This window comes from Acinetobacter sp. ANC_7682 (genome assembly GCF_056779795.1).
In genome coordinates this window covers 1-57,671 of the sequence record NZ_JBWYIQ010000017.1, presented here as the reverse complement: position 1 = coordinate 57,671, position 57,671 = coordinate 1, and the positions used below count along the sequence as shown (strand labels likewise).

The following is a 57,671-nucleotide window of genomic DNA, read 5'->3' as shown; positions in this document are numbered from 1 at the left end:
ATAATACCTTTATCCGTTGTAACGTGATAAGCACCGATATGCTGTGTAATACCGCCCGCTTCACCTTGCGCTACTTTCGCACGACGAATACGATCAAGAAGCGATGTCTTACCATGGTCAACGTGACCCATGATAGTAACCACTGGTGGACGCGTTGTTTGTGCACCACGTGCTTCTTCAGCCGCCTCAAGCAAGTTATCTTCCGCTTGAGTATCTGATACTAGAACTGGGTTATGACCCATTTCTTCAACCACTAGAACTGCTGTATCTTGGTCGATTGATTGGTTTTGAGTGACAAGCTCACCCATTTTCATGAGTGTTTTAATTACTTCACGAACCTTAATCGCCATTTTTGCAGCAAGGTCAGCAACAACAATAGTTGCACCGATTTCAACATCATAAACTTGCTTTTTAACTGGCTTCTCGAAACCATGTTTATTAGCTTGGCTTGATTTCAAACCACGTTTATGAGAGTTGTCACGGAAAGATTGCTCTTCTTGACCACGACGACCACCTTTCTTAGGAGAACGTGCACCTGGTGTGTTATTACCACGCTTAATGTCACGGTCTTCTTTCGCAAATGAATCTTCGTATGCTTGACCAACAAGACCAGCAGCCAATGGAGAATCATCGACCACACGAATCGTTGCAGTTGCATCTTCATTAGAGTACTTAGAAGCCATCTGACGCATTTGTTCAAGCGTACGTTGTTGTGCTTCTTCAGCTGCTTTACGACGTGCTGCTTCTTCAACTGCTTTTAATTTAGCAGCTTCAGCTTCACGTGCTTTTTTCTGTTCTGTAGTTTCAGTTGGCTTAGTTGCTTGTTTAACAATCGGTTTATTTGTTGACTTGCGCTTAACCACAACCGCAGCTTTAGCAACTTCTTGCTTCTCACTCGATTGTTTCGCTGCAGCACGCATTGCATCTAAGTTCGCTTTCGCTTTACTTACTGCAGGTTGCGCCTTCTCTTCAGCTTGAACTGGTTTAACTTCAACTTTTTGCTGTGCTTTTGCTTCAGTTTCAGCTTTTGCTTTTGCCAATGCTTCAGCTTTAATTTGTTCAGGATCTGGCTTAGTGAACGTATGCTTCTTACGAACTTCTACGTTAATAGTTTTAGCTTTACCTGATGTACTTGCTACTTTTGCAGTACTCGTAGTTTTACGTTTCAACGTGATTTTTCCTGCGCTGCCGCTGTCTTGCCCATGCGCTTTTTTCAAATGAGCGACTAAACGGTCTTGCTGTTCTACTGAGATTGTGTCTTCTGCCTTAGATTGAGGCAACCCAGCATCTCGCACCTGATCTAATAGTTTTTCAACTGGAAGACCTACGCTGACTGCTAACTCTTTAATTGACTTATCCGTCATGTATGACCTCCTCGTTAATTAAACCATGATTCACGTGCTTTCATGATCAATTGACCTGCTTTCTCAGCACCTAAACCTTCGATATCAGAGATATCATCAGTTGCCTGATCTGCTAAATCATCTACTGTGATTACACCGCGAGCCGCTAATGCATAAGCAAGCTCTGAACTCATTCCTTCCATCGCTAGAAGCTCTTCGCTCGGTTCTTGAATATTTTCTTGCTCTTTCAGTGCATCTGCTAATGCAACTTCTTTCGCACGGCTTTGTAAAAGCTCAACCGTTTCTGCATCTAATTCGATTTCATCAAATGTTTCAGCTGGAACGTAAGCAATCTCTTCAAGTGAAGTAAAGCCCATTTCTACCAATGCCATCGCAAGGTCTTCTTCAATATCAAGACGACCTACAAACATATCGAGATATTGCTGTGCTTCATTTTGTTGACGAGCACGGTACTCTTCTTCAAGCATCATATTGAGCTTGTAACCAGTTAACTCAGAGGCTAAACGTACGTTTTGACCTTGAGAACCAATTGCACGCGCCAATTGATCGCTTGTAGCAAAAATAATATCTGCTGTGCGTTCTTCTTCATCAATCACAATACCCGATACATCTGCTGGCTCTAAAGCACTTGCGATATATTGAGCTGGATCATCTGACCAAACTACAACATCAATACGTTCACCGTTTAATTCTTGCTGTACAGCTTGGATACGTGTTCCACGCATACCAATACATGCACCAACTGGATCAATACGATGATCGTTCGTTTTCACTGCAATTTTAGCACGAACACCCGGTTGACGTGCAGCAGCTTTAATTTCGATGATTTCTTCAGAAATTTCTGGAATTTCTTTTTTCATCAATGCCATTAACATTTCTGGCTTAGCACGAGAAAGTTGTAGCTGCGCACCACGACCTTCACGGTTTACGTTAAATAAAATCGCATTTACACGTTGTTTAGGACGTAAAATTTCTTTTGCGATCATTTCTTCGCGTGCAAGATATGCTTCCGCATTCTCACCGAGGTCAATGATGAAACCATCTTTAGTTTGTTTCTTTACTTCACCGTAAATTAACTCACCAACTTTAGATTCATATGCATCTGCAATAAGCGCACGTTCAGCTTCACGAATTTTCTGAACAATAACTTGCTTCGCGATTTGAGCTGCAATACGACCAAATTCAATTGATTCTACTTCAAGCTCACGCACATCACCGATTGACCATTTCGCTGGGTCCACATCAGAAATCGCGTCTTGGCATGCAGGCATTTCATGATCTTCATCTGCTACTACAGTCCATTGACGGAAAGTACGGTATTCACCAGTCTTACGATCGATTTCAACGCGCAACTGTGCTTCTTCAGAATTTGTGCCTTCGTAGAATTTTTTCTTCGTTGCAGCAACTAGAGCTTGCTCGAGCGCTTCGAAAATCGCTTCACGACTAACACCTTTTTCATTACTAACCGTCTCAGCAACGGTAAGAATTTCACGGCCCATAAGTCACCTACTATTCAAATTCTTTTAGTTAAGATTAATTTAGTCTTGGTAGATCAAGTTGGCCTTATCGATATTGTGACTATCGATCTCGAGCACTTGTTGCTTTTCAACTTCAACTTGGATCATTTCATTTTCTACATCTACAGCAACCAGTTTCGCTTGGAATTTACGGCGGTTATCCACTGCAGAAATCAAACGTAAAGCAACTTGTTGACCAATATATGCTTGCATCTGTTCAAGTTTAAAGAAAGTGCGATCCCAACCTGGTGATGAAACTTCTAATGCATATTCACCAGAAATTGGATCATGAACATCGAGGATTGCACCAACTTGTTGGGTAACACGTACACAATCTTGCACACCCACACCACGACCAAGATCAATTTCACCGTCTTCGGAAATAACAGGTTCTTTGTTTGGATCTTCAGGCTTGTCAATGTAGATACGTACTAGCGAACGCTTACCCTGAGGTGTAAATTCTAAACCCCATAGTTCAACATCGCACGCCTCAACAGCGGGTGCGATCAGTTCATACAATGCTTGGGTTTTATTTGATAACTTCATTTACTCTCGTCATTTATGTGCGATTCAATCGGCCAACAGACCGACACAGACTAACTATAGTGATAGCATGATTATTTGACCAATTGATGTCCACACTACACGATAGATAACAAAAAAGGGCGCATTCGCCCCCATTATTGCACAGAAAAGCAATGCCCACTGTGCAAAAAGGCCCACCTAGTTGTGAGCCTCTTTAGAAACTTGGTAGCGGGAGCTGGATTTGAACCAACGACCTTCGGGTTATGAGCCCGACGAGCTACCAGACTGCTCCATCCCGCATCAACGTGCAAAATTATATCTAAATTTGAATCATTTTTCAATCAGAAAAACTCTCTAATTAGACTTGATTAAGTTGCACCTTAATCAAAAGTGGTAGCGGGAGCTGGATTTGAACCAACGACCTTCGGGTTATGAGCCCGACGAGCTACCAGACTGCTCCATCCCGCATCAACGTGCAAAAAGTATATCTCAACTCAAACTTTGTTTAAGTTGCCTATTTTAAGTTTGCATCTTAATTATAGGATTGATTGGTAGCGGGAGCTGGATTTGAACCAACGACCTTCGGGTTATGAGCCCGACGAGCTACCAGACTGCTCCATCCCGCATCAACAGATTTTGCTGCAAACACCAACTTAAACTTCTGGATTATAAGTTGGTGCGGAAGGGGGGACTTGAACCCCCACGCCCGAAAGCACTACCACCTCAAGGTAGCGTGTCTACCAATTCCACCACCACCGCAGCTGTGACGCATTCTAGTGGTTTCAATGAAAAATTGAAAGCGAAATATTCAATTATTCAGCTGGTTTTGGTGCAGTTGATGAAGTTTCAGGCGATTTTTGATCAACTTGCTCAGTTGTGTTAATCGTTTTCAAACCATAAGCATCTGTCGTTTGCTGCTTTGCAAAGTAAGCCAAACTAATACTTGTAATAAAGAATAAAGCAGTAAGTATCCCAGTTAAACGTGTTAAGAAGTTACCAGAACCAGAAGCGCCAAATACAGTCGCTGCACCGCCACCGCCAAAAGACGCACCAGCATCTGCACCTTTACCATGCTGTACTAGAATTAAAATAATCATCAATAACGCTAAAATGATGTGTAGCACCAGTACAAAAGATTGCATGATGAACTCCTAATTATTTTGATTGAGCAAATGCTTGCGCAATTTGAACAAATGATTCTGCATTGAGTGATGCACCGCCTACGAGGGCACCATTAATATCTGGGCATGCTGCCAATTCAACAGCATTATCAGGTTTTACACTACCACCATAAAGAATTGCTATGTTTTGACCTTCAGGTGTAATTTGACTCAATCCTTCACGAATTTTAGCATGCATTGCTTGTGCATCATCCGGGGAAGCTGTTTTACCAGTACCAATTGCCCAAATTGGCTCGTAGGCGACGGTAATATGCACCCATTGCTCTGGATTCACAACACCTGCAATGTCACAAATTTGTTGTAACACCACTTGCTCAGCTTGCCCACTTTCACGCTGTTCAAGGCTTTCACCCACACAATAGATGATATGTAAGTTAGCAGCTAAAGCATTTTTTATTTTTTCATTAAGAATCGCAGGCGTGTCATTAAATATTTCACGACGCTCAGAATGTCCAATTAATACATAATCGACTTGGCTATCCTTTAAAAGATCTGCACTGACTTCACCTGTAAATGCACCAGTACCAGCAATACGCGATACATCTTGAGCAACCACAAACACTTCATGAGCATCTGTTGCAAGTTCATTTTTTACTTGGAGTAAAGCCAATAAAGTTGGCGCAACACCAATTTTACAAACTTCATGAGCGATTGAAGCTTGCTCAAGCTGTTGTTTCAAATCAGCTAAAAGCTGTTGCGTGTTAGCCTGCATTGGGTTCATTTTCCAATTGCCTACAACCCACGGAGTAATTGTCGAACCCGACATAGATCTAACCTTCTATCAAAAATGCGCACATTCTACACGGATTTTAAAAAATTAACGTAAAAATTCAATGGATACAGATTCAGCACCTAGAATTCTTTAAAAAAAGACAACATAAGACACGATATCCAACAGAATAAGTGAAAAAATTCAATTTTTTCATAGTTTTCGGATAATATTAATGATTTTAAGTATAGAATTTTCTACTTATAACCGTATAATTTTAATATTCGAATTATAAAATGAATTTAAGGCGTATTGGGGATGACTTTAGATCAAAGTGGGCCAAAATTTTCTGGGTTAAGTCGTCGTTTGGTTGATGAAGGCATTTTGACCTCCCAGCAAATGCAAAATGCTATTATTAATTCAAAAAAATCTCATCAAAAATTAGTACCTTACCTCGTTGAACATCTCAAAATACGAGCAAATACGATTGCTGAAATGGTTGCTCAAGAGTTTGGGGAGCCATTGTTCGATTTAGATGCATATAATGTTGAGTTACTACCCAAAGATATCGTTGCAGAAAATCTTGTTACAAAACATGTAATCTTACCTTTGTATCAAAGAGGTATATCTTTATTTGTAGCGACGAGTGATCCTACAGATATCGAAGCATTGGAAGCAATTCGATTTAATAGTAAATTAAACGTCGTTCCTATTACTGTAGAACATAATAAACTTGAAAAACTGATCGAAAAGCATTTTTCTGAAAATGAGAATTTCAATTTCGGTGATGAAGATCTTGACGTTAACGTGGTCGAGAACGATACACCGCAAAATAATAACGATGATGGTCCTTCAGGTGATGATTCCCCGATTGTTAAGTACATCAACAAGCTTTTGGTTGACGCCATTCGCATGGGTGCATCAGATTTACACTTCGAACCTTATGAAAAAACGTACCGAGTTCGATACCGCGTTGATGGTGTTTTAAGAACTATTGCAAATCCACCATTGCAACTCGCGAATCGATTAGCTTCACGCTTGAAAGTTATGTCTCAAATGGATATTTCAGAAAAGCGTATTCCGCAAGATGGCCGTATTAAGCTTAAATTATCTCGTACTAAAGCGATTGATTTTCGTGTTAACTCATTACCAACCCTATTTGGCGAAAAAATCGTATTACGTATTTTGGATCCGTCTAGTGCAATGCTCGGTATTGATGCATTAGGTTATGAAGAAGATCAGAAAGCTTTATTCCTTGAGGCACTTGAGAAGCCTCAAGGCATGTTACTGATTACGGGTCCAACAGGTTCTGGTAAAACAGTATCGCTTTATACAGGATTGAATATTTTAAATACTGAAAATGCCAACATCTCTACAGCAGAAGATCCCGTAGAAATTAACTTAGAAGGCATTAATCAGGTCAACGTCAACTATAAAGTGGGCTTAAGCTTCTCAGTCGCATTGAAATCATTCCTGCGTCAAGATCCTGATATTATTATGGTCGGGGAGATTCGAGATCTCGAAACAGCTGAAATTGCAATTAAGGCAGCACAAACAGGCCACATGGTGATGTCTACACTTCATACCAATAGTGCTCCTGAAACCTTAACCCGGTTGCGCAATATGGGGGTTCCCTCTTTTAATATTGCAACTTCGGTGAATCTCGTCATTGCTCAACGACTTGCTAGACGACTGTGTGTACACTGTAAAGTACCTGCTGATATTCCTAAACCAAGTTTGTTAGAAATGGGATTCACAGAACAGGATTTAGCAGATCCAGATTTTAAAATTTATCAACCTGTCGGTTGTCCTGAGTGCCGTGATGGTTATAAAGGACGTGTCGGTATTTATGAAGTCATGAAAGTGACACCTGAAATTTCGAAGATTATTATGGATGATGGCAATGCATTAGAGATTGCAGCTGCATCTGAAAGACTGGGGTTTAAGAATCTTCGACGTTCAGGATTAATTAAGGTCATGAACGGACTTACTTCTTTACAAGAAGTGAATCGAGTGACCAGTGAATAATTAAAAATAAGGAAATCATTATGGCGGTGAAAAAAGCACAGATGATGCCAACGTTTGTATATGACGGCGTGGATCGCAAGGGAACCAAAGTTAAAGGTGAAATGCCTGCGCGTAATATTCAACTTGCAAAAGTCATGCTCCGCAAACAAGGCATTACGGTGCGTAGTATCCGCGAGAAGCGCAAGAATATTCTTGAAGGCTTAATGAAGAAGAAAGTGTCTACTTTGGACATCACCATCTTTACGCGTCAGCTTGCCACCATGATGAAAGCAGGTGTACCACTTGTTCAAAGCTTTGAAATTGTTGCAGAAGGCTTAGATAATCCTGCAATGCGTGAAGTGGTTTTGGGTATTAAAACTGAGGTCGAAGGTGGTAATACTTTTGCAGGTGCACTACGCAAATATCCTCAGCATTTTGATCAGTTATTCTGCTCATTGGTAGAATCAGGTGAGCAATCAGGTGCGCTTGAAACCATGCTCGATCGAGTCGCGATTTATAAAGAAAAAAGTGAAGTTCTCAAACAAAAAATTAAAAAAGCGATGAAGTATCCAATTGCTGTCATTGTTGTTGCAATTATTGTGACCATTATTTTGATGGTCAAAGTGGTTCCTGTCTTCTCTGAGATGTTTAGCTCATTTGGCGCAGACTTACCTGCGTTCACGCAACTCGTAGTGGCAATGTCTGAGTGGGTGCAAAAATATTGGTTTATTTTAATTATCGGTATCGCGCTGACCATTATCGGCTTTATTGAAGCCAAAAAACGTAGTCAAAAATTTGCGGATGCATTAGATCGCACGGCTTTAAGGCTGCCTATTTTTGGTGATCTGGTTTATAAAGCAATTATCGCACGTTATAGCCGTACACTTTCAACCACATTTGCTGCCGGCGTCCCTTTAATCGATGCACTCCAATCAACAGCTGGTGCAACGAATAACGTGGTATATGAGCAAGCAGTTATGCGTATTCGTGACGACGTTGCGACTGGTCAACAACTTCATTTCGCTATGCGCTCGACCAATTTATTCCCATCTATGGCTGTGCAAATGGTAGCGATTGGTGAAGAATCGGGTTCACTCGATGCTATGCTAGATAAGGTTGCAACCCATTATGAAAGTGAAGTCGACAATGCTGTCGATGGCTTAACCTCCATGATGGAGCCTTTGATTATGGCCATTCTAGGTGTCTTGGTCGGCGGCTTAGTCATCGCAATGTATCTTCCAATCTTCCAAATGGGTTCTGTGGTGTAATGAACGAAATAATTGCGTATTTAATTCAATCGCCTACAGCACTCTATTTAACTGTAGGAATCATCAGCTTATGTGTCGGCAGTTTTTTAAATGTTGTCATTTACCGCACACCTAAAATGATGGAGCAAGAATGGCGTCAAGACTGTCAGATGTTTTTACATCCCGACCAAGCCATAATTGATGAAGATAAGCTCACGCTAAGTAAACCCGCATCGACCTGCCCGAAATGTAAAACACCTATTCGTTGGTATCAAAATATCCCCGTGATAAGTTGGTTATTTTTACGTGGAAAATGTGGTGAATGTGAAAATCCGATTGGCATTCGTTATCCACTGGTAGAAGTTTTGACTGCTGTTTGCTCATTAGTGGTCGTCGCGGTATTTGGTCCAAGCCTACAAATGCTTTTTGGCTTAATTTTAACGTGGACACTGATCGCACTCACATTCATCGACTTCGATACACAACTTTTACCCGATCGATATACTCTCCCCTTGGCTGCACTTGGTTTAGCGGTAAATAGCTATGCACTCTACACCTCACCTACCTCCGCCATTTGGGGTTATTTGATTGGTTTCCTCTGTTTATGGGTGGTGTACTATCTATTTAAAATCGTGACAGGCAAAGAAGGAATGGGATATGGCGACTTCAAATTACTGGCCGCGCTTGGTGCATGGATGGGTCCATTTTTATTACCGCTCATTGTCCTACTTTCATCCTTAGTCGGTGCAATCATCGGCATCATTTTGATGAAAGTCAAAAAAGAAAATCAGCCCTTTGCTTTTGGACCTTATATTGCGATTGCTGGATGGATTGCATTCTTATGGGGTAACGAAATTATGAAGGTTTATTTAGGCGGTTAAGCTAAAATAAGCCCCATTATGATAATTACAAGGTTTTTTACATGCGCTTTATTTTGGGCTTAACAGGTGGTATTGGAAGTGGAAAAACTGCTGCAAGTCAGTGGTTTGAAACACAAGGTATTACTGTTGTTGATGCAGATATCGTAGCACGTGAAGTGGTTGAAATTGGAAAACCTGCACTACAAAAAATTAAAGATCATTTTGGGGATTGGGTGCTATTGGAAGATGGCGCACTCGACCGCAGAGCGTTAAGAGACCATATTTTCAAACATCCTGAAGCTAGAAAGATATTAGAAAATATTACGCATCCTGCAATTCGCCTATCGATTATTGAACAACTACAACGGGCGACCAGTCCTTATGCCATTTTAGTTTCCCCACTCTTATTTGAAACCAATCAACACCAACTTACTCAACGTACTTTACTGATCGATGCATCCACAGAATTACAAATCTTGCGTGCTTCGCAACGTGATCATCAAGACATTGAGCAAATTAAAAAAATAATGAGTGCGCAAATGTCTCGTGAAGAAAAATTAAAACGTGCAGACGATGTTGTTATTAATGATGGTGAACTTGATCATCTCTATCAACAACTCGCAGTAAAACACCAATATTATCTCGATATTACACAACAAGCTTAGATTTTAAAAAAGCAGTCTAAGAAGACTGCTTTTTTTGTTGCTCAAGTTTTTGGCTTAGTGCATCTTGGCGACCCAGCCATCGCCATGGTTGTAATGCGCCTATCGCCATACCCAACAACCCAAATAACATCGCAATACTTAAAGGTTCATTTAACAAAGGCACTGCCAAAATTGCAGCTAAAAAAGGCGCTAAATTGGTAATGCTCCCTGCTTTAAAAGCTCCGAGTCTTTTAATCGCTTCCACATAAGTTAAAGTTGCAATAATGACCACGAATATGCCATGAAATATTGTCTGAAACAGTAAATGCTGAGGCTCAGGAGTACTAAGATCTTTGGGTAAAAATAACACGTAAATGGGTACATAAATCACGGCTGACCAGATGGCAACTCCACACATCGCCTGCCATGCACTCAGTTGGAATTTACGCAGTAATACGGTAAATATTGCCCAAAAAATGGCGCTCAAGAAGAATAATCCATCACCAGCACCAAAAGGAATGCCTGATTCACGATACATCAGGAGACTCATAATACCGAGCACGGTGATCATAATGAGCAAACTTGCCCATGTATGACGATCAAAAGCCTGCTTCATCAATATAAAAGCCACGATGGCAGTACAAATAGGAATACAACCATTGAGAAAAATTGCAGCATGCGCAGTCGGTGCATAGTGAAATGCGCTATAAGCCAACAAACAATAGATCACACCACCAATCATTGCCAAAATAAATGGTTCTTTTTTAAGTAAAAAAGAGGCTTCTCTACGATAAAGTAAAATCGGCATTAAGATCAAAAAAGCCAGTGAAAAACGCAGTGCCACAATGTCCCACGTATTGATGTGCCATAGCGCATTTAATCGTGCAGTGAGGGTAAATCCCCCCCAGATGCACATGGTAGTAATAAGAAAAAAATAGCCTTGGGCTCGATCTGAAAGTGCCATCTCAAATTAGGCTTGACGTTGTCTACACGCTTCGTAAAGTGCCATGCCTGTCGCCACACTCACATTCAAACTTTGTAAATTTCCACTCATTGGAATATAAACTTTTTGATCGCATTGCGCCTGAGTAATCGGTCTTAAACCAGTATCTTCAGCACCCATAATCACTGCGACAGGACCAGTCAAATCACATTCGTGAATAGGTAGAGCATGCTCATCTAACATCGTGCCAATCACTCGTACATTAAAATCATCTTTGATTTTAGCTAAAGTACGAGCCAAATTCGTCACTTGGATAAATTTAACTTTCTCTGCACCACCAGCAGCAACCTTACGAGCCGTTGGTGTTAAGCTCGCAGAACGATCACGAGGAACAACAACCGCGTGTACGCCCATGGCTGCCGCAGTTCGAATACACGCACCCAAATTATGCGGGTCCGTCACTTGGTCAAGCGCCAGTAAAAAAACATTGTCTGTACTTTTGATTAATTGCTCAAGATCATTTTCATTCAGCGTTGGATGAGGACGAACTGCAGCAACGACACCTTGATGAAAAGGTTGTCCAGCCAGTTTTTCAAGGCTGTCTCGGCTCGCTTTTTGAATACTAATTCCGAAAGGTTCAGCCAACTCAAAAATACGTTTTAAACGTTGATCTTCACGACCTTTTAGTGCAAATAGAGTCAAAACGCGTTCAGGTTCTAACTCCAACAATGACTCCACAGAATGAACGCCATAATAATATTCGGGTTTAGCCATGAACGACCTCAACTCACTAAGACAATACAATAATATAGAAAAGAAAAATCCCGCAAAGCCAACTTTACAGGATTTTATATAGCGAATAGTTTAACCGATTTGACCATTGAATGTTGGTCAAATTTTTTTTGGGTAATTAGCCTTCGAAATGACAAACGTAGTCTAATACGTCATCTGTTTCGATTTTGAAACGACTCTCACCAGGCACGTAAAACGACTGCCCTGCACGGAAAAGCTCATGTTCTTCATTGTCTGCAATTGTGACACGACATTCACCAGAAATAATTTCCATACGCTCTGGTACATGTGTTTCAAAAGTAAGCGGTTGTTCCGTCGGTAGAATAACCCCAAGTGTTTTTTTCGTACCGTCTTCAAATTGAACAGTGTGGCTAATACACGTCCCGCCAAAATAAACATTTGATTTTTTTACAACAGATACATGATCAAATTGTGATGACATGCGTATTCTCCAAATAATGCGCATTTTATAAATTTTAATTGCCGTAGTTTAATTGCGCTCGAGCAACTAATCAATCAGTGTTTTGCAATGGTTTTTATAAGCAACTTTTATTCCCTATTGATGAAATTTAAAGATTTTTTTGATTTCTTCTATGTATCTTTTGTACACAGGTAAAAGAATATATTCAGTCACTAGTAATCAACCTAATTTCAGTTAAAATGCAAACTAAAAGTTCTCATATTCAAATGTCGTGACTTGAGACTAAAACAAAATTTCTCTATCTTAGAATCCACACTTTCGCAGCTCGGATGCGTTTATGCTGACACACCTTAATCTGATCAACTTTGCTTTAGCCGATAACTTAGCCATTGATATTGATCAAGGTTTCAATGTTCTTACGGGTGAAACTGGTGCAGGTAAATCTTTATTACTCGATGCATTATCAGCGTGTTTAGGCGAGCGTACTGATACGAATTACGTTCGTTATGGTTCAGATAAGGCTGATGTTACAGCCGTATTTAGTTATCAAGATCAAAGTCCCGAAGCTGAATGGTTAAGCACTCATGAGCTGGCAGATGAATCAGGTGAAATTCATCTAAGACGGGTAATATTTGCTACAGGTCGTAGTAAAGCTTGGATCAATGGACGTCCAAGTAGTCTGTCAGAATTAAAGGAAATAGGCAGACTCTTAGTCCAACTTTACAGCCAGCATAGTCAGCAACAACTGTTAGAACCGCCCTATCCAAAACATTGGTTAGATCGTTACAGCAACTTTGGTCAACATACGCTTGCTGTCAAAGACAGTTATAACGCATGGCAAAAAAATATCCGACAGCATCAAGCTGCGCTTGATGCACAGACCACCCGCCTTCAACGCATTGAGACACTTAATCTTCAATTAGAAGAATTAGAAGAAGTGGTTCGACTTGACTATAAAGAAATTGAACAAGAGTTCGATCGCTTAAGTCATCATGAACACATCATGCAAGATTGTAGTTATGCAATCAACGTTTTAGATGAGTCTGATCAAAATATCACTCAGGAAATTTCAAGTATTATTCGCAAGCTTGAATCTCATGCGGGTCGTAGTGATTTACTCTCTGAAATTTATAACTCATTATTAAATGCGCAAAGTGAACTCGATGATGCCAGTGCTAATTTAAAACAATTCATTGACCGTCAGAGTTTTGATCCTGAACGAATGGAAGAGTTAAACACACAACTGGAAATATTCCATCGTTTAGCGCGCAAATATCGAGTACAGCCCGAAGATTTAAAATCAGAATACGAACATTGGCAGGCAGAGCTAGAACAATTACATCAGCTTGAAGATCCAGAGACTTTGGCTGAACAAGTTGAAATTTCACATCAACAGTTTATAGAGAAAGCTCAATATCTAGATGATATTCGTCGTAAAGCAGCAGAGCCCTTAGCCAAACTCTTGACAGAACAAGTCAAACAACTGGCTTTACCAGAAGCTCATTTTGAATTCCGTTTCGATCCTCTGGAGCAGCCTTCATCTGAAGGGTTTAGTTTTATTCAATTATTGTTCACAGCAAACAAAGGGATTCCACCTCAACCGCTTGCGAAGGTTGCCTCTGGTGGTGAATTGTCACGTATTGCATTGGTCATGCAAGTCATGAATGCAGAAAAAACCGAAGCTGAAGTACTCGTTTTTGATGAAATTGATGTGGGTATCAGTGGTGGAACAGCTGAGATTGTCGGTCGCTTATTGGCTGGATTAGGTCAACATGTTCAAATTCTATGTATTACACATCAAGCCCAAGTTGCAGCGCAATCGGACCAACATTTGTTAGTGAAAAAACTGCAAACAGACCCTGCTAGCAGCACTATCGTTGAGCTTGATGAAGATCAACGGATATTAGAGCTTGCTCGTATGACTGGTGGTGTCGAAATTAGCGAGACCACCCTTCAACATGCAAAACAATTAAGACAATTAAAGTTTCAGACCAGCACATCTTGATTATTTTAAAAGGATTGTTGAAAACCCATAAGTCTAGTATGTTGAAGTAAAGTGATACTCAAACATAGGAGAAGCCATTAGGTGAGTAAACAATTTCTAACGCACCGTTGCCTGATTGCCCCACCTGATTTAGCAGATGATTTCTTCGCAAATAGTGTGGTCTATATTGCTCGTCATGATCATGAAGGTGCGCAGGGAATTATGATCAATCGTCCAGCTGGGATTCAGGTTAAAGAACTCTTAACAGATCTTGATATCGTTGCAGATCATGTTCACCCACATGATGTCTTACAAGGTGGTCCTTTACGACCAGAAGCGGGTTTTGTACTTCATACGGGGCAACCTACTTGGCATGCGTCCATCGCTGTAGGTGAAAATCTCTGTTTAACAACTTCAAAGGATATTCTTGATGCAATCGCACACAATGAAGGTGTTGGTCGCTATCAAATTGCTTTAGGCTATGCAAGTTGGAGTAAAAACCAGTTGGAACAAGAAATCGCTCGAGGTGACTGGCTCATTTGTGACTCTGATATGGATTTGATTTTTAACTTACCCTATGACGATCGCTGGGACGCTGCCTATAGAAAAATGGGGGTCGATCGTACATGGCTTTCATCTGAGATTGGACATGCCTGATTCAACTACCGCTCAACTCATTATGGCCTTTGACTTTGGCACACAAAAAACAGGAATGGCTGTAGGATCGTCCATTATTGAAAGTGCTACGCCACTTTCACTTTTACCGATGAAAGATGGCATTCCCAATTGGGATGATCTACTCAAAATTGTAAAACAGCATTCTCCAAATCTGTTTTTAGTGGGGCTACCACTGAATATGGATGATAGCGAATCGGAACTATCAACACGAGCACGTAAATTTGCCCGTCGTTTAAGACACCAAACCAATATAGAAACATGGATGGTGGATGAGCGATTAACAACTCGCGAAGCGCGTGATGAACTTGATCATTATCAGGCGCAAGGGCGTGGAAAAAAGTTGTCCGCAGACAGCTTGGCAGCCGCTTTATTTATTGAAAGTTGGTATCGTAATCCTCAAGGTATTCAACCTTAATAGAATATTTGCCACTTCATCTAGGATAAAAATAGCGAAAGGTTAAATTGATTCTAGGCTCTAATACTTTGGTTGATTTCGCTAAAGTGTGTTTCCAAAAACGCTGTGTTTGACCTTTCATCACAATCAACTGTCCTGATTGTAGATACATTTCCGCAGTATGAATTTTATCACGATGTTTAAATCTAAATTTTCGGGTTGCGCCGAGACTCAGTGAGGCAATGACGGTCCCGCCATGTTCAGGATCTCTTAATGCAGCTTCATCATCACTATGCCATCCTACACCTTGAGTTCCATCTTCATACAAATTGGCCAAACAAGAATTAAATTGAACTCCTGTTATAAGTTCAATTTTTTGCTTGAGTACTAATAATTTCAAATCCCAAATCTGTGCTTGTTTATCCATTCCTGAATAGTGATATTGATAGTTTTGGTCACCATACCATACGACTTTACGACCCGTCTTAAAATATTGGCCGTATAAAATCACTTCATCCTGTTTCCAAGCCAAAGCTTCTAAAAAATAATCGAAATAATCCTGTGATTCAGCATGAGTAAGTATAAGACCGTAATCTTCTACAATCCCATCACAAGGTAGGAGATTTGAATTGGGTTCGGGTGCAAACAGCTCAAAGTTCATAACCAATTTGCCATGAAAATATAACCGTATATTAGCTGAATATTTCAACTGACAAATTGAAACATTGTGAACGCTTGTGACACTGGACAATCAAGCTTAGACTGGCATAAATCTAGACAATAAAAACAATCGCTTATGAATTTATGGCAACTTTTTCTAAAACTTAAACCTTTCGTTCGACCTTATCGCTTTTTAGTGATTGCCACTCTCTTTCTTACGCTCATCGGCTCATTCACAGCTCAAGTGAATGCACTCACTTTGCAGTATGCGGTTGATGAAATTAATGCGCTGGTTGAGAATGGCTTTGGCTTAGCCGAAGGCTGGAATATCCTGATTACCATTACAGCGATATTATTGGGTAAAGAAGTGATTAATGCTTTTGTGCAATTCGGACAAAAGTTTTATGGTGAAAAACTTAGAATTTTTATTTCACAAGATTTAGCACAAGGCATCATTGAAAAATTTCTGACCTATAGATTAGCTTTTTTCAACGAAGAGAATAATCAGGCGGGCAAATTACAAACACGAATCGATCGTGGTATTGGCTCTCTGACTCGTCTAGTTCAAATATTCTTTATTGACATTTTGCCGTTATTTACCAGTGCGATCGTGGCTTTAGGATTAATGTACTACGCCAACTTTTATGTTGGCTTGGTGGCGACCACTATCGTTCCAATCTACTTCTGGTTAACTTATAAACAAGCACAAAAACTCGGAGGCTGGCGTCGGAATTTACGTGATGGTCGAGAAAAGAAAAGCCAAGGTATCCTCGGAATTATTAATTCAATTACGGTTATCAAATCTTTCAACCGCGAGTCAATAGAATCAACCAAACAACTCAAACTACAAAAAGAACTCACAGATAATCAAATGCAAACCCGTCAAGTCAGTTTTTTATTTGATGGGTTAAAAACCTTTATTGAACAAATAGGTATTGTTTTAATCATCATCCTAACTGCGTATTTTGTGCTTGATGGTCAGATGAGCATCGGTATGATCATGTTTCATGTACTGTTGTTCAATAATGTATCCGCGCCAATTCGCTCCTTACATCGTATATATGATGAAGTGAATGATGCCATGATCTATTCAGAAAGCTTCTTTAAAATTTTAGAAGCAGATGATCAAATTGAACCTACAGGTCAACTCAAACCGCAAATTCAAGGAAAATTTACGCTGAAAAATGTTGAATTCTTTTATCCAAACGGTCATCACGCACTAAAGAATATCAATATGGAGATTCGACCCAATAAAATTACTGCATTAGTTGGCTTATCAGGTGCGGGAAAATCAACCTTAATCAGTCTTTTAGATAAATTTTATGAACCTAATCAGGGGTGTATCGAACTCGATGGCATCGATCTCAATCAAATTGATACACAATATTTGAGAGATCATATTGGATTAGTCCTACAAAAAAATCATATTTTCCAAGGGACTATTCTTGAAAATATTCGCTATGGTAAAACAGATGCTACTGAAGAAGACGTGATCATTGCTGCTAAAAAAGCATCCATTCATGAGCAAATTTTACAACTTCCAGATGGCTATCATTCCGATGCATTGCAACTCTCTGGAGGACAACAACAGCGTATTGCGATTGCTCGTATGTTCTTGAAAAATCCACCGATTATCTTTTTAGATGAACCGACAGCGAGTTTGGATGCCATTGCTTCGGAACAAATTAAACAAAGCCTTGATGAGATTAAACAAGGACGTACTGTCATTATTATCTCGCACAGCCTGTCGCAAATTATTGATGCGGATTACACCTATGTCATGAAAGAAGGCGAAATTGCCGAGCATGGAGAACATGATGCTCTTTACCATCAAGACGGTGTATATAAACAAATTTTTGATGCGATGGCTAAAAGTTTGAATATCGAAAAAATTGCAAAAACTTTTGAAGACGATGGAGATGAGGAAACCCATAGTTAAAGTTTAATCTAGGTAACCTTGGCATTGAAGCAGTTGAATCAACACACAGTCATCTGCTTCATATAGCTGACTTAACTTCGTGTAAGGATCACCATCGAGCGCTAACATCTGTGCAAATGCAGGTTCAGTTTTTATACCTTTTAGCTTAAGGCGAATGATTTCCTGTTTAAATTGGTCATTTCCCAAATCTAATATTCTACGTTCAACATAGAAGTGCTGGAATCCCGCCTGCTGATGAATTGGTGTTGTAGAACAAAATATCTCAATTGACCAAGCACAATATTCAAGTCGGTAAATCTAAGTATCACGTTCAAAATAACTTCGCTCAATGCACCATGCCTTAAATGTTTGAAATAATTTTAGTGTTTCAATCAAATGATTCTCTTGCTCAATCGGATAACTACAAATGAGGTCGATATCACTTTGTGCTGTTGCAATTCCTAAAGGTGGCGTACCGACCACTGTAACTTGATACCACTTGAGTATTTCCATAAGGTTTAAGTCATCAATGACTTTTTGAAAGTGTATTTTTTTCATTGTTATTTTTAATCTCTAAGATGATTCAAATTTAAAGCGGTTGAATCTCACAATATGAATTACTTTAACCATCACCAGAAAAGCTTAAGCAATTAAGGTTATTTTTGATTTTCGATAACATCTAACGCATAAACAGTTTTAATATAATTTCGATACTGCGTTGAATAAGAGATTTCCAAACAACGCATAAGGTATGCTTTCTCTTTTGAATATTGATAGCTGCCTAACGCTTCTTTGAGCGCTTGATCAATATAATTTTGCACTTGTTTTGCCGCCTCATGGCTATGCTCACCGAGTTGAAAATATCCACCTCTCGCAATATTTGCTTCATTTGCATAAATCTCAGAATGAGATAGACAATACGCGATTCCATCATTATGCAAATACTCTTGTGCCCGTGATAAATCATCCGCATAAATGCTTGAACTCGACAAGATACTCAAAGCAATAGCAAATTTACTTCTCATTTTTTAAATCACGTTCTCAACGAAATAAAAAAAGCGCCTTTTGGCGCTTTAAATACATTAGGGTTGTTTTAGATATGGCCATGCTGCTCTTAAATAAATAAACATGGACCACAGTGTTAAAATTACAGCGGTATATAACAAACCATATGCAACTAATTCAAGTGGTTTCCAATTGAGTAAGAACACGGAAATAGCAATCATCTGAAAAGCTGTTTTATATTTGCCAACCGTAGATACAGCTACATTGGTACGTGCACCGAGCTCAGCCATCCACTCACGTAAAGCAGAAACCGTAATCTCGCGTGAAATAATCACAATCGCAGCAAAAGCCATCGAAATTGTAGGTTGCCATTGCACCAAAACAATCAATGCTGCCGCGACCATTAATTTATCCGCAACAGGATCTAAAAAACGTCCGAATGCAGAAGTCTGATTCAATGTTCTTGCCAAGTAACCATCAAACCAATCTGTGACAGCAGCAATCACAAAAATTGCAGTCAGAATGATATGACGCGTCATACCCCCTTCATGCCCACCCACACCAATCGCAGGAGGCCAATAGGCAATAATTAAAAAAACAGGTATTAACGCAATACGTGCTAGCGTCAAGATATTTGGTATATTCAGGATGCGACCTGTAGACATAGACACCGCCAGTTTGCCCCAATTACAGCTAAAATTTGCAATAAAAACTTGAGCTTTGATTCTTTAATCCGCTTACTTTAAACGATTCACTACTCGCTGTCGACTAGGCAAAAATCGCGACAGTCTGTCTACAAATTGCAACGAGACGGTCATTATGGTCCCAAATATGGGCATATTCAGTAGAATAACCATGCGCAGAATGATCTGTAAATACTTTATATTTAAACCAATCTCGTCGGTCAGCTTGAATAGGCTCTAACAGCGTCACATACCAAGAAATTGAACTGCCCGGTGCTGGTTTTTTTAATATAGGAAAAATTCCTGCAGGCCAAATATCTAACATTGCTATAAATTCAGGCATGCTCAGCGGACCTGCTTCAAATTTAGATTCTGCATATCGAAACCACCCGCCAAAATCTGGCTTTTCAGCAGCCGTACAAGGGTATTTCCCTTCAGCCCAAATCAGATCATAGTTCTGATAGCATTGCGGCATAAGAGGATGATAAGGCAACTTAACTAAACTTTCAGGCGAATCATACTGTGGTGCTGTGCGAGTTTGATCCATATTCACAACTGATTCACGGTCTGAACCAAAACTTGCCAGCAGAATTCCCTGTACAGCATCATCCTGCCAAATCCGAGCCTCAATATTGGTCACAGATTTACCTTGCCTTAAAATTTCCACTGTCACTTTGACTGGCTTTTCCTGAACAGGACCCACAAATACCACACTGGTGCTTAATAATCTTTTTTGAGGGTCATGAATCATTTGTGTTGCTTTGTGTAGCATCATCGCCGTGGTTAAACCACCAAAAATGGTACGACCTTGCAACCAACCCTCAGGGATCCCCACCCATTCTTGTTGATCAATTTCTTGAAATACCTGTCCAAATGACATGTGCAACCCTTTTATTTTAAATTTCTTATCGCGCTAGCATGCTGAATTTTCAGATTGAGGTAAATGATCAATGACTCGCAGGTCAATGATCATTTTGGCAAATTGATATGCATGATTACTCATGCAAGATTTTGTACACAGTCCGAGCGAGATTTGCACCAAAACCTGGGACTAAATTCAGATCCTTTTCAGAGGCTTTTAATACCCCTTGAATCCCACCAAAATGTGTTAATAAATCACGGCGACGTTTTGGTCCTAGCCCTGGAATAGCTTCTAAAACTGACTGCCCACGACGTTTATCGCGCTTGGCACGATGTTTAGTAATGGCAAATCGATGCGCCTCATCACGAACCTGTTGAATTAAATGTAGCGCTTTATGGTCTTCAGGCAGTTGAATCTTTGTACCATCAGTGAAATGTAAGGTTTCCAAACCAGGCTTACGCCCTTCCCCTTTTGAAACCCCCACCATGAATGCATCCAATCCAAGATCTTGCATGACCTGCATTGCCATATGTAATTGCCCTTTACCACCATCGATGAGAAGCAAATCTGGCAGCATTGCTTTCTTATAGCGTCGTGTTAAAGCCTGACGCATGGCAGCATAATCATCACCGCCAGTGATATCTTCGATAGCAAACTGACGGTAATCGCGCTTGCGAGCCCCTCCACTATCAAAGACAACACAAGAAGCGATCGTTGCTTCGCCCATCGTATGGGATATATCAAAACATTCGATACGATCAATTGGACGTCCGACCACCTCTTCTAACTGATGAAAACGTTCATTCAATTCATAATGGTTAGCAAGTTGTCCTTTAATGGCATGCTGTACATTCATGGTCGCAAGCTCGAGCCATTCTGCACGGGTTTCTCGAACTTTTGCTTTAATCAGAATTTTTTTGCCAAAATTTTGTTGTAGTGCCTCTTCTATGTCTTTTTTGTCTGGCAGCTCCACGTTGACGATTAATTCTGTTGGAATCTCATCGGCAACTTGGAAATAAAAGTTCGCGATAAAATCTGCCAGCATTTGTCCCAAATCATCGCCCAACATATCTGGGAAATAACTTTTTCCTCCCAACATCTTGCCATTACGCACATGCATAATCTGAACGCACGTTACCCCCGCTTGGTATGCGATCGCCAATATATCTGCTTCACCTTTGACTTTATAAATCGCTTGTTGCGTTTGGACATCACGCAATAATGCCATCCGATCACGATAAAAAACGGCTTTTTCAAATTCGAGAGCATCTGCTGCCGCTTCCATCTTGGCAATTAATTCTTGGTTAAGCTCACGTGTGTCCCCTTGTAAAAAACGAATAGAGTTATCAACATCATCTTTATAGTCTTCAGGTGATATCATACCCACACATGGAGCTGAGCAACGTTTAATTTGATACTGTAAACACGGTCTTTTACGTTGCGCAAAATAACTATTTTCACATTGGCGGACATTGAATAATTTTTGTAAGACCACCAATGTATCACGTGCATTATAAGCACTTGGATAAGGTCCAAAAAATTTACCTGCTTGATGTTTCCCCTTACCACGACCTGCTGCAATACGTGGATAAGGCTTATCACTGGACACAAAAATATAGACGTAAGATTTATCATCTCGCAGCATGATGTTATACGGCGGTCGATGAAGCTTAATTAAGTTTTGTTCAAGAAGTAATGCTTCCGTTTCTGAGCGGACCACCATGGTTTCAATATCATGAATGCGGGCAACTAAAGCCTGTGTTTTGGGATGCTCAATGGTTTTAACAAAATAGCTAGAAACACGATTTTTTAAATTCTTGGCTTTTCCCACATACAACAACTCTCCATCTTTACCTAACATGCGATAGACACCAGGCAAAGTCGTAAGATTGGCTAAGATTTTTTCAATGTGTTCACGTACGTTTTCGTTCACAAGCAGCCTTTAATGTAGAGTCAGTCATTCATGCAACAGCATGAGCTTATTGTGATGGTAACGCGCTCTATTTCAAGTGCATTTCGGTAGACGATTTTAAAACCTTGTTGATCCAACAGTTCAGGGCAATGATCGCAGATTTTATAATCAGCTGATTGTTAAAAAGTCTGAGTTGTTAAATTCAAGTTTGATATGCTTTTCAACTGATTCATTCATAGATGCGCCAACATGACTGCGACCGATCGTGCTTTTCACGCCATACAACCCGCACTCTCATCCCATAGTCCTTCAGAAAAAGATCGACTCATTGGAAAGTCTCGCTTTCATTTTGAACCAGCCAAAGTGATGCAGTTATTGCGTGATCGTATCATTGGGCAAAATCCAGCCTTAGATGAAATCGAAAAACTGCTTCACGTGGTCAAAGCTGACTTTTCAAGTCCTGAACGCCCTTTGTCCGTCACCTTGATGCTTGGACCAACAGGTGTTGGTAAAACAGAGACTGTTCGTTTGATTGCTGAAGCGATTTATGGTCGTCCTGATGCATTTTGTCGTATCGATATGAATACACTGGCTCAAGAACATTATGCAGCCGCTTTAACAGGCGCTCCGCCTGGATATGTCGGTTCGAAAGAAGGTCACAGTTTATTCGATGAAACTGCGATTAATGGCTCTCATACCCGTCCTGGCATTATGCTGTTTGATGAACTTGAAAAAGCCTCTCCCGAAGTGATTCGTGGCTTAATGAATGTGTTGGATACTGGTCGTCTAACCCTTACTGCTGGAACAAAAACGATTGATTTTCGTAATTGTATGATTTTTATGACCAGTAATGCAGGAGCACGCGCAGCACAACAATATTTAGATAAATTAAATGTTTTACCGCAAAAACTTCAAAATCTATGTTTAAAACGCCTACCCACGAAAGCCATCATTGAAAAAATACTGCATCACAGTTTTGATCCCGAATTTCTGAATCGAATTGATCGTGTCCTTCATTATCAACCTGTTCAAGATGATGCACTCCCTAAATTGGTAGATATTGAACTGGAAAAACTCAACATTCGTTTGCAACATCAAAAACGTCAGGTTCATTTATCAGACCTTGCCAAAGCATATTTCTATCAGGGTCATGATATCCGCTTTGGGGCACGTCATTTAGCACGTAAAATGAGAACTGAACTAGAACCCATTATTGCAATCTACTTCCTAAAGCATCCAGATCAACTTCATCTCAAGTTGGATTGCAAAGATGGTCAGCTCTCGATCATCAATTAATAAAAAAAGCCCATTATGGGCTTTTTTTGAACAAATCATCTTAAACCAGGAATCATGACAAAGGATTCTGCTGCCGTTTTATTATAATACGTACACCCTTTTTCAATATTTGCCATTAACAACTGATAACGCTGTCTATTTTCTGCAACGTCATCGTTCATTAGCAATTTTTCATAGAGCTTATATTCATCATCAGTCGTACGCTTCAAAGTTTGATGATATTCAGCAGGATATAGTTTGCTTTCAAATTCAATGGCTGTTGAATCATCTAAACTAATCTTCATACTGGTGTCAAAAATACTGCTAAAATTCATACCCATCCAACGATCTTTAACAAGTTGAAATTTAACTATTGGATTTTTTTCATTTAAAAGATCAAGATACAGCAAGTTATCTTCATAAAATTGGTTAAAACTCTCTTCCAATGGTTCACTCGTGTTTGGATAGAGTTGTAAATAATCTACTCGATTTTGTTCTGCTTTCTTTCTATAACAATAGCTACCTGAAGAAAAATTTTTAAGACCATCTTTGGCGATAAACAATCTCACATTAGGGCTCAAATCATTTCGATCAATGTTGCGATAACCTGATAAAACTGTATCAAAAACATTTTTTCCCGATAGGTTTACACGCTCCATTTCGATATCCGTTTGGATGTCACCAATGATATTCATCGTCCAATGACTAGGACTATTCACACTGAGCGTATTTTGGGCTTGATCATAGGTTTGATAGATACGATTTCACGTCACAATCACACTATTCAACGGTTTAAAACTATCCGTATAAGTAAATTGTCCATTTTGAAATTCAATATAATTTAAGCCGAATCGATCATTGGAATTATAGTAAATTGAATAGAGTTGATCACCGTTTCGAAATTGTGTACTCGGTGATGATTCATACGAATCTCCCGACCCACCGCCGCCACAGGCACTTAAAAAAAACGGTAAAACACTTAGTACTAATATTGTTTTTTTGAGATTCATTTGAATTTTCTTTTGTATATTTTACACACAAAAGCATAGCTTTTATTGAACAACTTCTCAATTTTAATTTACATCATTTTAAGTATAATTAAAAAATGCGCCCTGAGGCGCATTTTGATCTAAATGGTCTTAAAACACATAAGGTCGAATAAAAATCAGGAAGAATATCCCTAACATCAAGAACCATTTTAAAAAGTAATATAACTGACGGTTCTTGGCTTTCAGTGCTTTTGCTTTCACACGCAAGCGATAAATATAACCAAATGCTTTGTTCAGACCACCCGTTTGATCCCCTGCTTCATTCGGTGAACTTGCCGCAGTCATTACATTTTTACCAAACCAATGATTAAACCGTTCCATCCAACGTGTCTTTAAAGGGCGCTCTACATCAGCAAAGAAAATAATACGATTTTGATCCGTCGTGTTTTCTGCATAATGAATGTAGGTTTCATCAAACACAACGCTTTCACCATCTCTCCATGAATATCGCTGACCATCTACATCAATAAAGCAACGATCATCATTTGGCGTCAACAACCCTAAATGATAGCGTAAAGATCCCGCATAAGGATCACGATGACGAACCAATCGACTATCAGGAGCAAGCTCAGTAAACATCGCCGCTTTAATAGTTGGCAATGTTTTAAGCAATGCTGTCGTTTTAGGGCACAGTTCTGCTGCTGAAGGATGTGCAGAGTCATACCATTTTAAATAAAAACGCTTCCAACCAGTTTTAAAAAATGAGTTAAAGCCTAGGTCATCATATTTTTCAGAGGCTTTGATCCCACCCTGCTCATATAAAGCTTTGGCTTCATCACGAATCATTTCCCAATTTTCATCTAACACTTTTAAATCTTTAAAATGCTGTGTGTCGATATAAGGCTGGTTTGGCACCTTAGAGAACATATACATCAAAAAATTAATAGGTGCCAAAATGGTCGAATGATCAAAGAATTGACGATAGAACGAATGTCGTACTTTTCCACGACGTTGAATATACAGTGCCGATATGATGAATATCGCGAGAATAATCCACTTGATCATTGATTGACTCGGTTTATCTTTGGTTAGCGGGTTAAATGAAGAGATGCTGCACCTAAATTGGAAGTGAATTGTTCCAATTTAGATGTATAGATAATCACGTAAATTGTATAACGACTACCCCAAACAACGAAACATTGTGTTCTACAAATAGACTTTTGATGGCTTTATATTTCAGTTTATTGACTTTTATGACGAAATTTAAAGTGCAAAATAACTTGAAATTACCTACCTACCCCAGATATAAGTTGAAGTGTTTTTAAATAAAATGCCAATTGAAACAATCGCTTTATTGTAAGAAGAACAAACTCTACATGCGCATCTGCTGTTTTATAACGCATGCTGGTGCAATAAATAGATGACCATTGCGTCACGGCTTGATACAACTTGTTATGTTCTTTTTCGATATAGTTATCGTAAGATTAGCGAAGCTTTAATGTGCGCAGGAAATACGCACTTGCTTCACAACATCAACTTAGAAGTCCTCCAAAAAAAAGGAGATCAGGGCATGATCCACGCTGGCAATGCCATTACCGTCCAAATGCTTTCGGACGGAATTGCAGAATTCCGCTTTGACTTACAAGGTGAGTCGGTTAATAAATTCAACCGCGCAACAATTGACGACTTTAAAGCTGCAATTGCTGCTGTTCAATCAAACGCTGAGATCAAAGGTCTTATCGTTACATCTGGTAAATCTACATTTATCGTTGGTGCAGACATCACTGAGTTTGGTGAAAACTTTGCGCAAGGCGAACAAGTCATTGTAGATTGGGCAATGCCTGTTCATGAAATCTTCAACTCATTCGAAGATTTAAATATTCCTAAAGTTGCTGCAATCAATGGTATGGCATTGGGCGGCGGTTTCGAAATGTGCTTGGTGTGTGACTATCGCGTGATGTCAGAATCAGCACAAGTTGGTCTTCCAGAAATTAAACTTGGGATCATTCCTGGCTTCGGTGGTACCGTTCGTCTAAGCCGTGTAATCGGTATCGATAACGCTGTTGAATGGATGGCAATGGCGAACCCGAAAAAAGCGCCTGCTGCACTTAAAGATGGTGCGGTCGATGCTGTGGTTGCTGCTGATAAATTACAAGATGCTGCGATTTCTATCGTTAAACAAGCAATCGAAGGTCGTTTAGACTGGAAAGCGAAGCGTCAAGAAAAATTAGATCCTATTAAGTTGAATCCATTAGAACAAATGATGGCTTTCAACTCGTCTAAAGGTGTGGTGCTTGCGAAAGCTAATCCTGCACAATACCCTGCGCCAAAATTATTGCTTGATTCTATGCAAGCAGGTTCAAGCTTAGATCGTGCTGGTGCACTTCGCCAAGAAGCTGAACACTTTGCAAAAGCAGCGGTAACGCCACAAGCAGGCGCGTTGATTGGTCTATTCATCAACGACCAAGTTGTGAAGAAAACTTCGAAAAAATATGAACAAGGCGCTCACCCTGTAAATCAAGCTGCAGTACTTGGTGCAGGTATCATGGGTGGTGGTATTGCTTATCAAGCGGCAAGCAAAGGCACACCAATTATCATGAAAGATATTGGTAACCCACAACTTGCTTTAGGAATGAAAGAAGCAAACGGTCTCCTGACTAAACAAGTTGAACGTAAGAAAATCAAGCCTGCTCAAATGGGTGAAACGCTTGCACGTATCCGTCCGACATTAAGCTATGATGAGTTTAAAGAAGTCGATATCGTAATCGAAGCGGTAACTGAAAACCCGAAAGTGAAAGGCATCGTACTCAAAGAAACTGAATCTAAAGTACGTGAAAACACGATCATTGCATCAAACACTTCTACGATCTCAATCACGCGTTTGGCTGAAAACCTAGAACGTCCTGAGAACTTTGTAGGGATGCACTTCTTTAACCCAGTGCATATGATGCCTTTGGTTGAAGTCATTCGTGGTGAAAAAACTTCACCTGAAGCGATTGCAACGACTGTCGTCCTCGCTCAAAAAATGGGTAAAACTCCTATCGTTGTCAATGACTGCCCGGGCTTCCTTGTAAACCGCGTATTGTTCCCTTACTTTGGTGCATTTGACCTTCTTCTTAAAGATGGCGCTGACTTCCAACAAGTCGACAAAGTGATGGAAAAATTTGGCTGGCCAATGGGTCCTGCATACTTAATGGACGTTGTCGGTATTGATACTGGCGTTCACGGTGCAGAAGTGATGGCTGAAGGTTTCCCTGACCGTATGAAGCCTGATTTCAAAGGTTCAATCCAAACAATGTATGAAGCACAACGTCTTGGTCAAAAGAACGATGTTGGTTTCTACAAATATGAATTGGACAAGAAAGGCAAGAAAGCAAAAACTGTTGATCCAACAGCGTATGACGTGATTGCTTCTGTCGTGACTGGTGAAAAACGTGAATTTGATCCTCAAGAGATCATTGACCGTATGATGATTGCTTTCTGTAACGAAACTGTTCGTTGCTTGGAAGACAATATCGTTGCAACACCAAACGAAGCAGATATGGCAATGATCATGGGTGTAGGCTTCCCTCCATTCCGTGGTGGTCCATGCCGTTACATCGATCAAACTGGTGTAGCTGAGTATGTTGCGCTTTGCGACAAGTATGCGCATTTAGGTAAGGCTTATGAAGCGCCACAAATGTTGCGTGACATGGCTGCTAACAACAAAAAATTCTACGGTTAAGGAGCAACGTGAATGGCTACTTTAAATCCACGTGACGTTGTCATCGTTGATGGCGTACGTTCAGCAATGGGTAAAACCAAAAATGGTATGTTCCGCAATGTACGTGCCGATAACTTATCTGCTGAATTAGTTCGTGCATTGGTTGCTCGTAACCAGTTTGATGTGAACGAAGTCGAAGATGTGATCTGGGGTTGTGTGAACCAAACTCTAGAGCAAGGCATGAACATCGGTCGTAACATCGTGTTATTGGCAGACTTACCAAAAACTGTTGCAGGTCAAACTGTTAACCGTCTTTGTGGTTCTTCAATGCAAGCAATTCATACCGCAGCTGCTCAAATTGCGACTAACCAAGGTGATATCTTCATCATCGGTGGTGTTGAGCACATGGGCCACGTTGGTATGATGCATGGTATCGACTTGAACCCACAAGCATCTAAACATTATGCGAAAGCATCTAACATGATGGGCTTAACTGCTGAAATGTTAGGTCGTATGAATGGCATTAGCCGTGAAGAGCAAGACGCTTTTGGTGTTGAATCTCACCGTCGTGCTTGGGCTGCTACTCAAGAAGGTCGTTTCAAAAACGAGATCATTGGTGTTGAAGGTCATGATGCAAATGGCTTCAAAATCCTATGTGATGTAGACGAAGTGATTCGTCCAGATGCGAACCTTGAAGCATTTAAAGCGTTACGTCCTGTGTTTGACCCTAAAGGCGGTACAGTGACTGCTGCTACATCATCAGCATTGTCTGACGGTGCATCTGCAATGTTATTGATGTCTGCTGAGCGTGCACAAGCATTAGGTCTTAAGCCGCGTGCTGTAATTCGCTCTATGGCGGTTGCAGGTTGTGATGCTGCGATCATGGGTTATGGTCCAGTTCCAGCAACTCAAAAAGCGCTTAAACGGGCTGGCTTGAGCATTGGTGACATTCAAACTGTTGAGTTAAACGAAGCATTTGCCGCTCAAGGTCTTTCAGTATTGAAAGGTCTAGGTTTACATGACAAACAAGACATCGTGAACTTAAACGGTGGTGCGATTGCGCTTGGTCACCCATTGGGCTGTTCTGGTGCGCGTATCACAACGACGTTGTTAAACGTGATGGAACAACAAGATACACAAATCGGTCTTGCGACGATGTGTATCGGTCTTGGTCAAGGTATCGCAACTGTGATCGAACGTGTTTAAGTTTTAAATACGTGACCAAAAGAAACCCCGCTTAATGCGGGGTTTTTTCTCTTAAAAAAATCTTGTTAAAAAATTTATAAATATGAAGAAAAAAAAGACATATTTCTATCCAGTATTTTATATCGTTCTCAGTCTTATAATTTTCTATTTTGGATGGAAGTTAGAAAATCAATATGAATTGCCTTTCTTTAATCCTCTATTAGTTTCTAGTATTGCTTATGGATTGGCTATTACTTTTTTAACTCCCATTTTTCTTGTTATTATCAATCAGTTTTATGTCCGAGAAATTGAGGAGAATCGCAAAAAATTCCGTTATAAAAAAATTAATAAATTCATGAATTATTTTATATTTATACTTCTTACAGGGTTTGTGTTATTTTTTGTTTGGAGGTTATTTTCCCCGCAATTTATCACGCTTTCAAACTTCGCTCTGATCAAAATAAATGAGGTCATTGGCAAGCCAGTTATAAAAGAATTTCTATTTAACGGTACGGTACAAGCTAATCCAACTCATCAACAAAAAATTAATATTGGCTCACACAAACATTCTATTTATGTTATTGATACTGTTACTCACAAGATAAATTTTACGCTATCTGATAATAAGAGAGAATACTCATTAAAGCAGTATTGCTTAACTCAAAATTTGAACCTTAATATTCAGAAATATAAAATTCAAATTGAAGGTTATAATTCTTTTTTGGGCTTTAGTGCTCAACAAAATCAATACTTGAGCAACCATGTATCTGCTCAACAAAATATCAATTTAGATCTTAACACTTTAAATTCATGTGAATTAATCTACTATAATTTACCTAGGCTTTAAGATAATTTGCAAATTATCAAACGTGTTTAAGTTTAGATACGTGACTAGAAGCAATCCCGCTGTTTGCGGAATTTTTATACTTTAGAAATCAAATTTTATTTTAGATTACTCCGCCATCCATCACCCAACAACTGATTTAAACGTTGCTCATCAAAGGTCATTGGAATCGCGCCTCCACCCTGTTGGATATGATTCAATGCTTTGTCCTGATCAATCCCTAAAGGCTCCAACATTCTAAAAATGCCTGAACTCGGATCATTCGACTGTAAACCTGCTGCAACAGACAAAACATACTGCTGCTGTAAAGGTGATAGATGACTCATATCAGGCACTGGGGTTTTTGGTTGAATATTCAGTGCAGGTGAACTTTGCTCTAAAGCAGCATTTTGAATATCCTGTTCTTTTTTGATCACTTGATGTTGCAAAGATTGACGCACCTTTTGATCTTCTTGAAAAGGTGTAACAGTCGTCACAACTTCATCACGTAAGTCATCGTCCGCCAACAATTGAATTGAAGGCAGGCTCGCAATATTTTCGGCATGAGTCAAACTTATCAGCAAAGCTGAGATCACACCGAACATCAAACATAATTTAGAATTAGTCATAAGCAAGACTCTGACATGCATCGTTCAAATCGAGCACCAAGAAAGAAGAATAACTAAACAAATAGAGCTATTATTTATCTAAACTACACCAATTTATTTACGTATTCATCAGCACTCAGATAAATGGTTTCAAGTGTTTTTTAAAGGTTTTGCTAAGCAACTGAATTTCAAGACTCGGTCTGATTTTACAAATATGGACTTCAAAGCTTAACTTCAATTCATTATAAAAATAGAAAACTCATACATATCCATCAGCCATGAAAACTAAAATAAAAAACAGCCTACTCGTTATATTTTTATGTCTCACATCACTCTGGGCAATCTTATTCATTTGGACACATCAGCCTGTTAATGCCATTTTCACTTATGCACTAATCTTGTTTTGGGTTGGACTTGCCATCATTACAGGGATATTCCATTTCAAGCAACACAGCTATAAGCCCTATTTCACATGGGCGTATTTGATTATTTTTTTGATTGCCATGATTAGCTTTTTTTCCTTAGAGCCGCGCAATGATCGCGTTTGGCAGGATGAAACCGACAAAATTATTCAATTCCAATTCAAAGATGGCAAAGTGGAATTACAGAATGTCAGAAATTTTATTTGGCACAGTGATAAAGACTACGTGACGCGATGGGAAACACGACAATACGATTTAGAAAAGTTAGATCGTATAGATTTAGTGGTATCTCATTTTATGCAAGGTCCTATTGCGCATGTTTTTATTACATTTGGTTTTGATGGTGGCGAACATCTCGCATTTTCTTTAGAGGTTCGTCAGGAAAAGGATGAAGGTTTCTCCACCATTGGCGGTTTTTTTCGGCAGTATGAATTGGCACTGGTCGTAGGTGATGAAAATGATTTGATTTATACCCGCTCAAATATTCGCGAAGAAGATGTCTATATTTATCCAATTCAAATGAATCAAACCGAAATTCAGATGTTGTTTTTAGAATTCCTGAACAAAGCCAATCGGCTAAATCATACCCCAGTTTGGTATAACACCTATATCAGTAATTGTACGACCATCTTGTTTGATTTATTAGAACATGCAGTAGGACAAATTCCACGAGATTATCGAGTTACCTTACCAGGCTTAATTCCAAACTATTTATATGACAAAAAAGTACTCGATAATGGTATCACCTTAGATCAATGGAAAGAAAAAGCACACATTAATCCCAAAATTGAGCATGTTCATGATGTACATTTACTTTCAAGTAAAGCCTTTTCTGCCTTACTCCGTGAGTAAAGCAGGCGTCCTTTTTTTTATAACCACGCTGAAAGAAACAGCTAAGAAAGAGTGTTTATTTCGTTTCTTGCTGAACAGCAGGCTCTGAACTTGGACTTTGATTCACTGTTTGTGCTTCAATCACCTCGGCATTTTGATTTTTTAACTGATCAATTTCGCGTTGTAATTGATTTAATTCACGATATAACTCGTTAAAACGATTCACACTAAGATCACTTTTAAATAGGATCATTTCGTTACGGCGTTGCCAGTCATGATTCTTCAAAAACTCAAACATTTCTTCAGCTTTTTTTGTGATCTTAAGTTCTAAAGCAAACAAAGCTTGATCATTATTATGCTGTCGGCTGAATTTTAACTTTTCTTTCATTGGCTCACGCAAGTCTGCTTTCATCTCCAAAGCATCAAGCGCTTGTAAAGCTGTTGCATAAATTTGTTGGTCACGCATTTGATATTCAGATTGAATTTTCTTCACTTGGACAAACATCTTTTCGGTGTCTTGATATTTATTCTTTTTATCTAATTCTAGGCGCCGAACGTTCAGAAACTCATCCCACTTGGCTTGATCTAACTCACGTAAATACATATTTCGTGATTCAATATTGTCTACCCAATACTTCAAAATAAATTCAGAAAGTACTTTATAGTCACCATTCAAACGCTCATCTTCAACTTTAAAATTCAGAGGGGTTTTCCAATCCTTCGCTTGAACATAAAGCTGCTCAATTTTTTCCGTCATCACCAAATCAAATTGTTGACGTTGCACTTCATCATTTTTTTCATTTTGCGCGTAGGCACAATAACCAAATAATAAGGTCACCATGACGATAACCACCGCTAAAATTCCGCGCATCTCAAACTCCTATCCTTTTTTTGTTTGAGTAATGAATCACTTGCGAACAATGACAAGCACATGATGTGTAATGTATAGCATATTTTTTAAGCAGAATTAGGAATGAATTTAGTGAATATTGCTGTGATTTTGTCGATTTATTCGTGATTCTGTGATCAAGTTTCAATAATTTATTACGCAAAATTCATATTTTCGACAGAAATATATCGGATTGAAACTCTGCGTTTCAGATTTAGACCTTTAATTTTGTTGTCATTGCCCACACTATAGATTCATAAATGATGATTAGAGATTTTTTATGCGTGTAGATGTGTGGTCAGATGTAGTATGCCCTTTTTGCTATATCGGAAAAAAACGTTTAGAAGCAGCAGCTGCTGCAACTGGTGTAGAACTTGAAGTCCATTGGCACAGTTTCCAGTTAGATCCTGATGCACCACCACGTCAAGAAGTCTCAAATAGCGAACGTTTGGCATTGAAATATGGGCGTACTGTCGCTGAAGTTGAAGAAATGCAACGCAATATTGCGGAAATGGCAAAAGCAGAAGGCATCGAGTTCAATTGGGAAAATGCCAACTCAGGGAATACATTTAACGCCCATCGAATTATTCATCATGCACAAAGCTTAGGATTGGGTTCGGAAGCAAAAGAAGCCTTTTTCTATAGCTATATGACCCAAGGTTTAGCCATTGGCGAGCGTGAAACCCTCGAAGATGTTGCTTCGCGCATTGGTTTAAATCCAGTTGAAGTGGATGATATTTTGGATTCTGATCAATATGCCGATTTTGTCCAATTTGATGAAGAACTTGCACGTGATCAATTAAAAGTGACTGGCGTACCATTTTTTGTATTCGATCAGCGTGTGGCTTTGGCTGGTGCTCAACCGACTCAAGTCTTCCAAGATGTGATCAACAAAGTATTAACGACTGCCAATGAACAAACAGATCAACCCACTGTTGAAGATGCAGAAACTTGTACTGATGAACATTGTGACGTGCCACCAAGCAAATCATAAAACATCTTCGAGAAACTAAATACTGGCTTAAGGTTGCATGACTTAAGCCATATTTAGACTGTTATAAAAATAGAATTCAGCGTTGCATAAACAAGCCTATTCAAGTGAATCGGAACTGAATATACTTCATGTATAGATTCACTGCATGACTCTATACATGGTAAATTTTTATAGACCTCTTTCCCCAAGGAGGTCTTTTTTTATCTATAAAACAATTATTTAATAAAATTATTTCAGTTTTAAGTCTTCTCATTATCTGTTCTAATTTTAAATGACTATAAATTCATTGTTGTTTATTGTGAATTTTGTTGAACAATTCATTAGAATAGATCAAACATTGATTTTTAATAATATCACGATGCTTAAGCCCATTTTTAATTTTATAAATAAATTCAGTGGCTTAACAATGAAAATGACTTAGAGCGAATATGAAAAGAATCATGCAGCAATTCAAACCGTCAACCTTAAGTCTTGTCTTAAGTTGTAGCTTTTTAAGTACTTTCGTGTATAGCCAAGATCAGATAGATCACTTGACTGATCCTTATCAAACAGATGAAATTAGTGTCAGTAGCGAATTCCCTACTTTAGACTATCCTTTAGAATTTCAACAAAAAGACTGGCCAACATCGGATGAAAATAGCTTAGGTTGGATTAACTACGTTCCTCGCATGGTTGATGCAACGCCGACACTATTCCCAGAACAATCCAATAAAAAAATATACGCTCCGACCCAAGTGACTGAAGATTTATCATGGATTGACCGACGTCAAAAATCGATTCGCCAATGGGCAGACCGAACTGCACAGCGAATCGATGGTTGGTTTGGTGAAGGTTATGAAGATGAAACCGCCAAAGCAACGCTACGTGTAATCTTTGATAATAAATGGAATAAGTATGATGATTACGAATTCAAGCCACGTATACGCGGTAAAATCGACTTACCAACCTTAGAGCGTAAATTAAGTTTAGTCTTTGGTGATGATTCACTGGATAATGAAATTGACAACAATATTGCCATTACCAATGAAAATCCCGCTGGTGATCCCGACAAAAATGTCGACACTAAGCGAATCCGTGAAGATAACAGTTCTATCGCCTTACGTTGGTCACAACTGTCTGATAAATTACCTTTCGATTTAGATGCTGATTTAGGTATCCGATCTGGAGATGACATTTATGCCCGCTTAAAGGCAAAAAAAGATTGGACTCTCGGGAATGATTTTTCCTTTCATGCTGAACAAATCTATCGTTATGGTATAGATAGTGAAAATTATCTAAGAACCAATTTGGAACTCACCCAAGCACGTCCAAATGAAGCATTTATTTCAAATCAGCTTTATCTAACTTATGCGGATGAGCAGGATGATGATTGGACTTGGGATAATCGTACCTATCGCCAACATCAGTTTTTCCATGATAACCGCTTTAACTACGGTATGTATGTAGGCGGTTATTACAACGAAGATGATTTACGTATGAACAGTTGGGGACCTTTTGTTTCTTGGCGCCAACCCTTATTCCGCGAATGGTTCTTTGTTCAAGGTGATCTTAACTATTTTAATGACAAGCGTGAAGATCGATCACACTATCCTCGTGCTTTAGTTCGTCTTGAAGCTAGATTTTAACGCTCGATAATAGTCATAAAAAAAAGCCCATCATTGATGGGCTTTTTTTGGATCTTAGATTCTCAAATGACAGGCTTTTGAATCACGATACGATCATTACGTGTAATACGTGTTTTTTTAGGAGATGCTTCAGCTTCAGTTTTAGGTAAAACATAACCGACGCGATCTGTGCGTGTGATACGTTTACTATCCACAAAAGGATTAATATCAAATTGTGGAATCTGGTGCTTCACTACGGTTACACGATCATTTCGAACAATTTTCTTCACATCTTGTTCTGCATAAGTGACATTGGTTAAGCTCAAACAAAACATGCTAAATGCGAGCATCATTGAAGTTTTCATAGAATATTCCCAATATTTAATGATCGCTATTATAGATTAATTATTATTGTTTAATATGTTTTACAAATCAAAACTTGGACGTGTTTTTTTATCATTAACATCGAAAAAATTTATCTAGTTTAACTCAAAGCTTAAATAGTTCCTTTTACATCCTACGACGGCGCTGCATAAAAAAAGCCTATCCGAAGATAGGCTTAGATCACAATTTAAAATATGCGCTTATTTCAATAATAAGCTGTTAATGCGTTTTAAATATGCAGCTGGATCTTCTGGTAAACCACCTTCCGCAATCATAGCTTGATCAAAAATCACATTTGCAAGATCATCAAATTGTGCTGAACCATCCAACTTTTTCACCAATGGATGCTCAGGGTTAATCTCTAAAATTGGCTTGCTTTCTGGGACTGCTTGACCTGCCTGTTTTAACATGCGAATCAACTGTGGAGACAACTCGCCTTCACCCGTCACCAGACACGCTGGAGAATCAACCAAACGAGTGGTTACGCGCACTTCTTTGGTTTTGTCTTTTAATGACTCAGACAGCTTTTCAACCACAGGTTTAAACTGCTCAGCCGCCGCTTCTAATGCTTTTTTCTCTTCAGCATCCTGTAAATCACCTAAGTCTACAGCACCTTTTGCGACATTCTGCATTGGTGTCCCGTCAAACTCATGAACAAATTCCATTGCCCATTCATCTACACGTTCAGTCATTAGCAGAACATCGATGCCTTTTTTCTTGAATAACTCAAGTTGTGGCGAGTTTTTAGCAGCGGCTAAGCTTTCCGCCGTTACATAATAAATCGCCTTTTGACCTTCCTTCATTGCTGCTTTGTAGTCAGCCAATGAAGTAGTGACCTCATCATTGTTTGAAGTTGCAAAGCGTAGAAGCTTCAAAATTCGGTCACGATTGGTGAAATCTTCACCCAAACCTTCTTTTAAGACAGACCCAAACTCAGCATAAAACTTCTTAAATTTCTCTTGATCTGCTTCATCTTCAGATTTAGCTAAAGTATCTAAAGTTGTTAAGATTCGACGTGTGTTGCCTTCACGGATGGTTTTAACATCTCGACTTTCTTGAAGTAATTCACGACTCACATTCAACGGTAAGTCTGCGCTATCCACAACACCTTGTACGAAACGTAAATAGTTCGGGATGAGATTATCTGCATCATCCATGATGAAGACACGTTTCACATAGAGCTTGATACCTGCTTTCGCTTCCCGTGAGAAAATGTTGTGCGGTGCTTTACTTGGGATATACAGTAATTGCGTATATTCAGTGCTCCCTTCTACGCGGTTATGCGCCCAAGTAATCGGTGCTTCAAAGTCGTGACTTAAGTTTTTATAAAACTCAATATACTGTTCTTCAGTAATGTCATTCTTACTACGTGTCCACAATGCGCTGGCAGAATTGATCGCCTCCCATTCACCCGTTTTGACATACTGGCCTGGTTTCGCTTCTTCGCCCTCAGCTGCTTCTTCTTGTTGCCATACCTCTTTTTCCATTTGAATTGGTAAACTGATATGGTCTGAATATTTATTGATAATTTGCTTTACTTTATAACTTTGCAAATAATCTAATGCGTCTTCGCGTAAGTGTAGAATAATATCTGTACCGCGACCTTCTTTTGTAATTTGCTCAACTTCAAATTCGCCTGTACCACCACTGATCCAACGTACACCTTCTGAAGCTTCAGCCCCTGCACGACGTGATTCAACTGTGATTTTATCAGCGACAATAAAGCCAGAATAAAAACCGACACCAAACTGACCAATTAACTGTGCATCTGACTTTTGATCACCGGTTAATTTAGACATAAAGTCTTTAGTACCAGATTTAGCAATCGTACCCAAATTATCAATAGCTTCTTGTTGGCTTAAACCAATACCGTTGTCTGAAATGGTGATGGTTTTATTATCTTTATCCAATTGTACGCGTACACGTAAATCTGGATCATTTTCATAGTATTCAGGATGATTAATCCCTTCAAAACGTAATTTATCACATGCGTCTGAAGCGTTTGAAATTAGCTCACGAAGGAAAATTTCTGGATTTGAATAAAGTGAATGCGTCACTAAATGTAAAAGCTGAGCAACTTCCGCTTGGAAACTATGTTTTTGTGTATTCTGCTCGCTCATAAACTACTCCTTAAACACATCAAAACAATTTTTTTGAATGCTTAATGAATGGTGTAGCTTCTAATTTTTTCAATGGTCAAAATTAAATTTTTTTAAAAAGGACCTTGTTTGTAAATTCGATCAAGATGTATTTCTAGTTTTTGCTGACGCATTTGATAGACATGATTTAAGCATTGCAAATTTGCTTGGCATTGATCACGTAATTCCAGCCATTTGACTTGTTCATTCTGAATGATTGATCGCATTCCCATCGCTACTAAACGACGTAGAATTTGATAAGTGGCAGCCATTTTAACATCTGCATCATTCAAGATACGATGTTCACAAATAGCTTTCTCAGTTTCGGACTGCGCCTTTTTGCAATCAAAACTCGCTGCAAATACTGGAACACTTCCACATGCAGCCAGCACAATGATGAGTTTTATGAATTGGTTCTTCATGCATACTACTCTGTTATGAGCTTTCTAGATTATTGAAAAAAATTGTTTTTTTATATGGTATTTTCTACCTGTTATAGTACAACACATAAAAAAAGCCCTATTGAATAATAGGGCTAGGAGCAACTTTATTTTTAGAATTTGTAGCTGTAACCAATGCTATAGATGACTGGATCTATATCTAGCTTGAACTTTGTTGTTCCATCTACATTCACTTCAGGGTTCAAATCTGCATAACGTACGTCAGCAAATACACCCCAGTTTTTTGCATCAGCTGGTTGGAAATTGAAACCTAACTGCGCTGCATAACCAAAATCTTCTTTTACACTTCGAACGCCTTGCTCATCCCAAGCAATAAATGCTGTTGCACCAAGACCAACATAAGGTGTAAATCCAGAGGTATTTTTAAAATGATATTTCGCAGTCAGTGTTGGTGGTAAATGTTTAATCGTCACTGCATCAGCGCCATTAATCAAAACATCATGGCGAACTGGTGTGGCTAATAATAATTCAGCAGAAATTTGATCATTAAAGAAATATTCCACCGAAGGGGTAAAAGCAAATTCATCATCGGCTTCCACTTTAGCTCCTCCTAGAGCGGCCACAGTGGTATCTTGCGTTGGAGAAATTGCAGATGCACCTAACTTAAGTTGCCATTCTCCTGCCAGTGCATTTGCAGACATTCCAAGCAAAACAATCAGTGCAATTTTATTTAACATTATTATAACCTCTGGAAGATTGATCTAAATAAACCACTTTTTAAATATAATAAACATGCCAAAAATTAATATGCAACTCTTAAAAATTAAATAAAATACACTGTATTTATAAACAATTGATTATAATAATAATTTATTTTAAATCATACCAATTTAGTCAATTATAAATCCACCAGTTATTTTAAATAACCTATTAATCATATTATTTTACTCGGAATTTTTTTATTTAATCCTACTATTTTAATCTGATTTAAAATAAAAAAGGCGATTATATTAATCGCCTTTTATTCAATCATTTTTTAAATGTAGTTATAGTACCATTGCCGCGATCCAACCAAAAATCATCAATGGAATATTGAAATGAATAAATGTCGGAATCACACTGTCTTTCATATGATCATGTTGACCATCCATATTCAAGCCTGATGTTGGTCCTAAAGTCGAGTCTGAAGCTGGAGAACCCGCATCACCCAAAGCAGCTGCTGTGCCAATAATCGCAATCGTTGCTGCCGGACTAAAACCAAATTGTAAACATAACGGTACATAAATAATCGCAAGAATTGGCACTGTGGAGAATGATGATCCTATACCTAGTGTAATTAACAATCCGATGAGTAACATCCAGAATGCTGCCCAACCTTGACTATCACCAATCCATGCGACTGAAGCTTCCACTAGAGTCGGAACCTGACCAGTAGCGCCGATCACGGCTGCAAAACCTTGTGCTGCGATCATAATAAAACCCACGAGTGCCATCATACGCATACCAGTAATGATGACATCGTCAGCTTCTTTCCACTTGAAAATACCTGCACAGCTTAGGATCGCCACACCGACTAAACCAGCTAAAATCATCGAATCAGAATACAATTGCACTGCAAGCGTTGCTAAAACAGCAACCCCCGCCATATAAATCGTAAATTTAGAAACCTCTGGTTTCGCAGAACCTTCTTGAACACCCATTTCACCCGAAATGCTTTGTGGTTGTTCTTCGACATGAATGTCACGATATTCTCGTGGTTTACGATAGCTATAAAACACTGCGATTAATAAACCTACGAACATCCCAAACACAGGAATCGCCATCGCAGAAGGGATTTGATCATAACCAATTTGGAAGCCAAGTGGTTCACCAAAAGTATTGATGTTTTGACCTAAAATATCATTTAGGAAAATTGCACCAAAACCGACTGGGATCAACATATAGGTTGCACATAAACCAAATGTGAGTAGACATGCAACCAATCGTCGATCAAGCTTTAAATGGTTGAATACCATCAATAATGGTGGAATCAATACAGGAATAAAAGCAATATGCACGGGAATTACGTTTTGAGAACAAACAGCCGCTATAGCAACTGTTGCAAAGATGGCATATTTGACACGATTTTGTATTTTAAGATTAGCCTCACCTTTAAGTGAATTAATCATTTTATATGCTAGAAGATCTGGCAAACCTGAACGAGCCAAAGTTAAGGCAAATGCACCAAGTACACCATAAGCTAAAGCAATCTGGGCACCCTTGCCCAAACCACCATTAAACGCTTCCATAGTGCCTTGTAAACCAAGACCAGCCAATAGGCCTCCTGTTACAGCACCAATGATCAGTGCAAATACCACAGGCACACGAGCCAAAGAGAGGCCAAACATGACCCCAATGGCAGCAAGAATTGCAAACATAAGAAATAGGAATCAGACAAAAAAACTATTTTATCAGAATTTGTTTGTAATAAATCTGCTCATCAGGGGTTGAAACCTTCACTCGTCAGATTCTATTCGCCTTGCGCATTTTTTTTTGCAAATTGTTTAATATACGATGCGATCTCTTGGGCACGACTTAAAACAGCCCAATGATTCGCATCTAGCTCAACACGTTCAAAACCTGTCGCCCATTTTGGAATTTCGTCAATCAACTCTGGACTTACATATTTATCGCGTTTTAAGACTACCGCTTGAATGGGGCAAATCGCATGACGTTGACGAGGCATCATTAGACGTGGAATAAAGTTTGCCCGATACAGTGCCACACCATACTCACCATCCTTAGAGATATTTTGGTTTACAGGTAAGCCTTTTGTATCTTCAAGAATTTCAAATATTTTGCCCCAGCGATCTGGATTGAGAAAATTCCACATCGTCGGTGCAACTACGGGTAGCTGAAATAGTACGATGTACCAAGACTTAATCAATTGCTTAAAGAACTTTGGTTTTTGATGTTTGAATTGTTCACGCATCCAATAAGCAGCATGGTCCAAGCATGGTCCAGATATAGTGGTATATGAAAGAATACGACCTTTAAATTTAGATTCTGTTACGGATTCCCATGTTTGAATTGAGCCCCAATCGTGTGCTGCCACATGAAAGTTTCGATTTGGCAACAGATGATTTACCACACTCTCCAAATCCAAAGACAGTTGAGCTAATGCATAAGCGCGAATCTTTTTCGGTACGCTCGATTGACCAGCGCCACGCACATCATAAGTTACAACAAAATAATCTTCGATTAAATTCGAAATGATTGGTTCCCATACTTCTTGATTGTCTGGATAACCATGCACAAGCACCAATGCCGGCTTATTCCGATCTCCCCATGTTTTAGCATAGAGTTTTTGTTGATCTGTCGTGTTAATCCAATGCGATTCAAATTGCATAATATGCTCAACCTTTTTTGTTATTGATTGACCGTTTTCTTGGTCTACGATGATTTTCGATCAATGCCAGAATATTTTTTGTACTTTAGTATGCTAACTAATGAAATAAAAATAATTGACCTAAATGAGTATTTTGAAAAAGCTAACGACAATTCCGTTAATATCCAAGTATATGTTTAATAGCTTTGCACCCTTTCAAGGCGCAGGCATTACTATCGATAAAATCGACTTAAAAAATCATCATATTCGTGTAAAAATGCCACTTACACGAAAAAATAAAAATATTGTGGGTGTCCACTTTGGCGGTAGCCTTTATTCTATGGTTGACCCATTCTATATGACATTACTCATGTATCACTTAGGTGATAAATATATTGTTTGGGATAAGGCTGCAAGCATTGATTTTTTAACTCCTGGTCGTAGCACTGTTTATGCTGATATCCGCATTGATTCCAGTGAAATACAACTCATCAAAGAGCTCGCTAGCAATCATGCTCCTGTTTACCGTAACTATACTGTGAATATTATGGATGAATCAGGCTTACGGATCGCAGAAGTTCACAAAACTGTGTATATCCGTCGCAAGAAGGCAAAAGCCACACGTTTCCGTTAATAAAAAAAGCGCTCTATGAGCGCTTTTTTTTATCACTTTAGCAAATTAACGATTATTTTGTTCTATCGCTTTTGCTCTATCGCTGCTCCTGCACCGCCGCCAATTGCACCACCAATTGCAGCGCCAGAGTTACCACCAAAAATACTTTTACCGACTGCAGACCCGATTGCACCGCCTACACCACTATAAGTGGCATTACGATCTGAGCCCCCTTGAGCTTTACTACCTACAGCGGCACCTGCACCACCACCAAGCGTTGCACCAACACCACCACCAACATTATTACCAACACCACCACCAAGTGCGCCGCCTGCAGCAGCTGCACCAATACGCTGTTGATTCGGCGTCATGCTTTCACAACCTGCAAGTAGCATTGTAGATACGGTTGCCATCGCCATGACAGCTGTTAACTTTTTCATCTTGATGTCCCTCTTTGTCTATTTATATAAGCATATCGCGATCTAGAGAATAAAATTTTCAATTTCTGTTACAAGACAACGCGAAAATGATGCTATTTGTAAAGATTTTTTTTCAAAATAGATATTTAGCCTCAAATTCACATTATCAAACTCAATAAAAAAAGGCACCCGTAGGCACTGCTGTCCCATAGTTTGCTTTAAATAAAAAAACCTGAGTCCTAACAGTTAAAATATGAGTGCAAACAAACACTTTAACGACCAGGATTCAGGTTTTGTCACATCAGAATACCGTATTTCATGAGCTAATTAAACCTGTTGTGCGACAGGATTTTGAACAACTTGCTAAAGTACACCATGTTGGACAGAAATTTAGAGCGGCTTCCCGGTGGGATCAGTTTATTGCCATATTGATGTCTCAATTCTCTTGTAGGCAAAGTCTGAGAGATATTCAATCCAATTTGGAGTGCCAACAGGAAAAGCTGAGTCATCTCGGAGCAAAGTCTATTCCCCGAAGCACGCTGGCACGAATCAATGAGCAGCAGCCTGCTGCCTTGTATCAACAGCTATTTTACAAGTTGCTTAAATACTATGAACACTCAAAAGTAGCTCATAAATTTCGCTTTAAGAATCCCTTGTATTCCTTGGATGCCAGTCATATTGACCTGTCGCTTTCCTTATGTGAATGGGCCAAAGTTCACGACTCAAAAGCCAGCATGAAACTCAGTATAGGATTGAATCACAGCAATGATATTCCTGAGTTTGTTGCAGTTGAAAATGGCAAAGAAAATGACATGGTACAAGGCCGAAAATTCCAGTTTCCTGCTGGCAGCATTGTAGTTTTTGATAAAGGCTATGTCGATTACCAATGGTATGCAAATCTGACTGCTCAAAACATTGGATTTGTCACACGTTTTAGGCCTAAATCTGTGTATCAGGTGATCCAGCAACATCCAGTGCTTGAATCCAAAGGTATTCTAAAAGATGAAACCATTCAGCTGAATAGCGCACATGCCCTAAAAAGAAAAGCCCCAGTGTTAAGAAGAATTGAATATAGAGATCAGCAAAGTGGCAAGCACTTTAGCTTTCTCAGCAATAACTTTCATTTAGCCGCCTCCACCATTGCGGCGATTTATAAAGATCGTTGGAAAGTTGAGCTGTTCTTTAAGGCGATTAAGCAGAATCTCAAATTAAAAGCGTTTCTAGGTCGCAGCAGGAACGCAATTCAGACACAAATCTGGATTGCGATGATCGCCTATTTATTGGTGAGTTTCGCTCAACATTTAGGAAAAACAGGTTGGACAGTTCAACGTTTACTCAGAATAATTCAAGTGAATTTGTTTGAAAGAAGAACTTTAAAAGCTTTATTTTCACCCGATAAAATACCCATAAAACAAGAGGAAGCTCAAATGAGCTTCCTCTTGTGAAAAATTGTGGGACAGCAATGACCCGTAGGTGCCTTCTTAATTCAGTTTAGACTAAAACTGATCTTCATTTAATGCTTGTGAGAACGCTTGGTCAACTTCAGAGAAGTCATTAACCAATTCGTGTTCAGCAGCTTCTGCTTCTTGACGACGACGCTCTAAGTGGTAAGCCAAACCTGTACCCGCTGGGATCAAGCGACCAACAACCACGTTTTCTTTTAGACCGCGTAAATCATCTTCTTTACCTGTTACAGCAGCTTCAGTTAACACACGTGTTGTTTCCTGGAACGATGCAGCAGAAATGAACGAGTCAGTAGAAAGTGAAGCTTTCGTGATACCCATCAATTGACGTTCAAACTTCGCAGGGAACTTGTTCTGAGCAAGTACTGCTTGGTTTTCTTGGACAACACGGATGTAATCCACTTGCTCGCCTTTGATGAAGCTTGTATCACCACCATCGATGATCTCAACTTTACGCAACATTTGACGTACGATGACTTCAATGTGCTTATCGTTGATTTTTACACCTTGGAGACGATATACGTCTTGAACTTCATTCACGATGTAGTTTGTCAACGCCACTTCACCTTTCAAACGTAAGATGTCATGTGGATTTTGCGGACCATCAGAAATCGTTTCACCACGGTTAACATGCTCACCTTCAAACACGTTAATCGTACGCCACTTAGGAATTAACTCTTCGTAAATCTCTGAGCCATCATCCGGTGTGATCACAAGACGATTCTTACCTTTAGTTTCTTTACCAAAGCTTACAACACCTGAAACTTCTGCAAGGATCGCATGTTCTTTCGGCTTACGCGCTTCAAACAAGTCAGCTACGCGTGGAAGACCACCGGTAATATCACGAGTACGTGAAGTTTCTTGAGGTACACGACCAATTACATCACCCACACCAATTGTTTCGCCATCACGGACAGTCACAATTGTATTTTGTGGTAAGAAGTAGAACTGTTCACCACCATCAACTGTATCTAATACAATCGCTGGACGTAAGTCTTTACCAGAAGCTGGACGAGACGTTACAGGTAAAATTTCAACTGTCGTCATACCAGTTGCATCATCTGTTTTCGATGTTGCAGTCACGCCATCAGCGATTTGGCTGAAACGTGCTTTACCAGCAACTTCTGTTACCAATGGATGCGTATGCGGATCCCAAGTCGCTACAATACCGCCAGCTTCTACCGCACCACCATCTTTAATCAAGATTGAGGCACCGTAAGGAAGTTTATAACGCTCACGCTCACGACCGATGTCATCAGTGATACCAATCTCACCAGAACGAGAAACAGACACTAAGTGACCTTTAGCGTGTTGAACTGTCTTCACATTATGGAAACGGACAAAGCCTGCATTACGTACTTGAACACTGTTCGCAGCAGAAGTTCGGCTCGCAGCACCACCCACGTGGAATGTACGCATCGTTAACTGTGTACCTGGCTCACCAATGGATTGAGCAGCCATTACACCCACTGATTCACCTGGATTCACCAAGTGACCACGTGCAAGGTCACGACCATAACATTTCGCACATACACCAAAAGTAGATGCACAGTTTACTACTGAACGTACTTTAACTTCATCGACACCTTGCTCTTCTAGGTAGTTTGCAAGTTTCTCATCGATGAGTGTATTACGTGGCAGTACTACTTCATCAGAACCTGGTCGCTTCGCATCTTCAGCTAATACACGACCAAGCACACGAGTACCTAAGTTCTCGATAACATCACCACCTTGAATGAATGGCGTCATTACAAGACCGTCAAAAGTACCGCAATCTGGCTCAGTAATCACTAAGTCTTGCGCTACGTCTACAAGACGACGTGTCAAGTAACCCGAGTTCGCTGTCTTCAATGCTGTATCGGCCAAACCTTTACGCGCACCGTGTGTTGAAATGAAGTACTGAAGTACTGTCAAACCTTCACGGAAGTTCGCTTTAATTGGTGTCTCAATAATCGAGCCATCCGGTTTTGCCATCAAACCACGCATACCTGCAAGCTGACGAATCTGTGCTGCACTACCACGGGCACCAGAGTCAGACATCATGTAGATGGAGTTGAATGATTTTTGTTTCTCATCTTCGCCCTGTTTGTTCTTAACAGTCGTGTAAGACAAGTTATCCATCATCGCTTTCGCTACTTGGTCGTTTGTACGTGCCCAAATATCGACAACTTTGTTATAACGTTCACCGGCAGTTACGAAACCTTGTTCGAACTGTTGCTCAATTTCACGAACTTCAACTTCAGCTTTCTCGATGATTGAATACTTCGCAGGTGGAATCACCATGTCTTCCATACCAACAGACACGCCTGAACGTGTTGCTTGACGGAAACCGAGGTACATCAATTGGTCAGCAAAAATAACAGTATCTTTCAAACCAAGCTTACGGTAGCAAGAGTTGATCAATTTAGAGATGTTCTTTTTGGTCATCTCAACGTTGATTTGCTCGAAGCTTAAACCTTCTGGCACAACTTCCCAAAGTAAACAACGGCCTGGCGTTGTATCAACGATAATCGTTTGTTGCTCACGCTCACCATTTTCATTGATCACAGTTTGATGTACACGAGCTTTAACGCGAGCATGTAAATCAACTTGACCTGTTGCAAGCGCACGGTTTACTTCGTGAGTATCCGCGAACACCATGCCTTCACCTTTGGCATTGATTGCATCACGCGTGATGTAATACAAGCCTAAGACAACGTCTTGCGATGGAACGATGATTGGTTCACCGTTTGCTGGAGACAAGATGTTGTTCGTTGACATCATTAACGCACGAGCTTCTAATTGAGCTTCAAGTGTTAATGGAACGTGTACCGCCATTTGGTCACCATCGAAGTCGGCGTTGAACGCAGCACATACGAGTGGGTGTAGACGGATCGCTTTACCTTCGATCAATACAGGTTCAAATGCTTGAAGACCTAAACGGTGAAGTGTTGGCGCACGGTTCAACATCACTGGATGTTGACGAATCACAGATGCAAGAACGTCCCAAACTTCTGGAGTCTCACGCTCAACCATTTTCTTCGCAGCTTTAATGGTAGTTGCTTGGCCAGACGCTTGTAATTTCGCGAAAATAAACGGCTTGAATAACTCAAGTGCCATTTTCTTAGGAAGACCACATTGGTGAAGACGTAAAGTAGGACCTACAGTAATTACCGAACGACCAGAATAGTCAACACGCTTACCAAGTAAGTTTTGACGGAAACGACCTTGTTTACCTTTGATCATGTCTGCCAAAGATTTAAGAGGACGTTTGTTAGAACCAGTAATTGCACGACCACGACGACCGTTATCTAACAATGCATCTACAGACTCTTGCAACATACGTTTTTCGTTACGTACGATGATATCTGGAGCAGCTAGATCAAGAAGACGCTTTAAACGGTTGTTACGGTTAATCACACGACGATAAAGATCGTTCAAATCAGATGTCGCGAAACGACCACCTTCAAGTGGTACAAGCGGACGAAGATCTGGTGGAAGTACTGGAAGTACAGTCAACACCATCCATTCTGGTTTGTTATTCGACTCTTTGAACGCTTCCATTAACTTCAAACGCTTAGATGCTTTCTTAAGCTTCGTTTCAGAAGTTGTATTCGGAATTTCTTCACGTAAACGAGAAATCTCAGCTTCAAGATCAATGTCTTTCAACAAATCTTGAACTGCTTCAGCACCCATTTTCGCAGTGAATTCATCACCGTGCTCTTCTAATGCTGTGAAGTATTCTTCGTCATTCAGAAGTTGGTATTTTTCGAAAGGAGTCATACCAGGATCTGTTACAACGTAAGATTCGAAATACAATACACGTTCGATATCACGTAGCGTCATGTCTAAAAGAAGACCGATACGGCTAGGCAGTGATTTTAAGAACCAAATGTGTGCAACTGGTGAAGCAAGCTCAATGTGACCCATACGTTCACGACGAACTTTCGCAGTTGTTACTTCAACGCCACATTTTTCACAAATGACACCTTTGTATTTCATACGCTTGTATTTACCACACAAGCATTCGTAATCTTTTACTGGACCAAAAATTTTGGCACAGAATAAACCATCACGTTCAGGTTTGAACGTACGATAGTTAATTGTCTCTGGCTTTTTAACTTCACCATGAGACCATGACTTAATCATTTCTGGTGACGCAAGACCAATACGGATGCGATCAAACTCTACAGGAGCATGACCGTCTGAATCCGTCTTTTTGCGCATGATATCGAGCAAGTCTTTCAATTTTTTTCTCCGTGTGTTGTGGAGATTTTCACTTCACAACTGGGTCACAAATATTGTTTTTTAACTGAATTGGTAATCTCCCCTAACCCCTCTTTTTTAAAGAGGGGTTAGTCTCCCCCTTATCAAAGGGGGATTGAGGGGGATTTAGTCACCATTTTTCAGTTCAATGTTGATACCTAAAGAACGGATCTCTTTGGTCAATACGTTGAACGATTCAGGCATACCTGGGTCCATATAATGGTTACCATCTACAATGTTCTTATAGATACGGGTACGACCCTCAACGTCATCCGACTTCACAGTCAGCATTTCTTGAAGCGTATAAGCTGCGCCATATGCTTCGAGTGCCCAGACCTCCATCTCACCGAAACGCTGACCACCGAATTGTGCTTTACCACCAAGCGGCTGTTGCGTTACAAGCGAGTAAGAACCTGTAGAACGCGCATGCATCTTGTCATCAACCAAGTGGTTCAATTTCAACATGTACATGTAACCTACAGTTACAGGACGGTCAAAACGTTCACCAGTACGGCCATCATACAGTACTGTCTGACCAGTACGTGAAAGACCAGATAGTTCTAATAACTCTTTGATTTGACCTTCTTCGGCACCGTCAAATACTGGTGTTGCAAGTGGAACACCTTTACGGAGGTTGCCTGAAAGTGCCAAGATTTCATCATCAGTTAAGCTATCAAGATCTTCTTGCTCGCCACCAACTTTGTTGTAAATCTTGTCTAAGAATTCACGAAGTTCAAGTACAGTACGTTGTTCTTTCAACATTTGATCGATCTTGTCGCCAAGACCTTTCGCAGCCATACCCAAGTGAGTTTCAAGAATCTGACCCACGTTCATACGTGAAGGTACACCTAGTGGGTTCAATACGATATCTACTGGAACACCATTCGCATCATGTGGCATGTCTTCAACTGGCAAGATGTTTGATACAACACCTTTGTTACCATGACGACCCGCCATCTTATCACCAGGCTGAATACGACGTTTTACTGCTAGGTAAACTTTAACAACTTTCAATACGCCAGTTGTTAACTCATCACCTGTAGAAAGCTTGCGTTTTTTCTCAGCGAATTTCTCATCGATTTCAAGACTCTTCTCTTTCAAGAATACTTGAATTTGAGTTAAACGCTCCGCGATGCCTTCATCTACTGGTTGGATATCAAGTAGATCAACAAGTTCTAGATTTGAAAGAACTTCATCAGTTAACTTATCGCCACGTTTTGTTGTACCGCCGCCATTAGACTCTTGACCATTCAACAAACGTACAACGCGCTCACGTGCAGCTTCTTCGAAGATTTTGTATTCTTCTTTCAAATCTTTACGGTATGCATCAAGTTGAGCTTTTTCAATCGCTTGAGCACGTTCGTCTTTCTCGATACCATCACGAGTAAACACTTGAACGTCGATGACTGTACCCTTCGTACCAGATGGAACACGAAGTGAAGAGTCTTTCACATCAGCTGCTTTTTCACCAAAGATTGCACGAAGCAATTTTTCTTCAGGAGTCAACTGCGTTTCGCCCTTAGGTGTTACTTTACCAACTAAAATGTCACCAGCAGTTACTTCAGCACCGATATAGACAATACCTGATTCATCAAGCTTAGAAAGTGCAGCCTCGCCTACGTTCGGAATATCAGCAGTAATTTCTTCAGAACCAAGTTTAGTATCACGCGCAACACAAGAGAGTTCTTGAATGTGAATAGACGTCAAACGATCTTCTTGAAGAACACGCTCAGATAATAAGATCGAGTCTTCGTAGTTATAACCGTTCCAAGTCATGAACGCGACACGCATGTTTTGACCAAGAGCCAATTCACCACCATCAGTTGATGGACCATCAGCAAGTACATCACCACGACCAACTTTGTCGCCTAGGTTCACAAGCACTTTTTGGTTAATACATGTGTTTTGGTTTGAACGTGTGTATTTAATCAAGTTATAGATATCTACACCTGCTTCACCCGCAACCATTTCATCTTCATTCACACGAATAACGACACGAGATGCATCTACGTATTCAATACGCCCGCCACGTTTCGCGATCACACACACGCCTGAATCATGTGCCACGTTCGCTTCCATACCTGTACCAACAAGAGGCTTGTCAGCAATCAGCGTAGGAACAGCCTGACGTTGCATGTTTGAACCCATCAATGCACGGTTCGCATCATCGTGTTCAAGGAATGGAATCAGTGACGCAGCCACAGAAACAACCTGCTGAGCAGATACGTCCATATGCGTTACTTTTTCTGGCGGCATACGTACGAAGTCACCTTGGTGACGAACAGATACGAATTCTTCTGTTAAGTTGCCATCTTTATCCAATTGAGAATCGGCCTGTGCAATCACAGTACCTACTTCTTCAATTGCTGATAAATATTCAACTTCATCCGTTACACGACCATCGACAACTTTACGATATGGAGTTTCTAAGAAACCAAAGCTATTCGCTTTCGCATATACAGATAATGAGTTGATCAAACCAATGTTTGGACCTTCAGGCGTTTCAATTGGACAAACACGACCGTAGTGAGTCTGATGTACGTCACGTACTTCGAAGCCCGCACGTTCACGTGTTAAACCACCTGGACCTAATGCTGATACACGACGTTTGTGTGTAATTTCAGACAATGGATTGTTTTGATCCATGAACTGAGATAATTGGCTTGAACCAAAGAATTCTTTGATTGCAGCCGCTACTGGTTTTGCATTAATCAAGTCTTGTGGAGACAAGTTATCTGTCTCTGCTTGTGATAAACGCTCTTTCACAGCACGTTCAACACGAACTAGACCAACACGGAATTGGTTTTCTGTCATTTCACCAACAGAACGTACGCGACGGTTACCTAGGTGGTCGATATCATCGACTTCACCTTTACCGTTACGTATTTCAACCAGTGTTTTTAATACGTCAATGATGTCATCGTTTGAAAGAATACCTTCAACTTCACGTGACTTCTGATCTGTACCCACTTCGTAAGGACGACCCAAACGACGGTTGAACTTCATACGACCGACTGGTGATAAATCATAACGTTCAGAAGAGAAGAACAAGTTATTGAATAAGTTTTCTGCAGCTTCTTTCGTTGGTGGCTCACCTGGACGCATTACCTTGTAAATTTCTACAAGCGCTTCTTCACGACCAGAAGTCGTATCAGCACGTAATGAATCAGCTACGAATGAACCGCGATCGATGTCGTTGGTATAAAGTAGGTTAAATTGCTTAACACCGCCTTCAGCGATTTTGACCATGACTTCATGGCTAAGAACCGTGTTTGCAGCAATCACATCACCATTGTGTAATGTAATGTCTTCAGCAGTAATACGCTCATACAAATATTCATCAGGTACTGGAAGTTTAGTTAAGCCTGCAGCTTCCATTTGACGAACATGACGCGCATTAATACGTTTACCTTGCTCAACGATTGTCTTACCGTCATTGTCTGTGATATCAAATTGTGCCATTTCGCCACGCAGACGCTCTGGAACCAAGTCAATTTGATAGCTGCCCATGTCTAGATATACAGGAACTTTTTCATAGAACATGTCTAGAATTTGTTCGTTTGTATAGTTCAAGGCACGAAGAATCACAGTCGCAAGTAACTTACGACGACGGTCAATACGTACGTATACTAAATCTTTAGCATCAAACTCAAAGTCTAACCATGAACCACGGTAAGGAATGATACGTGCTGAATAAAGCACCTTACCACTTGAATGCGTCTTACCCTTGTCATGATCAAAGAACACACCAGGTGAACGATGTAATTGAGATACGATTACACGCTCAGTACCATTGATCACGAACGTACCGTTCTGTGTCATAAGTGGCATTTCACCCATGTACACTTCTTGTTCACGTACGTCTTTAATTGATTTCGTTTCGCGATCTTTAATGATCAAACGAATTTTTACGCGCATTGGTGCCGCATAAGTTGAGCCACGAAGAATACATTCGCGAACATCAAACTCTGGTTTACCAAGGCTATACTCAACGAATTCTAAAGCAGCATTCCCAGAATAACTTTCAATTGGAAAAACTGAACGAAATGCGGCTTGGAGACCGATATCTTCGCGGTTTTTTGGTGTTTTGCCATCTTGAAGGAACGTTCTGTACGAGTCGACTTGAATCGCGAGCAGGTACGGAGCATCCATCACTTGGGGCAATTTACCAAAATTCTTACGGATCCGTTTCTTTTCGGTATATGAGTATGCCATCTGGAGTCCTCGGAAAGTAAACTAAACCCGCCTGCAGAACGGGTCTAGAAGGAATTACGCAGGTCGATATGACCACCACTTTGTTCAAATGCTGCAATGTTCAGTGGTATTAAAACGCTTAACAATATTTTTAAACATGGAAAAATATTGGTAAGCGTTTGATTTTATTCAATTATAGTTAGTATTGATGATTTTTACATCAAGTTAACAAAAATCGAGCCGATAATTGTAACGCAAAAAGGCTGATGACCCAAGAGCCATCAGCCAATTTTTGGGGTCAAATTAATAATGACCCCATGGCGAAATTACTTAACAGTAACTTGAGCACCAGCTTCTTCAAGTTTCTTCTTAAGTTCTTCAGCTTCTTCTTTAGAAACACCTTCTTTAAGAAGAGCTGGAGCGCCTTCAACTAAATCTTTAGCTTCTTTAAGACCAAGACCAGTAGCTTCACGAACTGCTTTAATTACAGCAACTTTGTTAGCACCGAAAGAAGTCAACTCTACATTGAATTCAGTTTGTTCTTCAGCAGCAGCAGCGCCAGCACCTGGAGCAGCAGCTACAGCTACAGCAGCAGCAGATACATTGAATTTCTCTTCAAAAGCAGAGATAAGTTCAACAAGTTCAAGAACAGTTTTTTCAGCAACTGCGTTTAAGATTTCTTCGTTAGTTAAAGCCATGAGAATAACTCCAAATGGATATTGAATGGTGTGGAAATTGATTTGTTAAGCTTAAGCAGCTTCTGACTCGTTTTTCTCTTTGAGCGCAGTAATAAGGCGACCCAATTTCGAAATAGGAGCTTGAAGAACATTTGCAAGCATAGTAAGCGCTTTTTCTTGGTTCGGAAGGTTCGCGATTACGCTAACTTCAGCACCTTGATAAACCTTGCCATCGAATGCAGCAGCTTTAAGTTCAAATGCTTTATTAGTTTTAGCAAATTCTTCAAACAAACGAGCAGCTGCGCCCATGTCGTCTTCAGAAGTCGAGAAAGCTAAAATTGTTGGGCCAACAAGGTTGTCGTTCAAGATATCGAACTGAGTATCTTGAAGAGCACGTTTAGCTAAAGTATTACGCACGATACGTGTAGTAACACCTAGTTTACGAGCTTCAACACGAAGAGCAGTTAATTGCTCAACAGTTAAACCTTGGTAGTCAGCAACAACAGCAGTGAAAGCAGTAGAAGCAACAGCGTTAACTTCAGCTACGATCTGTTTTTTGTCTTCGATAAGAAGAGCCATTGTAAAACCTCCTAACGGTGATTTATGTACTCACGCGAAGTACACTCCCAGTTCGTTAACTCATCACTGAGTCAACACGCGGAGGATGAACTAAATCACACCACCGCGTCTACGCAGGCTGGAATATTAAGAGCGAAGCATAAAACTCCCCTCGCCTGTGGTCTTTGACGCTGATAAATTCTCATTTACCAATTCAAAGTTTGCCTAAGTTCGCAAGAAATCCAAAACCGGTATCTTGCGTAAGATTTGAAGCAGCGCTTCAAATCTTACTCAGGGCTTTAAAATTCTGTCTAAGTTAAACTTAGTTAGAAACGCTAGTTACATCAATAGTAAGACCAGGACCCATAGTTGAGCTTAAAGTGATCTTTTTGATATAAACACCTTTAGAAGTTGCAGGTTTTGCTTTCTTAAGGTCAGCTACAAGAGCTTCAACGTTTTGACGAACAGCTTCAGCAGTGAAACCTACTTGACCGATCGCAGCATGGATGATACCCGCTTTGTCTACACGGTAACGTGCTTGACCAGCTTTTGCATTTTTAACTGCAGTTGCTACGTCAGGAGTTACAGTACCCACTTTAGGGTTTGGCATTAAGCCACGTGGACCAAGGATTGTACCTAACTTACCTACAACGCGCATTGCATCTGGAGCAGCAATCACTACGTCAAAGTCAAGGTTACCCGCTTGAATGCTTTCAGCAAGGTCATCAAAACCAACTACGTCCGCGCCTTCAGCTTTAGCAGCTTCAGCAGCAGCGCCTTGAGCAAACACAGCTACACGTACAGTTTTACCAGTACCTGCAGGAAGTGTAGTCGCGCCACGAACAACTTGGTCAGATTTACGAGGATCAACACCTAGATTTACAGCTACATCCAAAGATTCTTTGAATTTAGCAGCTGGAAGGCTAGAAAGTACTGCTACAGCTTCTTCCAAAGTATAAACTTTGTTCGCTTCTACAGCAGCTGCAATCGCTTTTTGACGTTTAGTTAATTTAGCCATGTCTTAAAGCTCCACTTCCAAGCCCATAGAACGTGCAGAACCAGCAATGGTACGTACACGCGCGTCTAAGTCAGCACCAGTTAAATCTGGTTCTTTAGTAGTCGCGATCTCTTCTAATTGAGCACGAGTCAACTTACCAACTTTAGTTTTGTTAGGTACAGCTGAACCCTTTTGGATACCAGCAGCTTTCTTAAGCAGAATAGCAGCAGGCGGAGTTTTCATGATAAATGTGAACGACTTGTCGTTGTACACAGTGATCACTACAGGAATCGGAAGACCAGCTTCAAGTTTTTGTGTAGCAGCATTGAATTCTTTACAGAATGCCATGATGTTTACACCACGTTGACCTAGTGCAGGACCGATTGGTGGAGATGGATTCGCTTTACCAGCTGGAACTTGCAGCTTGATATAGCCGTCAATCTTCTTAGCCATTTCAATTACCTCTGGGTACAAACGCCGATTAAGGCTCCCCAATATTTACAAGTAACGATACCGTTACAACAACAATGCCCGATTAATAAAATCGGGCGTTTTCAACCAATTCAGATTAAATTGTTTTTTCGACTTGGCGAAATTCCAATTCAACTTGAGTTGGTCGATTGAATACATTAATCGTCAACGTTAAGCGTGACTTTTCGTACTGAACTTCTTCCACCACACCTTTAAAGTCTGTGAATGGACCATCAGTAACCAATAATTCTTCGCCTGGCTCGAACATTGTCTTAGGACGAGGTGCTTCGCCAGTATTGCGTACACGTGCAAGAATCGCGTCAGCTTCTTTTTGCGTAATTGGAGCAGGCTTTTCTGCCGTACCACCAATAAATCCGAGCACTTTTGGACATTCTTTAACAATGTGCCAAGTATCGTCATTCATTTCCATTTCAACTAACACATAGCCTGGAAAGAATTTACGCTCTGACTTACGTTTCTTACCATCCTTCATCTCTACCACTTCTTCAGTAGGAACAAGGACTTCACCAAAGCTATCGGCAACAGCGCTACGCTGGATTCGATCATTAAGCGAACGCATCACTTGTTTTTCATAACCTGAATAGGCATGAATAATGTACCAACGTTTCATAGCTCTTTTACCCGATAATAAACTTCATCAACCAACTAATAATGTAATCAAAACACCATAAACCAATAGCGGTGATTACAACAACAAGTAACACTTGCCATGATGCAGTTACTGTTTCTTGCTTTGTTGGCCAAATCACTCGACGCAGTTCAATGCGTGAGTCTTTCAACAAACGAACAAAGCCTTTGCCTTGATGGGTGGCGTATAATAAACCTAAAGCCACAACGATACAAGCCAAAATTACCCCAACACGCACCCAAATATTGTTTGCGGGAACCCAATATGCTGGAAGATGTTGATTTACCATAAGTGCACCAGCAAGTAATGCCAATGCAATAATCCATAAAATCACGTCAACTGGTGAACCAGATTTAACGACTTCAGCGGAATTGTTTCTTTGAGGAATTGGCGCGTCGCTTAATGCGTCACGCGATTTATCATTCGACATTTTTGTACTCGTCGTTGAATTCGCGACTTATTATATGACCAGTTTAGCCAGCATCAAGCTTTTTATCAAAAATAATTTGGCAGGCCAGGAGGGACTCGAACCCCCAACATTCGGTTTTGGAGACCGACGCTCTACCAATTGAACTACTGACCTATAACAAAACCGAGAATCGAAACTCTCGGTTTTCGTTTGTACTTCTATTATGCAGTTACTTTAGCAACAACACCAGCACCAACTGTACGACCACCTTCACGGATCGCAAAACGTAGACCTGGGTCCATTGCGATTGGGTGGATTAATTCTACTGACATTTCTACGTTGTCACCAGGCATAACCATTTCAACGCCTTCTTGCAATTGAATCGCGCCAGTTACGTCAGTTGTACGGAAGTAGAACTGTGGACGGTAACCGTTAAGGAATGGAGTGTGACGACCACCTTCTTCTTTAGAAAGTACGTATACTTCTGCATCGAATTTAGTGTGTGGCTTGATCGCACCTGGTTTAGAAAGTACTTGACCACGTTGTACGTCTTCACGCTTAGTACCACGTAATAAGATACCACAGTTCTCGCCCGCACGACCTTCGTCTAGAAGTTTACGGAACATTTCAACGCCAGTTACTGTAGTTTTAACTGTGTCTTTGATACCTACGATTTCAACTTCTTCGCCTACTTTCACGATACCAGCTTCTACACGGCCAGTTACTACTGTACCACGACCAGAAATCGAGAATACGTCTTCGATTGGCATTAAGAATGCTTTATCAATAGCACGCTCTGGCTCTGGGATGTAAGTGTCAAGCGCTTCAACAAGAGCAACAACTGCATCTTCACCGAACTGACCAGCTTCACCGTTAAGTGCAGCAAGAGCAGAACCACGGATAACTGGAGTGTCATCACCTGGGAAGTCATAAGTAGAAAGAAGTTCACGAACTTCCATTTCAACCAGCTCAAGAAGCTCTTCGTCGTCTACAAGGTCACATTTGTTTAAGAATACAACGATGTATGGAACACCTACTTGGCGAGAAAGAAGGATGT

At 40.0% G+C, this 57,671-nt stretch carries 50 protein-coding genes, 5 tRNA genes and 1 pseudogene (1 of these 56 running past the window's edge); 17 read left to right on the top strand and 39 right to left on the bottom strand.

Annotation, left to right across the window (positions count from 1 at the left end; translation table 11 throughout):
- From infB to tpiA, 9 genes are all read right to left on the bottom strand, one after another.
- Nucleotides 1-1,364: the 5' portion of a translation initiation factor IF-2 gene (infB, locus tag AC1M9D_RS08405; protein WP_481611926.1), read on the bottom strand. Its footprint begins 1,351 nt before the window's first position; only the first 1,364 of its 2,715 coding nucleotides appear in the window; its start codon is at nt 1,362-1,364; its stop codon lies beyond the left edge, outside the window.
- 14 nt (nt 1,365-1,378) lie between these two features.
- Nucleotides 1,379-2,863 carry a transcription termination factor NusA gene (nusA, locus tag AC1M9D_RS08400; protein WP_035266021.1) on the bottom strand — a complete coding sequence of 495 codons (1,485 nt, stop codon included), beginning with the start codon at nt 2,861-2,863 and terminating at the stop codon, nt 1,379-1,381.
- A 39-nt stretch (nt 2,864-2,902) separates the two neighbouring features.
- Complete coding sequence (gene rimP, locus AC1M9D_RS08395; protein WP_035266019.1) at nt 2,903-3,427, bottom strand: ribosome maturation factor RimP; 525 nt, start codon at nt 3,425-3,427, stop codon at nt 2,903-2,905.
- A 202-nt stretch (nt 3,428-3,629) separates the two neighbouring features.
- Nucleotides 3,630-3,706: transfer RNA gene (locus tag AC1M9D_RS08390), tRNA-Met, on the bottom strand.
- A 91-nt stretch (nt 3,707-3,797) separates the two neighbouring features.
- Nucleotides 3,798-3,874 (bottom strand) — tRNA-Met (locus AC1M9D_RS08385).
- A gap of 81 nt (nt 3,875-3,955) precedes the next feature.
- Nucleotides 3,956-4,032: transfer RNA gene (locus tag AC1M9D_RS08380), tRNA-Met, on the bottom strand.
- A gap of 48 nt (nt 4,033-4,080) precedes the next feature.
- A tRNA-Leu gene (locus AC1M9D_RS08375) sits at nt 4,081-4,165 on the bottom strand.
- Nucleotides 4,166-4,218: 53 nt separating this feature from the next.
- The gene (secG, locus tag AC1M9D_RS08370) at nt 4,219-4,548 is read right to left on the bottom strand and encodes a preprotein translocase subunit SecG (RefSeq protein ID WP_035266018.1); all 330 of its coding nucleotides are present in this window, start codon (nt 4,546-4,548) and stop codon (nt 4,219-4,221) included.
- Between the two features lie 13 nt (nt 4,549-4,561).
- Nucleotides 4,562-5,353 (bottom strand): triose-phosphate isomerase, encoded by a 792-nt coding sequence (gene tpiA / locus AC1M9D_RS08365; protein ID WP_481611925.1) that lies wholly within the window; start codon nt 5,351-5,353, stop codon nt 4,562-4,564.
- A gap of 261 nt (nt 5,354-5,614) precedes the next feature.
- Here tpiA and pilB point away from each other — a divergent pair, with 261 nt between their 5' ends.
- From pilB to coaE, 4 genes are read left to right on the top strand one after another with little or no spacing between them, the layout of a single operon-like run.
- Nucleotides 5,615-7,324: a type IV-A pilus assembly ATPase PilB gene (gene pilB / locus AC1M9D_RS08360; RefSeq protein WP_092766658.1), complete on the top strand. Its 1,710-nt coding sequence runs from the start codon at nt 5,615-5,617 to the stop codon at nt 7,322-7,324.
- Nucleotides 7,325-7,344: 20 nt separating this feature from the next.
- Nucleotides 7,345-8,571 carry a type II secretion system F family protein gene (locus AC1M9D_RS08355; protein ID WP_035266014.1) on the top strand — a complete coding sequence of 409 codons (1,227 nt, stop codon included), beginning with the start codon at nt 7,345-7,347 and terminating at the stop codon, nt 8,569-8,571.
- Nucleotides 8,571-9,431, top strand: coding sequence for a prepilin peptidase (locus AC1M9D_RS08350; RefSeq protein WP_035266012.1), 861 nt, complete (start codon nt 8,571-8,573; stop codon nt 9,429-9,431). Before AC1M9D_RS08355 ends, AC1M9D_RS08350 begins: the two co-directional genes overlap by 1 nt.
- A 41-nt stretch (nt 9,432-9,472) precedes the next feature.
- On the top strand, nt 9,473-10,075 hold the full coding sequence (coaE, locus tag AC1M9D_RS08345; protein WP_092766656.1) for a dephospho-CoA kinase: 603 nt from the start codon (nt 9,473-9,475) through the stop codon (nt 10,073-10,075).
- A 16-nt stretch (nt 10,076-10,091) separates the two neighbouring features.
- Here the strand turns inward: coaE and AC1M9D_RS08340 are convergent, their stop codons facing one another.
- From AC1M9D_RS08340 to ppnP, 3 genes are all read right to left on the bottom strand, one after another.
- Nucleotides 10,092-11,018: a DMT family transporter gene (locus tag AC1M9D_RS08340; protein WP_092766655.1), complete on the bottom strand. Its 927-nt coding sequence runs from the start codon at nt 11,016-11,018 to the stop codon at nt 10,092-10,094.
- 6 nt (nt 11,019-11,024) lie between these two features.
- The gene (rlmB, locus tag AC1M9D_RS08335) at nt 11,025-11,771 is read right to left on the bottom strand and encodes a 23S rRNA (guanosine(2251)-2'-O)-methyltransferase RlmB (protein ID WP_481611924.1); all 747 of its coding nucleotides are present in this window, start codon (nt 11,769-11,771) and stop codon (nt 11,025-11,027) included.
- A gap of 136 nt (nt 11,772-11,907) precedes the next feature.
- Nucleotides 11,908-12,231: a pyrimidine/purine nucleoside phosphorylase gene (gene ppnP / locus AC1M9D_RS08330; RefSeq protein ID WP_092766653.1), complete on the bottom strand. Its 324-nt coding sequence runs from the start codon at nt 12,229-12,231 to the stop codon at nt 11,908-11,910.
- Between the two features lie 316 nt (nt 12,232-12,547).
- Between ppnP and recN the strand changes: the two genes are divergently transcribed.
- The 3 genes from recN to ruvX all read left to right on the top strand — a co-directional run bounded on the left by recN (nt 12,548) and on the right by ruvX (nt 15,287).
- A complete protein-coding gene (gene recN, locus AC1M9D_RS08325) occupies nt 12,548-14,215 on the top strand; it encodes a DNA repair protein RecN (RefSeq protein ID WP_179998798.1) in 1,668 nt (555 codons plus the stop codon).
- An 81-nt stretch (nt 14,216-14,296) separates the two neighbouring features.
- On the top strand, nt 14,297-14,851 hold the full coding sequence (locus AC1M9D_RS08320) for a YqgE/AlgH family protein (protein ID WP_035266003.1): 555 nt from the start codon (nt 14,297-14,299) through the stop codon (nt 14,849-14,851).
- The gene (gene ruvX / locus AC1M9D_RS08315) at nt 14,844-15,287 is read left to right on the top strand and encodes a Holliday junction resolvase RuvX (protein WP_035266001.1); all 444 of its coding nucleotides are present in this window, start codon (nt 14,844-14,846) and stop codon (nt 15,285-15,287) included. The genes AC1M9D_RS08320 and ruvX overlap by 8 nt, the downstream gene beginning before the upstream one ends.
- Nucleotides 15,288-15,303: 16 nt before the next feature.
- Here the strand turns inward: ruvX and AC1M9D_RS08310 are convergent, their stop codons facing one another.
- Complete coding sequence (locus tag AC1M9D_RS08310) at nt 15,304-15,927, bottom strand: alpha-ketoglutarate-dependent dioxygenase AlkB family protein (RefSeq protein ID WP_481611923.1); 624 nt, start codon at nt 15,925-15,927, stop codon at nt 15,304-15,306.
- Between the two features lie 135 nt (nt 15,928-16,062).
- On the opposite strand from AC1M9D_RS08310, the gene AC1M9D_RS08305 reads away from it, so the two are divergent.
- Nucleotides 16,063-17,865, top strand: coding sequence for an ABC transporter ATP-binding protein (locus AC1M9D_RS08305; protein WP_481588591.1), 1,803 nt, complete (start codon nt 16,063-16,065; stop codon nt 17,863-17,865).
- Nucleotides 17,866-17,868: 3 nt separating this feature from the next.
- Here the strand turns inward: AC1M9D_RS08305 and AC1M9D_RS08300 are convergent.
- From AC1M9D_RS08300 to uvrC, 5 genes and pseudogenes are all read right to left on the bottom strand, one after another.
- A pseudogene (locus AC1M9D_RS08300) lies at nt 17,869-18,402 on the bottom strand (DUF4269 domain-containing protein).
- Nucleotides 18,403-18,500: 98 nt separating this feature from the next.
- The gene (locus tag AC1M9D_RS08295) at nt 18,501-18,869 is read right to left on the bottom strand and encodes a hypothetical protein (protein ID WP_481594804.1); all 369 of its coding nucleotides are present in this window, start codon (nt 18,867-18,869) and stop codon (nt 18,501-18,503) included.
- 57 nt (nt 18,870-18,926) lie between these two features.
- On the bottom strand, nt 18,927-19,514 hold the full coding sequence (gene pgsA, locus AC1M9D_RS08290) for a CDP-diacylglycerol--glycerol-3-phosphate 3-phosphatidyltransferase (RefSeq protein WP_035265993.1): 588 nt from the start codon (nt 19,512-19,514) through the stop codon (nt 18,927-18,929).
- 103 nt (nt 19,515-19,617) lie between these two features.
- The gene (locus AC1M9D_RS08285) at nt 19,618-20,412 is read right to left on the bottom strand and encodes an acyl-CoA thioesterase (RefSeq protein ID WP_481588589.1); all 795 of its coding nucleotides are present in this window, start codon (nt 20,410-20,412) and stop codon (nt 19,618-19,620) included.
- 115 nt (nt 20,413-20,527) lie between these two features.
- Nucleotides 20,528-22,327, bottom strand: coding sequence for an excinuclease ABC subunit UvrC (gene uvrC / locus AC1M9D_RS08280; RefSeq protein WP_481611922.1), 1,800 nt, complete (start codon nt 22,325-22,327; stop codon nt 20,528-20,530).
- Between the two features lie 228 nt (nt 22,328-22,555).
- On the opposite strand from uvrC, the gene AC1M9D_RS08275 reads away from it, so the two are divergent.
- Nucleotides 22,556-23,602, top strand: a complete 1,047-nt coding sequence (locus AC1M9D_RS08275; protein ID WP_481611921.1) for an AAA family ATPase — start codon at nt 22,556-22,558, stop codon at nt 23,600-23,602.
- Nucleotides 23,603-23,637: 35 nt separating this feature from the next.
- On the opposite strand, the gene AC1M9D_RS08270 is transcribed toward AC1M9D_RS08275, so the two are convergent.
- Nucleotides 23,638-24,276, bottom strand: a complete 639-nt coding sequence (locus AC1M9D_RS08270; RefSeq protein WP_481611920.1) for a hypothetical protein — start codon at nt 24,274-24,276, stop codon at nt 23,638-23,640.
- 444 nt (nt 24,277-24,720) lie between these two features.
- On the bottom strand, nt 24,721-25,635 hold the full coding sequence (gene lpxO / locus AC1M9D_RS08265; RefSeq protein ID WP_035265982.1) for a lipid A hydroxylase LpxO: 915 nt from the start codon (nt 25,633-25,635) through the stop codon (nt 24,721-24,723).
- A 505-nt stretch (nt 25,636-26,140) separates the two neighbouring features.
- Between lpxO and fadB the strand changes: the two genes are divergently transcribed.
- The 3 genes from fadB to AC1M9D_RS08250 all read left to right on the top strand — a co-directional run bounded on the left by fadB (nt 26,141) and on the right by AC1M9D_RS08250 (nt 30,305).
- Entirely contained in the window at nt 26,141-28,294 is a 2,154-nt protein-coding gene (fadB, locus tag AC1M9D_RS08260) for a fatty acid oxidation complex subunit alpha FadB (protein WP_481588585.1), read from the top strand.
- 12 nt (nt 28,295-28,306) lie between these two features.
- A complete protein-coding gene (fadA, locus tag AC1M9D_RS08255; RefSeq protein ID WP_035265978.1) occupies nt 28,307-29,479 on the top strand; it encodes an acetyl-CoA C-acyltransferase FadA in 1,173 nt (390 codons plus the stop codon).
- An 82-nt stretch (nt 29,480-29,561) separates the two neighbouring features.
- Complete coding sequence (locus tag AC1M9D_RS08250) at nt 29,562-30,305, top strand: hypothetical protein (RefSeq protein ID WP_481611919.1); 744 nt, start codon at nt 29,562-29,564, stop codon at nt 30,303-30,305.
- Nucleotides 30,306-30,400: 95 nt separating this feature from the next.
- Here AC1M9D_RS08250 and AC1M9D_RS08245 read toward each other — a convergent pair whose 3' ends face one another.
- On the bottom strand, nt 30,401-30,910 hold the full coding sequence (locus tag AC1M9D_RS08245) for a hypothetical protein (RefSeq protein ID WP_481611918.1): 510 nt from the start codon (nt 30,908-30,910) through the stop codon (nt 30,401-30,403).
- A gap of 257 nt (nt 30,911-31,167) precedes the next feature.
- Between AC1M9D_RS08245 and AC1M9D_RS08240 the strand changes: the two genes are divergently transcribed.
- Nucleotides 31,168-32,163 (top strand): Lnb N-terminal periplasmic domain-containing protein, encoded by a 996-nt coding sequence (locus AC1M9D_RS08240; RefSeq protein ID WP_035265971.1) that lies wholly within the window; start codon nt 31,168-31,170, stop codon nt 32,161-32,163.
- A gap of 55 nt (nt 32,164-32,218) precedes the next feature.
- On the opposite strand, the gene AC1M9D_RS08235 is transcribed toward AC1M9D_RS08240, so the two are convergent.
- The gene (locus AC1M9D_RS08235) at nt 32,219-33,013 is read right to left on the bottom strand and encodes a hypothetical protein (RefSeq protein ID WP_051586533.1); all 795 of its coding nucleotides are present in this window, start codon (nt 33,011-33,013) and stop codon (nt 32,219-32,221) included.
- 298 nt (nt 33,014-33,311) lie between these two features.
- Here AC1M9D_RS08235 and AC1M9D_RS08230 point away from each other — a divergent pair, with 298 nt between their 5' ends.
- Nucleotides 33,312-34,025, top strand: a complete 714-nt coding sequence (locus tag AC1M9D_RS08230; protein ID WP_035265969.1) for a DsbA family oxidoreductase — start codon at nt 33,312-33,314, stop codon at nt 34,023-34,025.
- Nucleotides 34,026-34,453: 428 nt separating this feature from the next.
- On the top strand, nt 34,454-35,650 hold the full coding sequence (locus tag AC1M9D_RS08225) for a hypothetical protein (protein ID WP_481588579.1): 1,197 nt from the start codon (nt 34,454-34,456) through the stop codon (nt 35,648-35,650).
- Nucleotides 35,651-35,712: 62 nt separating this feature from the next.
- Here the strand turns inward: AC1M9D_RS08225 and AC1M9D_RS08220 are convergent, their stop codons facing one another.
- From AC1M9D_RS08220 to AC1M9D_RS08195, 6 genes are all read right to left on the bottom strand, one after another.
- Nucleotides 35,713-35,994 carry a hypothetical protein gene (locus AC1M9D_RS08220; protein WP_481588578.1) on the bottom strand — a complete coding sequence of 94 codons (282 nt, stop codon included), beginning with the start codon at nt 35,992-35,994 and terminating at the stop codon, nt 35,713-35,715.
- Between the two features lie 219 nt (nt 35,995-36,213).
- Nucleotides 36,214-38,133, bottom strand: coding sequence for a molecular chaperone HtpG (htpG, locus tag AC1M9D_RS08215; protein WP_180028982.1), 1,920 nt, complete (start codon nt 38,131-38,133; stop codon nt 36,214-36,216).
- Nucleotides 38,134-38,225: 92 nt separating this feature from the next.
- A complete protein-coding gene (locus AC1M9D_RS08210; protein WP_481611917.1) occupies nt 38,226-38,573 on the bottom strand; it encodes a lysozyme inhibitor LprI family protein in 348 nt (115 codons plus the stop codon).
- Nucleotides 38,574-38,704: 131 nt separating this feature from the next.
- Nucleotides 38,705-39,289 carry an OmpW/AlkL family protein gene (locus AC1M9D_RS08205; RefSeq protein WP_481611916.1) on the bottom strand — a complete coding sequence of 195 codons (585 nt, stop codon included), beginning with the start codon at nt 39,287-39,289 and terminating at the stop codon, nt 38,705-38,707.
- Nucleotides 39,290-39,598: 309 nt separating this feature from the next.
- On the bottom strand, nt 39,599-40,969 hold the full coding sequence (locus AC1M9D_RS08200) for a Na+/H+ antiporter family protein (protein ID WP_481611915.1): 1,371 nt from the start codon (nt 40,967-40,969) through the stop codon (nt 39,599-39,601).
- A gap of 92 nt (nt 40,970-41,061) precedes the next feature.
- Nucleotides 41,062-41,940 (bottom strand): alpha/beta fold hydrolase, encoded by an 879-nt coding sequence (locus AC1M9D_RS08195; protein ID WP_481611914.1) that lies wholly within the window; start codon nt 41,938-41,940, stop codon nt 41,062-41,064.
- Nucleotides 41,941-42,064: 124 nt separating this feature from the next.
- Here AC1M9D_RS08195 and AC1M9D_RS08190 point away from each other — a divergent pair, with 124 nt between their 5' ends.
- A complete protein-coding gene (locus tag AC1M9D_RS08190) occupies nt 42,065-42,553 on the top strand; it encodes a DUF4442 domain-containing protein (protein WP_035265952.1) in 489 nt (162 codons plus the stop codon).
- A gap of 62 nt (nt 42,554-42,615) precedes the next feature.
- Here the strand turns inward: AC1M9D_RS08190 and AC1M9D_RS08185 are convergent, their stop codons facing one another.
- A complete protein-coding gene (locus tag AC1M9D_RS08185; RefSeq protein ID WP_035265949.1) occupies nt 42,616-42,972 on the bottom strand; it encodes a hypothetical protein in 357 nt (118 codons plus the stop codon).
- Nucleotides 42,973-43,244: 272 nt separating this feature from the next.
- Here AC1M9D_RS08185 and AC1M9D_RS08180 point away from each other — a divergent pair, with 272 nt between their 5' ends.
- The gene (locus AC1M9D_RS08180) at nt 43,245-44,396 is read left to right on the top strand and encodes an IS4-like element ISAbe18 family transposase (RefSeq protein WP_004646736.1); all 1,152 of its coding nucleotides are present in this window, start codon (nt 43,245-43,247) and stop codon (nt 44,394-44,396) included.
- Between the two features lie 51 nt (nt 44,397-44,447).
- Here AC1M9D_RS08180 and rpoC read toward each other — a convergent pair whose 3' ends face one another.
- The 10 genes from rpoC to AC1M9D_RS08130 form a co-directional block, all read right to left on the bottom strand.
- Nucleotides 44,448-48,641 carry a DNA-directed RNA polymerase subunit beta' gene (gene rpoC, locus AC1M9D_RS08175; protein WP_035265945.1) on the bottom strand — a complete coding sequence of 1,398 codons (4,194 nt, stop codon included), beginning with the start codon at nt 48,639-48,641 and terminating at the stop codon, nt 44,448-44,450.
- Nucleotides 48,642-48,785: 144 nt separating this feature from the next.
- Entirely contained in the window at nt 48,786-52,874 is a 4,089-nt protein-coding gene (gene rpoB / locus AC1M9D_RS08170) for a DNA-directed RNA polymerase subunit beta (RefSeq protein ID WP_092766627.1), read from the bottom strand.
- A 305-nt stretch (nt 52,875-53,179) separates the two neighbouring features.
- The gene (rplL, locus tag AC1M9D_RS08165; protein WP_035265942.1) at nt 53,180-53,551 is read right to left on the bottom strand and encodes a 50S ribosomal protein L7/L12; all 372 of its coding nucleotides are present in this window, start codon (nt 53,549-53,551) and stop codon (nt 53,180-53,182) included.
- A gap of 51 nt (nt 53,552-53,602) precedes the next feature.
- Nucleotides 53,603-54,109: a 50S ribosomal protein L10 gene (rplJ, locus tag AC1M9D_RS08160; RefSeq protein WP_035265941.1), complete on the bottom strand. Its 507-nt coding sequence runs from the start codon at nt 54,107-54,109 to the stop codon at nt 53,603-53,605.
- A 301-nt stretch (nt 54,110-54,410) separates the two neighbouring features.
- A complete protein-coding gene (gene rplA, locus AC1M9D_RS08155; protein ID WP_481611913.1) occupies nt 54,411-55,106 on the bottom strand; it encodes a 50S ribosomal protein L1 in 696 nt (231 codons plus the stop codon).
- A 3-nt stretch (nt 55,107-55,109) separates the two neighbouring features.
- Complete coding sequence (gene rplK / locus AC1M9D_RS08150) at nt 55,110-55,538, bottom strand: 50S ribosomal protein L11 (RefSeq protein ID WP_004813566.1); 429 nt, start codon at nt 55,536-55,538, stop codon at nt 55,110-55,112.
- Between the two features lie 115 nt (nt 55,539-55,653).
- Complete coding sequence (gene nusG / locus AC1M9D_RS08145) at nt 55,654-56,187, bottom strand: transcription termination/antitermination protein NusG (RefSeq protein WP_035265938.1); 534 nt, start codon at nt 56,185-56,187, stop codon at nt 55,654-55,656.
- 7 nt (nt 56,188-56,194) lie between these two features.
- Nucleotides 56,195-56,635 carry a preprotein translocase subunit SecE gene (gene secE / locus AC1M9D_RS08140; RefSeq protein ID WP_035265936.1) on the bottom strand — a complete coding sequence of 147 codons (441 nt, stop codon included), beginning with the start codon at nt 56,633-56,635 and terminating at the stop codon, nt 56,195-56,197.
- Between the two features lie 77 nt (nt 56,636-56,712).
- A tRNA-Trp gene (locus tag AC1M9D_RS08135) sits at nt 56,713-56,788 on the bottom strand.
- A gap of 47 nt (nt 56,789-56,835) precedes the next feature.
- The coding region (locus tag AC1M9D_RS08130) for an elongation factor Tu (protein WP_481611912.1) at nt 56,836-57,671 on the bottom strand (836 nt) is incomplete at its 5' end.

Coding starts and splice junctions, on each gene's coding strand:
- nusA (WP_035266021.1), bottom strand. CDS start 2,863: ATGGGCCGTGAAATTCTTACCGTTGCTGAGACGGTTAGTAATGAAAAA.
- rimP (WP_035266019.1), bottom strand. CDS start 3,427: ATGAAGTTATCAAATAAAACCCAAGCATTGTATGAACTGATCGCACCC.
- secG (WP_035266018.1), bottom strand. CDS start 4,548: ATGCAATCTTTTGTACTGGTGCTACACATCATTTTAGCGTTATTGATG.
- tpiA (WP_481611925.1), bottom strand. CDS start 5,353: ATGTCGGGTTCGACAATTACTCCGTGGGTTGTAGGCAATTGGAAAATG.
- pilB (WP_092766658.1), top strand. CDS start 5,615: ATGACTTTAGATCAAAGTGGGCCAAAATTTTCTGGGTTAAGTCGTCGT.
- AC1M9D_RS08355 (WP_035266014.1), top strand. CDS start 7,345: ATGGCGGTGAAAAAAGCACAGATGATGCCAACGTTTGTATATGACGGC.
- AC1M9D_RS08350 (WP_035266012.1), top strand. CDS start 8,571: ATGAACGAAATAATTGCGTATTTAATTCAATCGCCTACAGCACTCTAT.
- coaE (WP_092766656.1), top strand. CDS start 9,473: ATGCGCTTTATTTTGGGCTTAACAGGTGGTATTGGAAGTGGAAAAACT.
- AC1M9D_RS08340 (WP_092766655.1), bottom strand. CDS start 11,018: ATGGCACTTTCAGATCGAGCCCAAGGCTATTTTTTTCTTATTACTACC.
- rlmB (WP_481611924.1), bottom strand. CDS start 11,771: ATGGCTAAACCCGAATATTATTATGGCGTTCATTCTGTGGAGTCATTG.
- ppnP (WP_092766653.1), bottom strand. CDS start 12,231: ATGTCATCACAATTTGATCATGTATCTGTTGTAAAAAAATCAAATGTT.
- recN (WP_179998798.1), top strand. CDS start 12,548: ATGCTGACACACCTTAATCTGATCAACTTTGCTTTAGCCGATAACTTA.
- ruvX (WP_035266001.1), top strand. CDS start 14,844: ATGCCTGATTCAACTACCGCTCAACTCATTATGGCCTTTGACTTTGGC.
- AC1M9D_RS08310 (WP_481611923.1), bottom strand. CDS start 15,927: ATGAACTTTGAGCTGTTTGCACCCGAACCCAATTCAAATCTCCTACCT.
- AC1M9D_RS08305 (WP_481588591.1), top strand. CDS start 16,063: ATGAATTTATGGCAACTTTTTCTAAAACTTAAACCTTTCGTTCGACCT.
- AC1M9D_RS08295 (WP_481594804.1), bottom strand. CDS start 18,869: ATGAGAAGTAAATTTGCTATTGCTTTGAGTATCTTGTCGAGTTCAAGC.
- pgsA (WP_035265993.1), bottom strand. CDS start 19,514: ATGTCTACAGGTCGCATCCTGAATATACCAAATATCTTGACGCTAGCA.
- AC1M9D_RS08285 (WP_481588589.1), bottom strand. CDS start 20,412: ATGTCATTTGGACAGGTATTTCAAGAAATTGATCAACAAGAATGGGTG.
- AC1M9D_RS08275 (WP_481611921.1), top strand. CDS start 22,556: ATGACTGCGACCGATCGTGCTTTTCACGCCATACAACCCGCACTCTCA.
- AC1M9D_RS08270 (WP_481611920.1), bottom strand. CDS start 24,276: ATGAATATCATTGGTGACATCCAAACGGATATCGAAATGGAGCGTGTA.
- lpxO (WP_035265982.1), bottom strand. CDS start 25,635: ATGATCAAGTGGATTATTCTCGCGATATTCATCATATCGGCACTGTAT.
- fadB (WP_481588585.1), top strand. CDS start 26,141: ATGATCCACGCTGGCAATGCCATTACCGTCCAAATGCTTTCGGACGGA.
- fadA (WP_035265978.1), top strand. CDS start 28,307: ATGGCTACTTTAAATCCACGTGACGTTGTCATCGTTGATGGCGTACGT.
- AC1M9D_RS08250 (WP_481611919.1), top strand. CDS start 29,562: ATGAAGAAAAAAAAGACATATTTCTATCCAGTATTTTATATCGTTCTC.
- AC1M9D_RS08245 (WP_481611918.1), bottom strand. CDS start 30,910: ATGACTAATTCTAAATTATGTTTGATGTTCGGTGTGATCTCAGCTTTG.
- AC1M9D_RS08240 (WP_035265971.1), top strand. CDS start 31,168: ATGAAAACTAAAATAAAAAACAGCCTACTCGTTATATTTTTATGTCTC.
- AC1M9D_RS08235 (WP_051586533.1), bottom strand. CDS start 33,013: ATGCGCGGAATTTTAGCGGTGGTTATCGTCATGGTGACCTTATTATTT.
- AC1M9D_RS08230 (WP_035265969.1), top strand. CDS start 33,312: ATGCGTGTAGATGTGTGGTCAGATGTAGTATGCCCTTTTTGCTATATC.
- AC1M9D_RS08225 (WP_481588579.1), top strand. CDS start 34,454: ATGAAAAGAATCATGCAGCAATTCAAACCGTCAACCTTAAGTCTTGTC.
- AC1M9D_RS08220 (WP_481588578.1), bottom strand. CDS start 35,994: ATGAAAACTTCAATGATGCTCGCATTTAGCATGTTTTGTTTGAGCTTA.
- htpG (WP_180028982.1), bottom strand. CDS start 38,133: ATGAGCGAGCAGAATACACAAAAACATAGTTTCCAAGCGGAAGTTGCT.
- AC1M9D_RS08210 (WP_481611917.1), bottom strand. CDS start 38,573: ATGAAGAACCAATTCATAAAACTCATCATTGTGCTGGCTGCATGTGGA.
- AC1M9D_RS08205 (WP_481611916.1), bottom strand. CDS start 39,289: ATGTTAAATAAAATTGCACTGATTGTTTTGCTTGGAATGTCTGCAAAT.
- AC1M9D_RS08200 (WP_481611915.1), bottom strand. CDS start 40,969: ATGTTTGCAATTCTTGCTGCCATTGGGGTCATGTTTGGCCTCTCTTTG.
- AC1M9D_RS08195 (WP_481611914.1), bottom strand. CDS start 41,940: ATGCAATTTGAATCGCATTGGATTAACACGACAGATCAACAAAAACTC.
- AC1M9D_RS08190 (WP_035265952.1), top strand. CDS start 42,065: ATGAGTATTTTGAAAAAGCTAACGACAATTCCGTTAATATCCAAGTAT.
- AC1M9D_RS08185 (WP_035265949.1), bottom strand. CDS start 42,972: ATGAAAAAGTTAACAGCTGTCATGGCGATGGCAACCGTATCTACAATG.
- rpoB (WP_092766627.1), bottom strand. CDS start 52,874: ATGGCATACTCATATACCGAAAAGAAACGGATCCGTAAGAATTTTGGT.
- rplL (WP_035265942.1), bottom strand. CDS start 53,551: ATGGCTTTAACTAACGAAGAAATCTTAAACGCAGTTGCTGAAAAAACT.
- rplJ (WP_035265941.1), bottom strand. CDS start 54,109: ATGGCTCTTCTTATCGAAGACAAAAAACAGATCGTAGCTGAAGTTAAC.
- rplA (WP_481611913.1), bottom strand. CDS start 55,106: ATGGCTAAATTAACTAAACGTCAAAAAGCGATTGCAGCTGCTGTAGAA.
- rplK (WP_004813566.1), bottom strand. CDS start 55,538: ATGGCTAAGAAGATTGACGGCTATATCAAGCTGCAAGTTCCAGCTGGT.
- nusG (WP_035265938.1), bottom strand. CDS start 56,187: ATGAAACGTTGGTACATTATTCATGCCTATTCAGGTTATGAAAAACAA.
- secE (WP_035265936.1), bottom strand. CDS start 56,635: ATGTCGAATGATAAATCGCGTGACGCATTAAGCGACGCGCCAATTCCT.